Annotated in this window: 51 protein-coding genes (2 of these 51 only partly in view); 29 read left to right on the top strand and 22 right to left on the bottom strand. The window is 69.1% G+C overall.

Features of this window, described 5'->3' with window-relative positions:
* Positions 1 to 1,343, top strand: partial view of an Rne/Rng family ribonuclease gene (locus F3H57_RS09920; protein ID WP_149755741.1) — the 3' end only. It extends 1,459 nt beyond the left edge of the window; 1,343 of the gene's 2,802 nt are visible here — the last part of the coding sequence; its start codon lies off the left edge, out of view; it ends in the stop codon at positions 1,341 to 1,343.
* Between the two features lie 40 nt (positions 1,344 to 1,383).
* On the opposite strand, the gene F3H57_RS09915 is transcribed toward F3H57_RS09920, so the two are convergent.
* Entirely contained in the window at positions 1,384 to 1,605 is a 222-nt protein-coding gene (locus F3H57_RS09915) for a sulfurtransferase TusA family protein (RefSeq protein ID WP_149755739.1), read from the bottom strand.
* A 92-nt stretch (positions 1,606 to 1,697) separates the two neighbouring features.
* Here F3H57_RS09915 and F3H57_RS09910 point away from each other — a divergent pair, with 92 nt between their 5' ends.
* From F3H57_RS09910 to F3H57_RS09895, 4 genes are all read left to right on the top strand, one after another.
* Positions 1,698 to 2,450 carry a cytochrome c biogenesis CcdA family protein gene (locus F3H57_RS09910; protein ID WP_149755738.1) on the top strand — a complete coding sequence of 251 codons (753 nt, stop codon included), beginning with the start codon at positions 1,698 to 1,700 and terminating at the stop codon, positions 2,448 to 2,450.
* Between the two features lie 93 nt (positions 2,451 to 2,543).
* Positions 2,544 to 3,776: a hypothetical protein gene (locus F3H57_RS09905; RefSeq protein WP_149755737.1), complete on the top strand. Its 1,233-nt coding sequence runs from the start codon at positions 2,544 to 2,546 to the stop codon at positions 3,774 to 3,776.
* The gene (locus tag F3H57_RS09900; protein ID WP_149755736.1) at positions 3,773 to 5,131 is read left to right on the top strand and encodes a cytochrome P450; all 1,359 of its coding nucleotides are present in this window, start codon (positions 3,773 to 3,775) and stop codon (positions 5,129 to 5,131) included. The genes F3H57_RS09905 and F3H57_RS09900 overlap by 4 nt, the downstream gene beginning before the upstream one ends.
* A 109-nt stretch (positions 5,132 to 5,240) precedes the next feature.
* Positions 5,241 to 6,143 (top strand): fructose bisphosphate aldolase, encoded by a 903-nt coding sequence (locus tag F3H57_RS09895; protein WP_149755735.1) that lies wholly within the window; start codon positions 5,241 to 5,243, stop codon positions 6,141 to 6,143.
* Between the two features lie 321 nt (positions 6,144 to 6,464).
* On the opposite strand, the gene F3H57_RS09890 is transcribed toward F3H57_RS09895, so the two are convergent.
* The 4 genes from F3H57_RS09890 to F3H57_RS09875 form a co-directional block, all read right to left on the bottom strand.
* A complete protein-coding gene (locus tag F3H57_RS09890; RefSeq protein ID WP_149755734.1) occupies positions 6,465 to 8,033 on the bottom strand; it encodes a hypothetical protein in 1,569 nt (522 codons plus the stop codon).
* A 319-nt stretch (positions 8,034 to 8,352) separates the two neighbouring features.
* A complete protein-coding gene (locus F3H57_RS09885) occupies positions 8,353 to 9,651 on the bottom strand; it encodes an O-acetylhomoserine aminocarboxypropyltransferase/cysteine synthase family protein (protein ID WP_149755733.1) in 1,299 nt (432 codons plus the stop codon).
* Between the two features lie 82 nt (positions 9,652 to 9,733).
* Positions 9,734 to 10,732, bottom strand: a complete 999-nt coding sequence (locus F3H57_RS09880) for a hypothetical protein (protein ID WP_149755732.1) — start codon at positions 10,730 to 10,732, stop codon at positions 9,734 to 9,736.
* A gap of 100 nt (positions 10,733 to 10,832) precedes the next feature.
* Entirely contained in the window at positions 10,833 to 11,525 is a 693-nt protein-coding gene (locus F3H57_RS09875) for a metal-dependent hydrolase (RefSeq protein ID WP_149755731.1), read from the bottom strand.
* A gap of 156 nt (positions 11,526 to 11,681) precedes the next feature.
* Between F3H57_RS09875 and F3H57_RS09870 the strand changes: the two genes are divergently transcribed.
* The 5 genes from F3H57_RS09870 to F3H57_RS09850 all read left to right on the top strand — a co-directional run bounded on the left by F3H57_RS09870 (position 11,682) and on the right by F3H57_RS09850 (position 15,548).
* Positions 11,682 to 12,338, top strand: coding sequence for a ceramidase domain-containing protein (locus tag F3H57_RS09870; RefSeq protein WP_149755730.1), 657 nt, complete (start codon positions 11,682 to 11,684; stop codon positions 12,336 to 12,338).
* A gap of 38 nt (positions 12,339 to 12,376) precedes the next feature.
* Positions 12,377 to 12,667 (top strand): Asp-tRNA(Asn)/Glu-tRNA(Gln) amidotransferase subunit GatC, encoded by a 291-nt coding sequence (gene gatC / locus F3H57_RS09865; RefSeq protein WP_149755729.1) that lies wholly within the window; start codon positions 12,377 to 12,379, stop codon positions 12,665 to 12,667.
* Positions 12,664 to 14,151, top strand: a complete 1,488-nt coding sequence (gene gatA, locus F3H57_RS09860) for an Asp-tRNA(Asn)/Glu-tRNA(Gln) amidotransferase subunit GatA (protein ID WP_149755728.1) — start codon at positions 12,664 to 12,666, stop codon at positions 14,149 to 14,151. Before gatC ends, gatA begins: the two co-directional genes overlap by 4 nt.
* 30 nt (positions 14,152 to 14,181) lie before the next feature.
* Entirely contained in the window at positions 14,182 to 14,889 is a 708-nt protein-coding gene (locus tag F3H57_RS09855; protein WP_149755727.1) for a hypothetical protein, read from the top strand.
* Between the two features lie 83 nt (positions 14,890 to 14,972).
* A complete protein-coding gene (locus F3H57_RS09850) occupies positions 14,973 to 15,548 on the top strand; it encodes an N-acetylmuramoyl-L-alanine amidase (RefSeq protein ID WP_262504505.1) in 576 nt (191 codons plus the stop codon).
* A gap of 91 nt (positions 15,549 to 15,639) precedes the next feature.
* Here F3H57_RS09850 and F3H57_RS09845 read toward each other — a convergent pair whose 3' ends face one another.
* Both F3H57_RS09845 and F3H57_RS09840 read right to left on the bottom strand, forming a co-directional pair.
* Positions 15,640 to 17,037, bottom strand: coding sequence for a helix-turn-helix domain-containing protein (locus tag F3H57_RS09845; RefSeq protein ID WP_149755725.1), 1,398 nt, complete (start codon positions 17,035 to 17,037; stop codon positions 15,640 to 15,642).
* A gap of 108 nt (positions 17,038 to 17,145) precedes the next feature.
* Positions 17,146 to 18,372 carry a multidrug effflux MFS transporter gene (locus F3H57_RS09840; RefSeq protein ID WP_149755724.1) on the bottom strand — a complete coding sequence of 409 codons (1,227 nt, stop codon included), beginning with the start codon at positions 18,370 to 18,372 and terminating at the stop codon, positions 17,146 to 17,148.
* Positions 18,373 to 18,543: 171 nt separating this feature from the next.
* On the opposite strand from F3H57_RS09840, the gene F3H57_RS09835 reads away from it, so the two are divergent.
* The 7 genes from F3H57_RS09835 (at position 18,544) to F3H57_RS09810 (ending at position 25,078) form a co-directional block, all read left to right on the top strand.
* Positions 18,544 to 20,076 carry an acyl-CoA carboxylase subunit beta gene (locus F3H57_RS09835; protein WP_149755723.1) on the top strand — a complete coding sequence of 511 codons (1,533 nt, stop codon included), beginning with the start codon at positions 18,544 to 18,546 and terminating at the stop codon, positions 20,074 to 20,076.
* A gap of 466 nt (positions 20,077 to 20,542) precedes the next feature.
* Positions 20,543 to 20,926 carry a DUF6497 family protein gene (locus tag F3H57_RS09830; RefSeq protein ID WP_394349825.1) on the top strand — a complete coding sequence of 128 codons (384 nt, stop codon included), beginning with the start codon at positions 20,543 to 20,545 and terminating at the stop codon, positions 20,924 to 20,926.
* Positions 20,927 to 21,140: 214 nt separating this feature from the next.
* On the top strand, positions 21,141 to 21,284 hold the full coding sequence (locus tag F3H57_RS22180) for a hypothetical protein (RefSeq protein WP_188129649.1): 144 nt from the start codon (positions 21,141 to 21,143) through the stop codon (positions 21,282 to 21,284).
* A gap of 81 nt (positions 21,285 to 21,365) precedes the next feature.
* Positions 21,366 to 21,725 carry a hypothetical protein gene (locus tag F3H57_RS09825; protein ID WP_149755722.1) on the top strand — a complete coding sequence of 120 codons (360 nt, stop codon included), beginning with the start codon at positions 21,366 to 21,368 and terminating at the stop codon, positions 21,723 to 21,725.
* Positions 21,726 to 22,122: 397 nt separating this feature from the next.
* Positions 22,123 to 22,335 (top strand): hypothetical protein, encoded by a 213-nt coding sequence (locus F3H57_RS09820; protein ID WP_149755721.1) that lies wholly within the window; start codon positions 22,123 to 22,125, stop codon positions 22,333 to 22,335.
* A 138-nt stretch (positions 22,336 to 22,473) separates the two neighbouring features.
* Positions 22,474 to 24,474: an acetyl-CoA carboxylase biotin carboxylase subunit gene (locus tag F3H57_RS09815; RefSeq protein WP_149755720.1), complete on the top strand. Its 2,001-nt coding sequence runs from the start codon at positions 22,474 to 22,476 to the stop codon at positions 24,472 to 24,474.
* Between the two features lie 4 nt (positions 24,475 to 24,478).
* A complete protein-coding gene (locus tag F3H57_RS09810; RefSeq protein WP_149755719.1) occupies positions 24,479 to 25,078 on the top strand; it encodes a hypothetical protein in 600 nt (199 codons plus the stop codon).
* Positions 25,079 to 25,194: 116 nt separating this feature from the next.
* On the opposite strand, the gene F3H57_RS09805 is transcribed toward F3H57_RS09810, so the two are convergent.
* On the bottom strand, positions 25,195 to 25,638 hold the full coding sequence (locus tag F3H57_RS09805) for a DUF4174 domain-containing protein (protein WP_149755718.1): 444 nt from the start codon (positions 25,636 to 25,638) through the stop codon (positions 25,195 to 25,197).
* 170 nt (positions 25,639 to 25,808) lie between these two features.
* Between F3H57_RS09805 and F3H57_RS09800 the strand changes: the two genes are divergently transcribed.
* Both F3H57_RS09800 and scpA read left to right on the top strand, forming a co-directional pair.
* The gene (locus tag F3H57_RS09800) at positions 25,809 to 26,729 is read left to right on the top strand and encodes a hypothetical protein (protein WP_149755717.1); all 921 of its coding nucleotides are present in this window, start codon (positions 25,809 to 25,811) and stop codon (positions 26,727 to 26,729) included.
* Positions 26,692 to 28,824, top strand: a complete 2,133-nt coding sequence (gene scpA / locus F3H57_RS09795) for a methylmalonyl-CoA mutase (protein ID WP_149755842.1) — start codon at positions 26,692 to 26,694, stop codon at positions 28,822 to 28,824. Before F3H57_RS09800 ends, scpA begins: the two co-directional genes overlap by 38 nt.
* Positions 28,825 to 28,922: 98 nt before the next feature.
* Here scpA and F3H57_RS09790 read toward each other — a convergent pair whose 3' ends face one another.
* Genes F3H57_RS09790 through F3H57_RS09775 form a run of 4 tightly spaced genes read right to left on the bottom strand, consistent with a single transcriptional unit; the run spans position 28,923 to position 33,096 of the window.
* Positions 28,923 to 29,912: a glycosyltransferase family 4 protein gene (locus F3H57_RS09790; protein ID WP_149755716.1), complete on the bottom strand. Its 990-nt coding sequence runs from the start codon at positions 29,910 to 29,912 to the stop codon at positions 28,923 to 28,925.
* A gap of 25 nt (positions 29,913 to 29,937) precedes the next feature.
* Entirely contained in the window at positions 29,938 to 30,918 is a 981-nt protein-coding gene (locus F3H57_RS09785) for a glycosyltransferase family 2 protein (protein WP_149755715.1), read from the bottom strand.
* Positions 30,919 to 30,941: 23 nt separating this feature from the next.
* A complete protein-coding gene (locus F3H57_RS09780; RefSeq protein ID WP_149755714.1) occupies positions 30,942 to 31,856 on the bottom strand; it encodes a glycosyltransferase family 2 protein in 915 nt (304 codons plus the stop codon).
* 4 nt (positions 31,857 to 31,860) lie between these two features.
* Positions 31,861 to 33,096: an oligosaccharide flippase family protein gene (locus tag F3H57_RS09775; protein WP_149755713.1), complete on the bottom strand. Its 1,236-nt coding sequence runs from the start codon at positions 33,094 to 33,096 to the stop codon at positions 31,861 to 31,863.
* Positions 33,097 to 33,307: 211 nt separating this feature from the next.
* Between F3H57_RS09775 and F3H57_RS09770 the strand changes: the two genes are divergently transcribed.
* Complete coding sequence (locus tag F3H57_RS09770) at positions 33,308 to 34,546, top strand: polysaccharide biosynthesis/export family protein (RefSeq protein WP_149755712.1); 1,239 nt, start codon at positions 33,308 to 33,310, stop codon at positions 34,544 to 34,546.
* Between the two features lie 10 nt (positions 34,547 to 34,556).
* On the opposite strand, the gene F3H57_RS09765 is transcribed toward F3H57_RS09770, so the two are convergent.
* From F3H57_RS09765 to F3H57_RS09755, 3 genes are all read right to left on the bottom strand, one after another.
* On the bottom strand, positions 34,557 to 37,148 hold the full coding sequence (locus tag F3H57_RS09765; protein ID WP_149755711.1) for a hybrid sensor histidine kinase/response regulator: 2,592 nt from the start codon (positions 37,146 to 37,148) through the stop codon (positions 34,557 to 34,559).
* A gap of 12 nt (positions 37,149 to 37,160) precedes the next feature.
* Positions 37,161 to 37,661, bottom strand: coding sequence for an oxidoreductase (locus F3H57_RS09760; protein ID WP_149755710.1), 501 nt, complete (start codon positions 37,659 to 37,661; stop codon positions 37,161 to 37,163).
* Positions 37,662 to 37,783: 122 nt separating this feature from the next.
* Positions 37,784 to 39,193 (bottom strand): WecB/TagA/CpsF family glycosyltransferase, encoded by a 1,410-nt coding sequence (locus tag F3H57_RS09755; protein WP_149755709.1) that lies wholly within the window; start codon positions 39,191 to 39,193, stop codon positions 37,784 to 37,786.
* Positions 39,194 to 39,635: 442 nt separating this feature from the next.
* On the opposite strand from F3H57_RS09755, the gene F3H57_RS09750 reads away from it, so the two are divergent.
* From F3H57_RS09750 to F3H57_RS09740, 3 genes are all read left to right on the top strand, one after another.
* On the top strand, positions 39,636 to 40,253 hold the full coding sequence (locus F3H57_RS09750; RefSeq protein ID WP_149755708.1) for a response regulator: 618 nt from the start codon (positions 39,636 to 39,638) through the stop codon (positions 40,251 to 40,253).
* A gap of 289 nt (positions 40,254 to 40,542) precedes the next feature.
* Positions 40,543 to 41,997, top strand: coding sequence for a GumC family protein (locus tag F3H57_RS09745; protein ID WP_149755707.1), 1,455 nt, complete (start codon positions 40,543 to 40,545; stop codon positions 41,995 to 41,997).
* On the top strand, positions 41,994 to 43,292 hold the full coding sequence (locus F3H57_RS09740; RefSeq protein WP_149755706.1) for an O-antigen ligase domain-containing protein: 1,299 nt from the start codon (positions 41,994 to 41,996) through the stop codon (positions 43,290 to 43,292). The genes F3H57_RS09745 and F3H57_RS09740 overlap by 4 nt, the downstream gene beginning before the upstream one ends.
* A gap of 55 nt (positions 43,293 to 43,347) precedes the next feature.
* Here the strand turns inward: F3H57_RS09740 and F3H57_RS09735 are convergent, their stop codons facing one another.
* Together F3H57_RS09735 and hemB are read right to left on the bottom strand one after the other, a co-directional pair.
* The gene (locus F3H57_RS09735; protein WP_188129656.1) at positions 43,348 to 43,899 is read right to left on the bottom strand and encodes a lipid-binding SYLF domain-containing protein; all 552 of its coding nucleotides are present in this window, start codon (positions 43,897 to 43,899) and stop codon (positions 43,348 to 43,350) included.
* Positions 43,900 to 44,022: 123 nt separating this feature from the next.
* Positions 44,023 to 45,027 carry a porphobilinogen synthase gene (hemB, locus tag F3H57_RS09730; protein WP_149755704.1) on the bottom strand — a complete coding sequence of 335 codons (1,005 nt, stop codon included), beginning with the start codon at positions 45,025 to 45,027 and terminating at the stop codon, positions 44,023 to 44,025.
* A gap of 229 nt (positions 45,028 to 45,256) precedes the next feature.
* Here hemB and F3H57_RS09725 point away from each other — a divergent pair, with 229 nt between their 5' ends.
* From F3H57_RS09725 to F3H57_RS09715, 3 genes are all read left to right on the top strand, one after another.
* Positions 45,257 to 45,784: a component of SufBCD complex gene (locus tag F3H57_RS09725; RefSeq protein WP_149755703.1), complete on the top strand. Its 528-nt coding sequence runs from the start codon at positions 45,257 to 45,259 to the stop codon at positions 45,782 to 45,784.
* A gap of 13 nt (positions 45,785 to 45,797) precedes the next feature.
* Positions 45,798 to 49,298 carry a transcription-repair coupling factor gene (mfd, locus tag F3H57_RS09720; RefSeq protein WP_223163032.1) on the top strand — a complete coding sequence of 1,167 codons (3,501 nt, stop codon included), beginning with the start codon at positions 45,798 to 45,800 and terminating at the stop codon, positions 49,296 to 49,298.
* Positions 49,299 to 49,504: 206 nt separating this feature from the next.
* A complete protein-coding gene (locus F3H57_RS09715; protein ID WP_149755702.1) occupies positions 49,505 to 49,765 on the top strand; it encodes a hypothetical protein in 261 nt (86 codons plus the stop codon).
* Positions 49,766 to 49,767: 2 nt separating this feature from the next.
* On the opposite strand, the gene F3H57_RS09710 is transcribed toward F3H57_RS09715, so the two are convergent.
* The 4 genes from F3H57_RS09710 to F3H57_RS09695 are packed head-to-tail and all read right to left on the bottom strand — an operon-like array spanning position 49,768 to position 52,727.
* A complete protein-coding gene (locus F3H57_RS09710; RefSeq protein WP_149755701.1) occupies positions 49,768 to 50,817 on the bottom strand; it encodes a methyltetrahydrofolate cobalamin methyltransferase in 1,050 nt (349 codons plus the stop codon).
* Positions 50,814 to 51,479, bottom strand: a complete 666-nt coding sequence (locus tag F3H57_RS09705) for an HAD family hydrolase (RefSeq protein ID WP_149755700.1) — start codon at positions 51,477 to 51,479, stop codon at positions 50,814 to 50,816. The genes F3H57_RS09710 and F3H57_RS09705 overlap by 4 nt, the downstream gene beginning before the upstream one ends.
* A gap of 5 nt (positions 51,480 to 51,484) precedes the next feature.
* Complete coding sequence (locus F3H57_RS22175) at positions 51,485 to 52,408, bottom strand: methylenetetrahydrofolate reductase (protein ID WP_188129648.1); 924 nt, start codon at positions 52,406 to 52,408, stop codon at positions 51,485 to 51,487.
* Positions 52,409 to 52,424: 16 nt separating this feature from the next.
* Complete coding sequence (locus F3H57_RS09695) at positions 52,425 to 52,727, bottom strand: virulence factor (protein ID WP_149755699.1); 303 nt, start codon at positions 52,725 to 52,727, stop codon at positions 52,425 to 52,427.
* A 339-nt stretch (positions 52,728 to 53,066) separates the two neighbouring features.
* Here F3H57_RS09695 and F3H57_RS09690 point away from each other — a divergent pair, with 339 nt between their 5' ends.
* From F3H57_RS09690 to F3H57_RS09680, 3 genes are all read left to right on the top strand, one after another.
* Entirely contained in the window at positions 53,067 to 54,179 is a 1,113-nt protein-coding gene (locus F3H57_RS09690) for a Ppx/GppA phosphatase family protein (protein WP_149755840.1), read from the top strand.
* Positions 54,180 to 54,267: 88 nt separating this feature from the next.
* On the top strand, positions 54,268 to 55,008 hold the full coding sequence (locus F3H57_RS09685) for an RlmE family RNA methyltransferase (RefSeq protein ID WP_149755698.1): 741 nt from the start codon (positions 54,268 to 54,270) through the stop codon (positions 55,006 to 55,008).
* Positions 55,005 to 55,529, top strand: coding sequence for a lipocalin/fatty acid-binding family protein (locus F3H57_RS09680; RefSeq protein ID WP_223163031.1), 525 nt, complete (start codon positions 55,005 to 55,007; stop codon positions 55,527 to 55,529). The genes F3H57_RS09685 and F3H57_RS09680 overlap by 4 nt, the downstream gene beginning before the upstream one ends.
* Here the strand turns inward: F3H57_RS09680 and betI are convergent.
* Positions 55,499 to 55,862, bottom strand: the 3' portion of a protein-coding gene (gene betI, locus F3H57_RS09675) for a choline-binding transcriptional repressor BetI (RefSeq protein ID WP_149755697.1). 236 nt of this gene lie beyond the right edge of the window; 364 of the gene's 600 nt are visible here — the last part of the coding sequence; the start codon falls outside the window, past its right edge — the gene reads right to left on this strand; the stop codon is at positions 55,499 to 55,501. The two genes, F3H57_RS09680 and betI, sit on opposite strands and share 31 nt — an antisense overlap.

Raw genomic sequence — 55,862 nt, 5'->3', positions numbered from 1 at the left:
AGACCAACCTCGAGGCCGCCGAGGAGGTGGCCCGCCAGCTGCGCCTGCGCGACCTTGCGGGCCTCATCGTCATCGACTTCATCGACATGGACGAGCGCAAGAACAACGCCGCCGTGGAGAAGAAGCTCAAGGACAAGCTCAAGACCGACCGCGCGCGCATCCAGGTCGGGCGCATCTCGGGCTTCGGCCTGCTGGAGATGTCGCGCCAGCGCCTGCGCCCCGGCATGATCGAGGCGACGACGCAGCCGTGCCCGGCCTGCCACGGCACCGGCCTGATCCGGTCGGACGACAACATGGCACTGCAGGTGCTGCGCCAGATCGAGGAGGAAGGCGTGCGCCGCCGCTCGCGCGAGGTGCTGGTGAAGTGCCCCGTCGGCATCGCCAACTTCCTGATCAACCAGAAGCGCGAGCATATCGCCGCCATCGAGATGCGCTACGGCATGGCCGTGCGGGTGGAGGGCGACCCATCGCTGGTCAGCCCGGATTTCTCGATGGAGAAGTTCAAGACCGCTACCCGCAACGTGCCCGAGGTCGCGGCCCCGGTGGTGGTCGGTGACGCCGCGCTGATGGACGCGATCGATTCCGACGCCGAGGAAGAGGTCGAACCCGACGTCGAGGAGGCGCCGGAAGCCCCGCAGGAGGCCGCCGACTCGGGCGAGGCGGAGCCGCAGGAAACGGTCGCCGCCGAGGACGAGGCGCCCAAGCCCAAGAAGCGCCGCCGGCGCCGGCGGCGCAAGTCCAAGTCCGGCTCGGGCGAAAGCCAGGACGCCGAGGGGCAGGACGCTTCGCAGGAGACGGCCGAGCACGCCGCCGCATCCGGGAGTGCCGACGCGGACAGCCCGGCGGAGACCGAGGCGGCTGCACAGAGCGCTGCGCCCGAGGCGACCGTGACCGAGCCGGAGGCCAATCCTGCGCCGGACGGTTCCACGGAGGCCGAAGCGCCAGCGGTGGTTGATGACAGCCCGGTGGTTTCTGAAAGCGACGGGGCTCCGAGCGCGGAAGAGGTTCCGGCAGAGCCGGCCCCGGCCGCATCGGATTCGCCGGTCGCGGACGCCGATCCTGTCGCCGAGGTCGAGACCCCGGCGGCGGCGGCTGACGCCTCAGAGCCAGACGCGCCGGCCGAGGACGCGACACCGGTGTCGGAGGCAGAAGCCCGCGCGGCCGAGTCCGCCCCAGCGGAGCCCGAGCCGGCGACCGAGGGCGCGGCGACCGAGGAGGCTTCGCGGCACGCGGCCACCAACGGTGCGGGCGACAGCGCGCCGGACACGGCCGAGGAGGACGCGGACGCGTCCGAGGAGACGCCGAAACCGAAGAAACGGGGCTGGTGGTCGCTGGGGCTCTGAGCTCCGGCAACCCCCATGACGCGCGTCGGATCGGCGCGCGTCAGGCCTTGCGGATCGTCCAGATCATCAGGGGGCCGTCCTCGTCCTGGCCTTCCAGCGCGTGTCCGGCCTCCGTGCAGAAATGCGGCACGTCGATGATCGCGGCGGGATCGTCCGTCGTCACCACCAGCACATCGCCGGAGGCGAGCGCCGACAGGCGCTTGCGCGCCTTGAGCACGGGCAGGGGGCAGAGCAGGCCGGTCGCGTCGAGGTCTTGGGTCATGCCTTTGGCCTAGGCCGAATGTGACAGCTTGTCCACGCCCCTGTGACTGCGCCCCGCGTGACGTTGTCGCCGCGATGCCCTAAGCACGGGGCATGTTCGGAATCGAGATCATCGACGCGGGACTCGCGCCCGCGATGTTCGTGGCCCTTCTGGCTGGAATCGTCTCGTTCCTCAGCCCCTGCGTGTTGCCGATCGTGCCGCCCTACCTGGCGTTCATGTCCGGCGTGTCGGTGACCGAGATGCGCGCCGGCGGATCGGCCCGCGCGAAGGCGGGGCTGGCAGCGCTTTTCTTCGTGCTGGGACTCTCGACGGTCTTCGTCCTGCTCGGCTTCACCGCTTCGGCGTTCGGAGCGTTCTTCCTGCAGAACCAGGTCTGGCTGGCGCGCGGTGCGGGCGTGGTCGTGATCGTGTTCGGTCTGCACTTCCTGCACGTCTTCCGCATCCCCTTCCTCGACCGCGAGGCACGGATCGAGACCGGCGACCAGGGCGGATCGGCCTTCGGCGCCTATATCCTCGGCCTCGCCTTCGCCTTCGGCTGGACGCCCTGCATCGGCCCGCAGCTCGGCGCGATCCTGTCGCTCGCGGCGTCCGAGGCGAACGTGACCCGCGGCACCGTGCTGCTCGCGGTCTACGCCGCCGGGCTGGGTATTCCGTTTCTCCTCGCGGCGTTGTTTCTCAGCCGTGCGATGGGGCTGATGAACCGGCTCAAGCCGCACATGAAGGCCATCGAGCGGGTGATGGGCGTGCTTCTGATCGTCGTCGGCCTCGCGCTTTTGACCGGGGCGTTTTCGGCGTTGTCGTTCTGGCTGCTGGAAACGTTCCCTGCGCTGGCGATGCTGGGCTGAGCGCGCCGGCCGCAATCGCGCCGCATTTCGCGCCTTAAATCGGCCGGACTGGCGCCCTATGCTGGCAAGACGCGCGAGACGGAGCGTCGAGGCATGGCAGACGGCACGCAGGAGGTTCGGAGGCGCCGGGTGTTCTACATCCCCGGCTACGATCCGATTCACCCCCGCCGCTACCGCGAGCTCTACCGCAAGGAAGGCGCGGCTCAGGCCGAGATTTCCGGCTACGATCTGACACTGCGGCCGAAGACGACGAAGGGCCCGTATGGCTGGCACGTCGATGCGCGCATCGGCGACGCGGACAGCGCGGCGGATATCGAGGTGCTGGTCTGGTCCGACATCGTCCGCGGGTCGATGTCGAACACCATCCCGGCGACCTACGCACAGCTCGTGCGGACTGCGTGGACCTATGTCGCCTCGGGCGCGCTGCGGCGGCTGATGCGGCTGCGCAAGGGGCCGGTGATCGCGGCGCTCTATCCGATCGGAATGCTGCTGGTGCAGCTTCTGGTGGCGCTGGCACTCGGCGCGGCGGTGATCGCGGTCGCGGCGGAGCTCCTCGGCCCTGTGTCGGGCCTCCTCGCCGGTACCGTGGGGCTCCTGTCGGGCGGTGCGCTCGCGGCCCTGGTGCTGCGCTGGTTCAAGAAAAAGGACGGCACGTTCCTCGCCTATTACCTGATGCACGACTACGCCTATTCGGCGCGCTGGAACGGCGCCAGCCCCGCGCCGCTGGAGCGGCGCATGGCGGAATTCGCCGACACCATCGCAGCGGCGCTGACGGACGGGGCGGACGAGGTGCTGGTGGTCGGCCATTCCTCGGGCGCGCATCTGGGGGTGTCGATCCTCGCCGACCTGATCCGGTCGGGGCGGGTGCCGGCGAACGGGCCGCGCCTTGCCTTCCTGTCGCTGGGGCAGGTGGTGCCGATGGTGTCCTTCCTGCCCGGCGCGCACCGGCTGCGGGCGGACCTGCATTTCCTGTCGGCCAGCGAGGCGCTGACCTGGGTCGACGTGACCGCGCCGGGGGACGGCTGCGCCTTCGCGCTCTGCGATCCGGTGGCTGTGTCGGGCGTGGCGCCCTTGGGCAAACGCTGGCCGCTGGTGTTCTCGGCACAGTTCACCCGATCGCTCAGCTCGGCGCGGTGGAAGGAGCTGCGCTGGCGTTTCTTCCGGCTGCATTTCCAGTACCTGTGCGCCTTCGACCGGCCGCTCGATTACGACTACTTCCAGATCACCGCGGGGCCGCTCAGCCTTGCCACCCGCTATGCCGGGCGTCCGCCCTCGGCCAGCCGGATCGACGTGCCGGTGTCCAAGTTCACCTCGATGGCGGCATGAGCCCGGACGGCCCGCCCGGATTGCCGCCGAAGCCGCCGTCGCGCGCCGAGCGCGTGTCGCTCTGGCGCTATGCGAAGCTCTTCCGCGCGGATATCCTGTCGGCCCAGCCGGCGCGGCTTTATCGCGCGTGGATGGCCGAGTTCCGCACGCCCTTCTTCCGGTCCTACCTCGTGAACCAGCCGGACCTCGTGAAGACGGTGCTGAAGGACCGCCCGCGCGATTTTCCGAAATCGGACCGGATCGGCGAGGGGCTGCGCCCGCTCCTGGGCGAGAGCGTGTTCCTGACCAACGGCGCGGCGTGGGAGCGGCAGAGGCGGATCATCGACCCCGCCTTCGAGGGGGGGCGGCTGCGCGATACCTGGCCCGCGATGTTGGCGGCGAGCGAGGCGGCCGCGGCACGGCTTGCCCCCGGCGAGTTGGAGGCCGAAGAACAGGCGAGCCACGCCGCCGCCGACGTGATCTTCCGGACGCTTTTTTCGATCCCGATCGAGGACCGGATGGCGCAGGCGGTGTTCCACGAATTCCGCGCCTATCAGCGCAGCCAGCCGATCCTGAACCTTGCCGCCTTCGTGCCGCTGCCGCGCGCGCTGCCGCGCTTCTTCCGGCGCGACACGAAGCGGGCGGCGCGGCGGATCCGGGCGCTCATCACCGAGCTGACGGAGCGGCGCATGGCCGAGATCGCGGCCGGCAGCGCGCCGGACGACCTGGCGACCAAGATCATGACCACCCGCGATCCCGAGACGGGAGAGACCTTCACCACCGAGGAGATGGTCGACCAGGTCGCGATCTTCTTCCTGGCGGGCCACGAGACCTCGGCCTCGGCGCTCGGTTGGGCGCTGTATCTCCTGGCCACGCACCCGGAATGGCAGGACAGGGTGGCGGAGGAGGCGCAGGGGATGACCGGCGCGTTCGGTGACATGAGCCGGCTGCGCGTCGCAAGGGACGTGTTTCGGGAGGCGCTGCGCCTTTATCCCCCCGTGCCGATGATGGTGCGGCAGACGACGTGCCCGGAGCGATTCCGGGATCGCGATCTGCCGAAGGGCGCGCAGGTCGTGCTCAGCCCCTGGCACCTGCACCGGCACGAACGGCTGTGGGAGAACCCGGACGGGTTCGACCCCGCGCGCTGGAGCACCGAGAACGGCCGCGCCTGCCAGCGCGACGCCTATATCCCGTTCTCGGCCGGCGCGCGCGTGTGCCCCGGCGCAGGCTTCGCGATGGTAGAGGGGCCGCTGCTGCTCGCGCGGCTCCTGCGCGATCATCGCGTGGCGCCCGTGCCGGGGCGGGTGCCGGAGCCGGTGGCGCATCTGACCGTGCGCGCGAAGGGCGGCATCCATCTGCGGGTGGACCCGCGCTGAGCGGCAGAGCGCGCTGTTAGCGTTAAAAGGCGTCTCGGGCCCTATCGCGACGCGGGGCCATGTCGTAGACGGTCTGCGACATAACCGCTTGAGGGAAGAGACCACAGACATGGCCAAGGACACCGCCGCTTTTGTCGACATGGCCCGCCGTATGGAGACGGGTCAGGGCTTCATCGCCGCGCTCGACCAGTCGGGTGGATCGACCCCGAAGGCGTTGCGCCTCTACGGGGTCGAGGAGGACCAGTATTCCGGCGAGGAGGAGATGTTCGCCGAGATCCACGAGATGCGCGCGCGGATCATCACCGCGCCGGATTTCACCAGCCAGAAGGTGCTGGGCGCGATCCTGTTCGAGCGCACCATGCGCGGCGAGATCGAGGGCAAGCCGGTGGCGGACCTTCTGTGGAACGACCGCGGCATCGTGCCCTTCCTGAAGATCGACAAGGGGCTCGAGGCGCAGGACAAGGGCGTCCAGATGATGAAGCCGATGCCCGGCCTCGAGGCGCTGCTGACCGAGGCCGCGGGCTTCGGCATCTTCGGGACCAAGGAACGCTCGGTCATCCACGAGGCCAATCCCGACGGGATCGACGCCATCGTCGCGCAGCAATTCGAGATCGCCAAGCTCGTCACCAATGCCGGCCTCGTGCCGATCCTGGAGCCCGAGGTGGACATCCATTCGGAGACCAAGGCTGAGGCCGAGGGGATGCTGCGGGACGCGATCCACGGCTTTCTCGACAAGCTGCCCGAGGACGAGACGGTGATGCTGAAGCTCACCATTCCGAGCGAACCGGGCCTCTACGACGTGCTGGCCGACCATCCCCGCGTTCTGCGCGTGGTGGCGCTGTCGGGCGGTTATTCGACCGATGACGCCTGCGAGCGGCTGTCGAAGAACTCCAAGATGATCGCCAGCTTCAGCCGGGCGCTGACCGAGGGTCTGTCGAAGCAGCAGTCCGACGACGAGTTCAACGCCGCGCTCGGCGCGAACATCGACAAGATCTACCGCGCGTCGGTCTGACCGCCGACACCCTGCGGCATGCTGAAGTCGTTTCGGGGCGCCTCCAGATTCTGGAGGCGCCCTTTCTTGTTGTTTGCACGTTGGCACTGGCTGGTCGGGCACCATCGGAATGGTGCCCGCGCGGAATAAAGGCCTAAGGCCGCCGCGCATCGCAGGGCCGTCGATGCGCCGCTTGCACGCACTGACCCATGTTTCTGCACCGGGGAGGGCGCGCAGCCGGGTGTCCTTCGGTTATCTCGCGGCGACTGGGTTAGGAAAACCCGACAGAAAAAGGGCCGGTGCAATGCACCGGCCCTTTGTAGGAATGTTTCTGAGCGGCGTTCAGCCGTCGTACTGTTCCATGTTCTCGATCTCGTCGCGCGTCATGTCGGTGTAGACGCGGACCTCGTCGCCTTCGCTGGCGCGCATCACCTGCAGTTCGTCCAGGGACACTGCCACCTGGCGTTGACCGAGGCCGAGGAAGCCGCCGACGCCGACGACGATCTGCTCGATGCCGTCACCGTTGGTGACCGCTTCCTCGATGTCGCCGATCCGCTCGTTGTTGGCGTTGAACAGCGCGGAGTCCGTCAGCTCTTCACGCTCGACATCCGCGGCCGCGACTGCCTCGTAGCCGTCGACCGAGATGCCGAGATCGTTCTGACCGCCGGCCGTCTGCATGTCTTCGCCTTCACCGGCCGACTGCTCGGCATCGGCGGACTGCATGTCACCGCTGTCGCTGTTGTCCGACTCGGCACTCGCGTTGGCTTCGGCGGACTGGCTGTCGTCCGAGGTCATCTCGCTGTCCTCGGCGTTTGCCATCTCGGACTCGTCGCCCTCGGCCGACTGACCGGACTGATCCGACGCCTGCTGTTGCTCGCCGTCCTGCTGGTCCGATGCGTCGCCGGACTGCGCAGTCTGCATCGTGATCTGCGGCTCGCCGGACTGGGTGAACTCGACCTGCGGCTCGCCGGTCATGTTGAACTCGATGTTCGGCTCGGAGGATTCGTAGTTCACCGTCGGTTGGCCGGCGCTCTCGAACGTTACGCCGCCGGAGTTGCTACCCTCGGCCGCGTCGCTCTCGTCACCCGATTGGTTCGACGCTTGCTCGTAGGTCACGTTCGGCTCGGCCTGCGTGACGGCCACCTCGGCGTTGTCGAGCGGCTGGAGCTCCTGCTCTTCGCCCTGCGCGTAGGTCTGGCCGGACTGAGAGTCCTCGACCTGAACGCCGTCGCCGGTCGCGTCCTCGTTGTTGACGACCTGAAGGTCGAGGTTCACCGCCGGCGGCGCCTGCTGCACGGACACGGTCGGCTCGCCCTGCTGGACGTCGACCTGAGGTTCCGCGTTCGCGACGTCGACGTTCGGATCCGGCATGGTGATGGTGATTTCGGGCGCCGGTTGGTCGATACGCACGGTCGGCTGCGCCATTTCCAGCGACACGGTCGCCTGCGGCTGGCGCACGGTGATCTCGGGCTGCTGCTGCTGGACCGTCACCTCGGGCTCGGCATTGCGGACGGTCACGTCGGCGGCGCCTTGTTCCACGTCCACCTGCGGCGGCGTGCGCTCGAGCCGGACAACGCCCTCGACGACACGCTCTTCGTCGATCTGAACGGTGGTCTGTTCACGCTCGGCCACTTCGGCTTCCGCGCTCGCTTCGGCATCCGCCTCCGCGCCGTCGCTGTCGGTTTCCATCTGCTCGAGCTGCGCGAGCTGATCGGAGCAGACCGAGGTCTCCTCGTTCTCGATCGCGGTGCGGATCTCTTCCTCGGTCAGCGAGGCATCCTGCGGCACCCCGTCCTCGATCATTGTCGAAAGCTCTTGGCAGGGCTGATCGGAGTCCTGGGCAAAGGCGGGTGCGGCGGCCATGGGCAGCGTGAGCGCGGTGCTCACGAGAAGGCGGGTAAAGGTCGTCATGTGGTCGTGGTCCTCCGTGACTTTCACATTCGGATTGGCTGAGGGCCTGAGCAGCGAACAGCTCGCGTCCGGCGATGTTCCGCCGGGTACGGGTGCATTCCGGCGCGGAAAGCGCGAAATCGGAGGAAAGAACGGAGGTGTTAGCGCTGCTGCTGCAGCGCGGCGCCACGCCGATTTTCTTGGCAGGCGCCGAAGATGCCGGGCGTGCTACGACCGGCGATAATGTTCCGAGCGATTTTTTCGAGCGAAGGCGAAAAAATTGGCGAAGTCTCGCCAGTGGCTCCGCGACGGCGCGGTCGCGGGGCCACTGGCGTCGCCCTCAGGCGGCCGCCGCTGCCTTGGCCAGGCCCTGGTCGAGGTCGCGGATCAGGTCGTCGGCATCCTCGATCCCGATGGAGATGCGCACGACGTCGGGCGCCGCGCCCGCCGCCTTCTGCTGCTCCGGCGTGAGCTGGCGGTGCGTGGTGGAGGCCGAATGGATGATCAACGAGCGCGTGTCGCCGAGGTTGGCGACATGGCTGAAGAGCTCCAGACTGTCGACCAGCTTGGTGCAGGCCTCGTACCCGCCCTTGAGCGTCACGGTGAAGAGCCCGCCGGCCCCCTTGGGGCAGATCCGCGCCACACGGTCGTGCCAAGGCGAAGAGGGCAGGCCGGCATAGGTCACGGCGGACACCGCATCGTGGTTCTCCAGCCAGCGAGCCACGGCCTCCGCGTTCTCGACGTGTTTCTTCATCCGAAGGCTCAGCGTCTCGATCCCGAGAAGCGTGTAATGCGCCGCCTGCGGATTCAGCGTCATGCCGAGATCGCGCAGCCCCACGGCGATGCCGTTGAAGGTGAAAGCCAGCGGGCCGAAGGTCTCGTGGAACTTCAGGCCGTGATAGGCGGGCTCGGGCTCGGACAGCGACGGGAACTTGCCCGAGGCGGACCAGTCGAAGGTTCCCGAGTCGACCACGCAGCCGCCGGTGACGGTGCCGTTGCCGGTCAGGAACTTGGTCATCGAGTGAACGACCAGTGTCGCCCCGTGCTCGATCGGTCGGCACAGGTACGGCGTCGCCGAGGTGTTGTCGACGATGAGCGGCAGGCCGACGTCGTTCGCGATCTCCGCGATGGCGTCGAGATCGGTGATATAGCCGCCCGGGTTGGCGATCGATTCGCAGAAGATCGCGCGGGTGTCGTCGTCCACCGCCGCGCGTACCGCGTCGAGATCGTCGAAATCGACGAAGGTCGCCGACCAGCCGAACCGCTTGATGGTCTGGCTGAACTGCGTCACCGACCCGCCGTAGAGCCGCGTCGAGACCACGACGTTGCGCCCCGGCGCCATGAGCGGAAACAGCGCCATGATCTGCGCGCCATGGCCCGAAGAGCAGCAGACCGCGCCGGCGCCGCCCTCGAGCGTGGCCATGCGTTCCTGTAGCACCGCGACCGTGGGATTGGTCAGCCGCGAATAGATGTAGCCCACTTCCTGAAGGTTGAAGAGCGCCGCCGCGTGGTCCGCGTCGCGGAACACGTAGGCTGTGGTCTGGTAGATCGGGGTCTGGCGCGCGCCGGTGGCGGGGTCGGGCCGGCTGCCGGCATGGATCTGGAGCGTGTCGAAGCCGTATTGGGGCGTTTCGGTCATTGTCGTCCTCCCGTGGGTCGTGTCCGCGGGCGACGCTAGCCGCTGGCGGGAGGGGCGTCCATCGCCGGTTGCGGGCGGGCGCTCAGCGCATCCAGAAGCCTTCGCGCTTCAGCCGGTTGCGGATGGCCTGTTCCTTGCGCGGCAGGTGGGCCCGGTCGAAGAGCGCGCGCACCTTACGGCCGCGGCCATGATAGACCATGTGTCGGATCGGGTCGTGGGCCTTCAGCACCTTCCTGACCCTGCTCGGCGCGCAGATCGCCTCCAGCGTCTCGACGACGTGATCGTCCTCGCGGGCGTAGAGCATCGGCAGCATCCGGTAATGGCAGGTCGTCGCCCCGTCGAGCCAGCCGGGCGGCAGCGTGTGTCTGCCGCCGCCGAGCCCGTGGATCACCAGGGGGAGCGCCACCTGGTCGAGCCAGGGATCGAGGCTCTGGCAGACGAGCGTGTCGGGCGGGTCGTCGCGGATCGTCAGCGCGTAGCGCAGGAAGCGTTCGGCGAAGACACGGGGCCTGCGATGGAAGAAGAAACCGGCGTTGAAGTAGAGGTAGCGCTGCCAGTATTCGTCCGGCCAGTCCGGATCGAGCGTGCTCTCGAAATCGAGCCCGAAGCGGTTGTAGAGCGCGCGCCAGATCTCCTCGTAGCCGGGGCCGTAGAGCTCGATCACCGGCCAGGTTCCTTCGCGCCTGAACGACGCGGTCGGCCGGTCGAAGTCGAAGGGCACGGCATCGAGATCGCCGGTGACGAGCGTGTCGGTGTCGAAGAAGACGAAAGGCTCATCGGGCAGGGCGAAGAGCGCCTCGATCTTGTTGCCGTAAGGATAGGCGGCGCCGAAATACCGGCTCTCGAAGGGCACGATGGTCGCACCCTGCGCTTCCAGCAGCGCGCGGATCTCCGGGCCGATGCACGGATCGGCGTGCCAGAGCGGACCGGGTTGCGGCTCCGCCACGATAAGGCGGAACCTGTCCCCGGTGAGGCTGCGCGACAGCGACAGCGCGAACAGCGCCGCCTCGTATTCGAGCCGCCCGGACTGAGCGACGATCAGGATGTTCACGCGGGGCGGGCGGTCGGGACGGTCCGTCATGGCTCTGCTCGTTTTGCTTCGCATTATGCCGAAGCGGCCCGGAACCCGCGAGCGGTTTTGCCGTGGCAGCGGGGCCCCGAGGCCCCGCCCACGCGCGCGATCAGATCTCGATCGGTGAGAGGACTTCGGGTTCGATCACGTCGACACCCGGCAGGCTCGTTTTCAGCGGTTCGGCCGATTGTTCGAGCAGCGGGAAGGTCTTGTAGTGGCAGGGGATGACCGTCTTGAAGTCGAAGAAGGTCTTCGCCGCGTAGGCCGCGCGCGTCATGTCCATGGTGAAGTGCCCGCCGGCGCAGAGGATGCCGATATCCGGCTGGTGCAGCGCCTGGAACACGCCCATGTCGGCCATCACGTCGGTGTCGCCCGACACGTAGATCACGTGTCCCTCGGCCGCGATCATGAAGCCGCATTCCGAGCCGGCGGAGACCGGCCCGTGCGGCCCCGGCATGGTCGAGGAATGGGTGGCGTGGACCATGGTGATCTTGCAGTCACCTAGGTCCACGGTGCCGCCCTTGTTGAAGCCGGTAACCTCGAGGCCCTCGTTCTCTTCCCAATGGCCCATCAGGTCGAACTGGCCGATGACCGGTACAGAAAGCGACTTGGCAAGGCCGACCACCTCGCTGGCGTGGTCGAAGTGCCCGTGGGTGAGCAGGATGTGGGTTGCCCCCTTCGTCGCCTCCTCGCGGCGATCCTCGGGGAAGGACGGATTGCCGTCGAGCCAGGGGTCGAGGAGGATGACGTGATCCGCGATCTCGAGGCGGAAGGAGGAATGGCCGAGCCAGGTTATCTTCATGGGTCTCTCTCCGGTGAGGTGTTGCGCTGCCGGGCCAGCTAGATTGTCCCGGCTTCGGGTCTAGATGCCCCTACGGCCGCAGGGGCGGCGGTGCGAGGCGAGGGGCCAGCCCCTCGCGCTCCCCGGGATATTTCCGGGCAGATGAAGGAGCGGCGGGTGGACTGGACGACAGCGGTGGATGGCTATTGCGAACGCCTGGGACCCGGCCTCTGGTCCGAGCCGGTGAACGCGGTGACGAACCTGGCGTTCATGTTCGCGGCGCTCTGGGTCTGGCCAAAGACGGCGGGCCTGCCGAAGGCGCGGGCGCTGGCGGCGGTGCTGGTCCTGATCGGGATCGGGTCGGGGCTGTTCCACACGGTGGCACAGGCTTGGGCCGGCATGGCGGACGTGCTGCCGATCCTGGGGTTCATTGTCCTCTACATCTACGCCGCGCATCGCGAATTCTGGGGGCAGGGGCGGTTTGCTGCCGGCGTCTGCACGCTCGTCTCGGTGCCCGCGATGATGGCGCTGGCGGAGGTGCTGCCGTTCCGGGACGTGCTGGGCGGCTCGGCCGCCTACGTGCCGGTGCCGCTCCTGATCTTCGCCCATGCCGCGCTGCTGGCGCGGCGGGCGCCGGAAACGGCGCGCGGCCTGGCGCTCGGCGCGGGGCTCCTGTGCGTGTCCATTGCCTTTCGCACGCTCGATGCGCCGCTCTGCGGGGCGTTGCCGGTGGGCACGCATTTCCTGTGGCACATCCTCAATGCCGCGATGCTGGCGTGGATGATCCTGGTGTTGCGCGCCCATGTCCTTGCGAGCGGCGGGGCACGGGGGTAAAGGCGGGGCCCTGAGAGACCCCGACGACGAGGTGCCCCATGACCGCCATAGACACCGCGACCGCCGCGCGCGTGGCCAAGCTCGCGCGGATCCGCGTCGACGACGACGCGCTGCCCGCACTGGCGCAGGAATTCGGCGCCATCCTCGGATTCATTGAGCAGTTGCAGGAAGTCGACGTCGAGGGGGTGGAGCCGATGGTGTCGGTGACCCCGATGCGCCTGAAGCGCCGCGACGACGTGGTGACTGACGGCGGCATGGCCGAGACGGTCCTGTCGAACGCGCCCGATGCGCGCGAGGGCTTCTTCGCGGTCCCGAAGGTGGTGGAATGAGCGAGCTGACAAAGCTGACGATCGGTGCGGCGCGCGATGCCCTGCGCCGCGGCGAGGTGACGAGCGCGGAGCTGACCGAGGCGTGCCTCGGGGCGATCGAGGGGGCCGATGCCCTCGGCGCCTTCGCGCACAAGACGCCGGAGCGGGCGCGCGGCATGGCCGCCGCCGCCGATCTGCGCCTCAAGGCGGGCGATGCGCCGGACCTCTGCGGTATCCCGATGGGGATCAAGGATCTGTTCTGCACCCGCGGCGTCGAAAGCCAGGCGGCGAGCCGGATCCTCGGCGGCTTCAAGCCGGAATACGAATCCACCGTCACCTCGCAGCTCTTCGAGGCCGGCGCGGTGATGCTGGGCAAGCTCAACATGGACGAGTTCGCCATGGGCTCGTCGAACGAGACCTCCGCCTACGGCAACGCGGTGAACCCCTGGCGGCGCGGCAGCGACGACACGGCACTGACGCCGGGCGGCTCGTCGGGCGGGTCGGCGGCGGCGGTGTCGGCGGATCTCTGCCTTGCCGCGACGGGCACCGATACAGGCGGATCGATCCGCCAGCCGGCGGCCTTCACCGGGATCACCGGGCTGAAGCCGACCTACGGGCGCTGTTCGCGCTGGGGCATCATCGCCTTCGCCTCCTCGCTCGATCAGGCCGGGCCGATGACCAAGGACGTGCGCGACGCGGCGATCCTTCTTCGCGCCATGGCGGGGCACGATCCGAAGGATTCCACCTCCGCCGACCTCGCGGTGCCGGATTTCGAGGCTATGCTGACCGGTGATATCCGCGGCAAGACCATCGGCATCCCGCGCGAATACCGCATGGACGGCATGCCCGAGGAGATCGAGGCGCTCTGGGCCGAGGGTCGCAAGATGCTGGAGGATGCCGGCGCGAAGGTCGTCGATATCTCCCTGCCGCACACGAAATACGCGCTGCCGACCTATTACGTGATCGCCCCGGCGGAGGCATCGTCGAACCTCGCGCGCTACGACGGGGTGCGCTACGGCCACCGTGCGACGCTGGCGCAGGGCGACGGCATCGTCGACATGTACGAAAAGACCCGCGCCGAGGGTTTCGGCCCCGAGGTGCAGCGCCGGGTGATGGTGGGAACCTACGTGCTGTCGGCGGGGTTCTACGACGCGTACTACAACCGGGCGCGCAAGGTGCGGACGCTGATCAAGAAGGACTTCGAGGACGCATTCGACCAGGGGGTGGACGCAATCCTCACCCCGGCGACGCCGTCTGCGGCCTTCCCGCTCGGTGCGATGGAAGAGGCCGATCCGGTGCAGATGTACCTCAACGACGTCTTCACTGTCACGGTGAACCTTGCCGGTCTGCCGGGGATCTCGGTTCCGGCCGGGCAGGACCGGGACGGACTGCCGCTGGGGCTGCAGCTCATCGGTCGGCCGTGGGAAGAGGGCGATCTTCTGAACGTCGCCTCCTCACTGGAACGTGCGGCAGGGATCGTGGCGAAGCCCGACCGGTGGTGGTAACGCGGCGACATGCGACAGACGGGTGATCCGATGCGGCTTCTTGTTCTTTCCTCCGTGGCGCTTGCGACCCTCGCGGCCTGCGCCCCGACCGTGCCGAACGACGTGGCCGGCTACGACGACACGCGGCGCGCCCAGGTCGACCGGCAGCTCGCGCAGACCGACCGCCCGAACGTGGACAGCGGGAGCACGCAGCCAGAGGCCGGGACCAGCGGGGGCAATGGCGGTGACGACATCGCGTCGATGGCGGCCGCGGCGCTCGACCGGTCCGGCTCGGACATGGATAATTCGTCGGGCGCGTTCCCGGGGCCGTCGGGCAATGCGCCGGCCCCTTCGGCGGTGACGAACGGAGCCGGAATCTCCTCGGAGAACGATTTCGACGCGGTGTCTGCCGAGCGATCCATCGAGCAGGATGCTGCGCGCGTCGCGCAGAACACGGCGCAGTACCAGCAAGTCACGCCGGAGCCGCTGCCGCCCCGGCCGGCCGGCGAGTCGGTCAACGTGGTGGAATACGCGCTGCGGACCTCGAACCAGGTGGGTCAGCCGATCTACAGCCGCTCCGCCTTCGCGTCGAAGTCGCGCGAGCAGCGCAATTGCGCCGACTACGCATCCGCCGACCTTGCGCAGGAGGATTTCCTCGCCTCCGGCGGGCCGGAGCGCGACCGCAAGGGCCTTGACGCCGACGGCGATGGCTTCGCCTGCGACTGGAACCCGGCGCCCTTCCGGCGCAGCCGGGGCTGATCCCGGTTCAGCATCCCAGCCCCAATCACGGGGCCCGGCGGGGCGGTGCGCGCCCCGATCTGGTCATCCTGCACTATACCGCGATGCGAAGCTGCGACGCGGCGCTTCACACGCTCTGCGACACGCAGCGCGAGGTCTCGGCGCATTACCTGATCTCGGAAGCCGGGCGGGTCTGGCAGCTGGTAGACGAGTCGCGCCGGGCGTGGCACGCCGGGGTCGGGGCCTGGGGCAGGGTGACCGACGTCAATTCCCGCTCCATCGGGATCGAGCTGGCCAACAACGGCGCGCAGCCTTTCGCAGAGCCGCAGATGATCGCCCTGGAGACCCTGCTGGAGGGCATCCTGGCCCGCTGGTCGATCCCGACGGAACGGGTCCTCGGTCATTCCGACGTGGCCATCGGGCGAAAGATCGACCCCGGCCCGCGCTTCGATTGGCGGCGCCTCGCGCGGCGCGGGCTGGCGGTCTGGCCCGAGCCGGGCCGGCCGGGCGATCTCGCTGCCGATGCGCGACGCGCCGGTTACGTCTGGTCGGACGGGCAAGACGGGGCGCTCCTGCAGGCGCTCCGGATGCGGTTGCGTCCCTGGGCGCAGGGCCCGGAAGACGACACCGACCGCGCGCTCGTCGCCAGCCTCGCGGCGCGCTGGCCGGCTGCCACCTGACCTAGGCGCGCGCCGGCTTCCCTCCTTCACCTGCTCACATAAACCCCGGAAAGCGCGAGGGGCTGGCCCACTGGCTTCGCGCCCGACCCCTTTACTCCACCTCGTAAGGGAGCACTTCGCGCCGGTCCGGGGCTATCGACAGCTTGCGCTCCAGCGGCGGCACCGCGCGCTGGTGGCAATCGCGCCGCTCGCAGATCCGGCAGGAGATCCCGATGGGCTCGAACGCCTCGGCTCGCGCGATATCCAGCCCGTCGGCATAGACCAGCGCGCCCGCATGGGCGACCTCGCAGCCGAGTGCGATGGCGTAGCGGCGCACCGGCGCACCGTAATGCCCGCCGGGCTTGGAGACGTCACGTGCGAGGCTGATGTACCGCACCCCGTCCGGGGTCTCGGCCAGCTGGCGCAGGAAGCGGCCGGGCGTCTCGAAGGCCCGGTGTACGTTCCACAGCGGGCAGGCGCCGCCGAAGCGGGCGAATTGCAGCCGCGTCGCGGAATGCCGCTTGGTGATCGTGCCGGCCTGGTCGACCCGCACGAAGAAGAACGGGATGCCCTTCGCGCCCGGACGTTGCAACGTCGACAGCCGGTGCGCCACCTGTTCGATCGAGGCGCCGAAGGCGAGGGCGAGCCGTTCCAGATCGTGCCGCATCTCGCGCGCCGCCGCCAGGAAGGCGCGGTAGGGCATCATCGCCGCGCCGGCGAAATAATTGGCCAGCCCGATCTTCGCGATCGACCGCGCCGCGTCCGACTGGAACCGCGCGAGGTCGAGCGTGGCGTCCAGAAGCGGCCCGTAATCCAGTAGCGCCACCTGCAACAGGCACTGGAAGGTCTGCGTCTCCTGCGGGGCGCGCGCCGACAGCGTCAGCCGCCGCGCCTCGGGGTCGTAGTGGCGCAGCGTCTGGATATCGGCAAGCGCAACGGTCACGCCGCGGCGGCGCAGCCGGGCGATGGCGGCTTCGCGCAGCGACGGCTCTTCGGGGGCGAGCGTGGCGTAGCGTTCGGCGGCGCGGTCCACGGCGTCGATGTAATTGTCGCAATAGTGGAAGAAGTCGCGCACCTCCTCCCACGGGGAGGGCTGAAGCTGCGATCCCTCGCGCCCCAGCGCCTCGTCGAGGGAGGCGAGCCGTTCGTGTGTCTGTCGGTAGGCGCGGTGCAATTCGAGGAACGCCCGGGCGAAGGCGGGCGCGTTCGACGCGGTAAGCCGCAGGTCGGCGAGCGGTGGCGTCTCCGCGAAGATCGGGTCGGCCAGCGCCTCGCGCATGTCGGTGATCAACCGCTCGGCGTCGCCCTGGCCAAGCTCGGTGACGTCGAAGCCGAATTCCTGCGCCAGCGCCAAGAGGACCGTGGTGGAGACCGGCCGGTTGTTGTTCTCCATCTGGTTCAGGTAGGGCAGCGACACGCCGAGCTTGGCGGCGAAATCCTTCTGCGTGAGCGCGAGGCGCCCGCGCAGATCGCGCAACTTGGCACCGGCATAGAGTTTCTGGACGGGCATCGGGGCTCCGGAGTTCGCGGATTTGCGTATGTGGCCCGGATAGTTTGCAAATTGCACGCCGTTTGCCCAGACATGACCGCCGGTTTCATGACCGTGACCGCGCGCGGGTCAGCCCTCGGCGGTGCGTTCGAGCTGGCGCTCGCGCAGGACCACCAGCGCGATGGCCGCGATGCCGCACAGACCGGTGAGGAACTGCAGCCACAGCAGCGGCCAGGGGCCGGTGCCGGGTTGCAACAGTGCCCCGGCCAGCGCCGAGAGCGCCGCGCCGCCGCCGATCATGATCGCGCCGGCAAGGCCCGAAGCCGTGCCCGCAAGGCGGGGGCGCACTGACAGTGCGCCGGCGGTGGCGTTCGGGATGGTCATGCCGTTGCCAAGGCCGACGAAGCACATGAAGCCGAAGAAGCTGAGCGCCGAGCCCTGGCCGGCGGCGAAGACGAGCATCGACGTGCCGACCCCGGCGGCGTTGATAAGCGCGCCCATCAGCACCATGCGATTGACGCCGACGGACGCCGAAAAGCGGCCCGAGGCCCAGTTGCCCACCAGATAGCCAACCGCCGGCGCCCCGAACAGGACCCCCAGCGTCGCCGGATCGAGACCGAAGACCTCCGTGCCCACGAAGGGCGCACCGCCGAGATAGGAGAAGAACGCCCCCGAAGAGAACGCCGCGGCGAGCGCGTAGCCCCAGAACCGAGGGCTGCGCAGAAGCTCGGGGTATTCGCCGAATTGCTGGCGCAGGCTCAGGCCCGACGGGGCGGCCGTTTCCCCAAGGTCGCGCCACGTCAGCCAGAACAGCGCGATGCCGAGCGCGAGCATGAGCCAGAAATTCGCCTTCCAGCCAAACGCCTGGTCGAGCACGCCGCCAATGGCCGGGGCGATCATCGGCACCAGCGCCATGCCCATGGTCACGTAACCGATCATCGACGCGGCGCGGTCCTGCTGGACCATGTCGCGCACCACCGCGCGGCCCAGGACCATGCCGGTGACCACCGTCGCCTGCACCATGCGGAAGGCGAGAAAGACGTAGATGTCGCGCGCCAGCAGGCAGCCGATCGTGGCCAGCACGAAGATCACCAGCCCGGCCAGGATGACGACCCGCCGCCCGAACTTGTCGGAGACCGGGCCGAGGAATATCTGCAGCCCTGCGTTCACCCCGAGATAGACCGCCACCGACAGTTGCACGAGCCGGTATTCGGTGTCGAAATAGTCGACCATCGCCGGCAGGCTGGGCAGGAAGATGTTCATCGCCAGCGCCGAAAGCCCCGACAACAGGACCAGCGTGACAATATGCGGCGGGGTGGAACGGTCGAGGAAGACGACCTTGGGAAGATTGGCCATGGATCGGTCCTAGGGCGGCTTGGCAGGGCTGTCCACGGGCCCCCGTGACTTTGCGGGTTTGCGATGTTCCGCGTGGGGCCTATGCCGGATTTGCAAATTTGCCGAAAATCGCTTGAGGCATGACCCGCGCGCTGTATGGTCCGGCGCGATGAAGCCGAGAGGAGCGGGCGGATGAAGGATATTCTGCAAGAACTCGAGGACCGCCGCGCCGAGGCCCGCCTCGGCGGCGGACAGAAGCGGATCGACAGTCAGCACGCCAAGGGCAAGCTGACCGCGCGCGAACGCATCGACCTCCTGCTCGACGAAGGCTCCTTCGAGGAGTTCGACATGTTCGTCGCCCATCGCTGCACCGATTTCGGGATGGAGAAGCAACGTCCCTACGGCGACGGCGTGGTTACCGGCTGGGGCACGATCAACGGCCGCATGGTCTATGTCTTCAGCCAGGACTTCACCGTCTTCGGCGGCTCGCTGTCCGAGACGCACGCCCAGAAAATCTGCAAGATCATGGACATGGCGCTGCAGAACGGCGCCCCGGTGATCGGGCTGAACGATTCCGGCGGTGCCCGGATCCAGGAAGGCGTGGCTTCGCTCGCCGGTTATGCCGAAGTGTTCCAGCGCAACATCATGGCCTCAGGGGTGATCCCGCAGATATCCGTCATCATGGGCCCCTGCGCGGGCGGCGCGGTCTATTCGCCGGCGATGACCGACTTCATCTTCATGGTGAAGGACAGCTCCTACATGTTCGTCACCGGCCCCGACGTGGTGAAGACCGTGACCAACGAGGTGGTGACCGCCGAAGAACTGGGCGGCGCCTCGACCCATACGAAGAAATCCTCCGTCGCCGACGCCGCGTTCGAGAACGACGTGGAGGCACTGGCCGAGGTCCGGCGCCTCGTCGATTTCCTGCCGCTGTCGAACCGCGAAAAGGCGCCGGTGCGCCCGTTTTTCGACGAGCCGGGCCGGCAGGAAGCGTCGCTCGACACGCTCGTGCCCGAGAACGCCAACAGCCCCTACGACATGAAGGAACTGATCGAGAAGGTCGCGGACGAGGGCGATTTCTACGAGATCCAGGCCGATTTCGCGCGCAACATCGTCACCGGGTTCATCCGGCTCGAAGGGCAGACCGTGGGCGTGGTGGCGAACCAGCCGATGGTTCTTGCCGGCTGCCTCGATATCGATTCCAGCCGCAAGGCCGCGCGCTTCGTGCGCTTCTGCGATTGCTTCGAGATCCCCATCCTGACCTTCGTCGACGTGCCCGGCTTCCTGCCGGGGACCGGGCAGGAATACGGCGGCGTCATCAAGCACGGGGCGAAGCTCCTGTTCGCCTATGGCGAGGCGACGGTGCCGAAGGTCACGGTCATCACCCGCAAGGCCTATGGCGGGGCCTATGACGTGATGGCGTCCAAGCATCTGCGCGGCGATTTCAACTATGCCTGGCCCACGGCCGAGATCGCGGTGATGGGCGCCAAGGGCGCGACGGAGATTCTCTACCGTTCCGAACTGGGCGATGCGGAGAAAATCGCGGCGCGCACGGCGGAATACGAAAGCCGCTTCGCAAATCCGTTCGTGGCGGCCGAAAAGGGGTTCATCGACGAGGTGATCCAGCCGCGCTCGACCCGCCGGCGGGTGAGCCGGGCTTTTGCGGCGCTGCGCGGCAAGACGCTCGCGAACCCGTGGAAGAAACACGACAATATTCCGCTCTGATCGCGATGGGGCAGGGGAAAGATCAGGACTGGGGCGCCGCGCCGCCGCGTCAGCGCGGCTGGTACGTGAAAGCGGAACCCGGGCGCCTCGTGGAGTCCCGGCATTGGCCGCCGCGCTTCGACGTGGTGGCGCGGCAGCACTTCCCGGTCGTCGAGCGCCGGAGCCGACTGGCCCGCGCGGTTCGTCAGGATCTCTGGCGGCAAATGCAACACTTGCGCGGTTTCTCGCCTGTGATAGAGATTACGAATTGTGGCGAAGGAATGAGCATTCGCGCCGGGGGGAGGCTGAATTCCCGGGCGCCCTGCGACACCGACGCGAAAATTGCCGCGCTGCTGTCCTCGCCGTCCCACAGGGCGCGCTGGCAGGCCTGGGCGCGGACGGGGGGCGGACGATGATGCCACACCCCCGATGCCATATCGAGGTAGCGGGCCCGGCCCGCGCTAGCGCAGCCCCGGCGGGAGGAGCCCTGAAAAGGGGCCGGGGCTGCCTCATTGCCGCGCTTCTGGCTCCCGTCGCCGCCCTTGCCGAAGACATGCCTGCGCTGCCCTCGGGCCAGGCGGTCGAGCTGCACGAGGTGCTGTCCGAACCTGGCGGTCTCTATCGCTACCGCTTCGTCGCGCCGGGCCTGGCGGACATCGCGGGTGACCTTCCGGAGCTGACGGACGACATCGACACGCTGTGCCGGGACCTGGCGTTGCCCGCCCTCGAGGAGGCCGACCCGGAAGTCCGGCGCATCGTCATCAGCCTCTCGGCCGAGCCGGTGGAATTCGGGGTTGCGCGCCCCGGAATCCTTCAGGTTTTCGAGGCCTACAGCGTCGAGGGTGACGCCTGTATCTGGGAGCCGTTCTGATGGCCGCACAACATCTTGCGGGACATGGGCAGGACATGCCGTCCTTTGCGTCTTTCGCGTCACATGCGCCCCTATGTCACCGTCTCGCATATCCTTTCCTTAAAAATTCCGCTAGCTTGGGGGGTGGTCGCAGTATTGTGACTGCTACATCACGACTCGGACGAGGGGATCCCAAGGGGGCCGCTCGTTCTGTGAACACTGACAGGAGACTAGGATGTCCCACACCGTTAAGCTCGCCGCCCTGTTCGGCTTCGTCGCTGCTCTGTCGGCATGCGGCGGCCAGCAGGAAGAAGAAGTCGTCGTGGTCGAACCCGCGCCGATCACGTCCGAACCGGTCTACACCGGCAAGTACAAGTAATCGGATCGGGGGACGGATCGGTCGCCGATCCGTCCCGCCATCGGGCCGCACCCGCGCCTTCGTCAGATCGGAGGCCGGCCCATGCTGAAGCATCGCGGGTTTCCCGGGCGATTGCCCGGCACCGATTTCCAGTTCACCATCCGCCGCGCCAACCCCAAGGGGATCACGCCGATCACCCGGCGCGAGCGCTATGCCGACCGCCGTCCGCCGGACCGGCGCGCGGATCTGTGGTTCATGGCCGCGCTCTGGCACTATTTCGGCACCGAACCGTTCGAGCGCGGTAACCTCGACGCGGGCCGGCTGTCCTGGCTGTTCGGGCGCGAAGTGGTGCCGGCGGAAGATCCTTTCGACCCCGCGTCCTATGATGCGCAACTCGTGATTGACGAGGCGGCCGCCCGAGCGAGCTTTCCCGAGGCCTTCGACCCGGAGTTCTGGGCATGATTCAGCCGAAGGGGGACGCCTATGGGCGAGAACGGGCCGAGACACGCGCGGCGTGTGTCGCAGGCTTGGCGGTGGCCGGCGTCTCTGACAGCGTGGAACCGTCCCAAACTGGGTCACTTGCTATGCGGCTTCGCACACCTCGGCCGCATGGTCACCGTAACCCTTCCCCTTCCGGGCGGACCGGACTTTCCCCTGACCGGCCGCCCGGATTTTTTCCTGCGGCACCGGCTGTGCGCAAAATGGCGCATAAGCGGAGCCTTGCCGGTTGCGGGGGGCGCCGGCAAGGCAACGCTCAATACTATGTGATTCCCCCCTTTCAGCGGAACAAGTTTCGACGGACAAGTGTTCCCGGCGCGTACATCCAAGACGCGATTTGGGAACGAAGGGAGTCTTCCTCATGCTTAAGGTCATCAAGTTCACCGCACTGGTCGGCGCACTCGGCGGGAGCCTCGCGGCTTGCGAGAGCTCGGACGTGCCGCGCGCGGCGCTCGGCGGCGTCGGCGGCTATGCCGCGGACCGCGCGCTCGGTGGCGACGGCACCATCGGTGCGGCAGCCGGCATCGCGGCCGGCACCGTGTGTGACGACGTCACGCCGGGCGTCTGCCGCTGATCTGAGCCCGACCGCGGCCACCGGCCGCGTGACGGACGAGTTTCCGGCCACCGGGGCATCGCGCCTCGGTGGCCTTTTTCGTGTTTGCGCGTGCCCACGTGGCCGCGCGCCGGGGCCGATACATCGAAAGGGACGGAGATGTTCGACAAGATCCTGATCGCCAACCGCGGCGAAATTGCCTGCCGGGTCATCAAGACGGCCCGCCGCATGGGCCTCAAGACGGTTGCGGTCTTCTCGGACGCCGACAGGAACGCGCTGCATGTCGCAATGGCCGACGAGGCGGTGCATATCGGTCCCGCGCCGGCGAGCCAGTCCTATATCGTGATCGACAAGGTGATGGAGGCGATCCGCAGCTCTGGCGCGCAAGCGGTGCATCCCGGTTACGGGTTCCTGTCCGAGAACCCGAAATTCGCCGAGGCACTCGACGCGGCCGGCGTCGCCTTCATCGGCCCGCCCAAGGGCGCGATCGAGGCGATGGGCGACAAGATCACCTCCAAGAAGCTCGCGCAGGAGGCCGGGGTGTCGACGGTGCCGGGCTATATGGGCCTGATCGAGGACGCCGAGGAGGCGGTGCGGATCTCCTCCGAGATCGGCTACCCGGTGATGATCAAGGCCAGCGCCGGCGGCGGCGGCAAGGGCATGCGCATCGCCTGGAGCGATGACGAGGCGCGCGAGGGCTTCCAGTCGTCGAAGAACGAGGCGGCGAGCAGCTTCGGCGACGACCGCATCTTCATCGAGAAGTTCGTCACCCAGCCGCGCCATATCGAGATTCAGGTCCTCGCCGACGGCCACGGCAACTGCATCTATCTGGGCGAGCGGGAATGTTCGATCCAGCGGCGGAACCAGAAGGTGATCGAGGAGGCGCCAAGCCCGTTCCTCGACCCCGAGACCCGGCAGAAGATGGGCGAACAGGCCTGCGCGCTGGCCAAGGCCGTGGGCTATACCAGCGCCGGCACGGTCGAGTTCATCGTGGACGGGGACAAGAACTTCTACTTCCTCGAGATGAACACCCGCCTGCAGGTGGAGCATCCGGTGACCGAACTGATCACCGGCGTCGACCTCGTGGAGCAGATGATCCGCGTCGCGAACGGCGAGGCGCTGACGATTTCCCAGGATGACGTGAAGCTGAACGGCTGGGCCATCGAGAGCCGCCTCTACGCGGAGGATCCCTACCGGGGCTTCCTGCCCTCCATCGGCCGGCTCACGCGCTATCGTCCGCCGGAAGAGCTGGACGTGGAGGCGGCCGTGGTGCGCAACGATACCGGCGTCTTCGAGGGCGGCGAGATCTCGATGTACTACGACCCGATGATCGCCAAGCTCTGCACCTGGGGGCCGACCCGGGCGGACGCGATCGAGGGGATGCGCAACGCGCTCGACGGGTTCGAGGTGGAAGGGATCGGGCACAACCTGCCGTTCCTCTCGGCGGTGATGGACCACCCGAAATTCGTGTCGGGCGACATCACCACCGCGTTCATCGCCGAGGAATATCCCGAGGGCTTCCAGGGCGTGGACCTGGACGAGGCGGCGCTGCGGCGCATTGCGGCGGCCTGCGCGGCGATGAACCGGGTGGCGGAGATCCGGCGCGCGCGCATTTCCGGCACGCTGGACAACCACGAACGCAAGGTGGGCGACGACTGGAACGTCGCGCTGCAGGGGATCGATTTCGACGTCACCGTCGCCGCCGACCGCGACGGCGCCACCGTGCGCTTCGCGGGGGACAAGTCGCACCGTGTGCAGGGCAACTGGACACCGGGCGATCAACTTGCCCGCATGACGGTCGACGGCGATCCGCTGGTCATGAAGGTCGGCAAGATCTCAGGCGGTTTCCGCATCCGGTCGCGCGGCGCGGACCTGCGTGTGCACGTTCGCTCTCCCCGGCAGGCGGAGCTTGCGCGGCTGATGCCCGAGAAGGAGGCGCCGGACACGTCCAAGATGCTGCTCTGCCCGATGCCGGGCCTCGTGGTGAAGCTCCACGTGGGTGAGGGCGACGAGGTTCAGGAGGGTCAGGCGCTCTGCACCGTCGAGGCGATGAAGATGGAGAATATCCTGCGCGCCGAACGCAAGGCGCTGGTGTCGAAGGTCAACGCGGGCGAGGGCGACAGCCTTGCCGTCGACGACGTGATCATGGAGTTCGAATAGAGCGATGACCGATACCGCCGTCAACAGCGATCCGCGCCTTGCCGCCGCACTCGTCGGCGCCGGCGTCGCGTCTGTCGGCTGGCTGATGGCGGGCCTGCGCGAGCGCGGGCGCGAAAAGCGCCGGCGCCGGGCGCGACAGGAGGATTTGCAGGTCGCGCTTCGCGCCGAGATCCAGCATTACGTCGACATCCTCGGCAATCCGCGGTTCGATCTGAACGAGGCGTGGCGGGCGATGGTGGAGACGATGGAATCCGATCCCGATTACGTCCCGCTGATCCCGACGGAGCGCAACGACACCATCTTCCAGGCGTCGATCGACAGCATCCACCTCCTGCCGGAGGCGGCAATCCAGCCGATCGTTCGGTATTACAACCAGGTCTTCGCAATCGAGGCGATCATCGCCGATCTGCGAGACACGGGCTTCCGCGACAGCACGCAGCCGCAGCGCATCAAGATGTACACGGACTACATCTCGTTGAAACTGGAGGCGCTGGAGATGGGGCGCAGCGCACTGGAGGCGCTGGACGAGAGCATATCTGAAGTGCGGCGCGCACAGGCGCCGAGCCTCAGTATCCCGGGCGCGGGCCGGTCTGGCCGGAAATAGGGGGCGGCGATTTCGGTGATCTCGACATATCGCTTTCCTCGCTCGGTAGGCCGGACCGTCCGGTCCCATAAGGTATACATACGTCCGGCGCGGCGCGAAATCAACGCGCCCTGCGGCTATGGCGCGCCATTTCGTCCGTCGCGCACCTCCTGCTGGCGCGCCGGCAGCTTGTCGATCGAGCGTGTGATTTCGCGCACCGACCAGGGGAAGGGCTTGCGCAGCACGCGGCTGCCGTCCTTGGCCAGAAGCACCAACATGAATTCGCGCGGGCGCAGCTCCTGCCGGATCGCGGAGCGCCCGGAGGGGTCGGTGTCGGTGATCACCACAACGTCGCGTTCGCGCAACGCCTCCTCGCGGTCGGCAATAAACTGCATCTGCTGGACGTATCGGGGATCGGCGGGGTTGTCGGCGAAGACCACGATGGGTCGCTTGATCCAGCGGAACTCGTCGAGGCTGCGACCCTCGGCCGAGACGATGAGGTCGTCTGTCGCAGTGCCGTCGGCCGCAAGGGCGGGCGCGGACAGGAGAAGCGCCGCGAGAATGGTCAAAAAGCGTGTCATCTCGTTAGATATAGTCCCCGTGCCGGCACTTGGGTATCACCTGCGGACGGGCGATCCCGAAAATGTCAGCGCCGCGTCTGCGCGTTCGGAAACTCTGGCGAAAGCCGGCGTTAACGGCGTCCTCATGGCCATGCCGCAAGGCTTCCCGCCACCGGCTACGGGAGAGTGTCATGGACGTCTGTCTGCATCTCGGCGCGCATCGCTCCGCCTCGACCGCGTTCCAGCTCTATGCACGCGCGCATGCCGACGCGCTTTCGGTGCGGGGGATCACCGTCTGGGATCCGCGCCGGACCCGGACGGGCCTGCTGCACAACGTGGCCTCGCGAGAGGCGCGGCCGCGCGATGTCGGCCGGGTGAAACTGGCCTGCGCGGCCGAGGCGGCGCGCGGCACGACAACGCTGGTGGTGAGCGACGCGAACATGATCGGCACGCCGCGTGCGAACCTGCGCGCGCACGGCCTATACCCGGCGGTTGGGGAGCGTCTGGCGCGGCTCGGCGCGGCCTTCGGGCCGGCGCGGGCGGTGCTGCAGATCCGCGAACCGGCCAGCTACTGGACCTCGCTCTTCGCCTGTCTCGTGGCGCGCGGGGTGGCGCCGCCGGACGGCGTGACGCTGGCGCGCATCCTCGCCGCCCGGCGCGGCTGGCGCGAGGTGATCGCCGATCTTGCCTGTGCGTTGCCGGACACGCAGATCGTGGTGACGCCATACGAACGCTTCGCCGATGCGCCGCACGCACTGATGGCCGCGCTGACCGGCGATCCGGCCCTGCCGCCATCGCCGCCGGGCGCCTTCGGGGCGAACCGCGCCCCGCGCCCGCCCGAGCTGTGCCGGCTCCTGGCCGAGCAGGGCCGCGATCCGGCGGCGCTGCGCCTGCGTGGAGAGGCCTGGCAACCGTTTCCCGACGAGCTCGCGGCGGCCCTGCGCGAGAGCTACCAGGACGATCTTTACTGGCTGCGCGCCGGGGCGGATGGCCTCGCGCGGTATGTGGAGGACCCCGATCCGGTCCAGGCGGCACAGGCCGCGCGCCCGGATCGCCCGAGAAGAGGACAGGATGATGAGTGCGACCAAGGACGACTGGAAGGCTCTGGCTGAGAGCGAGCTGAAGACGCGCAGCCTCGACGATCTGACCTGGAAGACGATCGAGGGGATCGACATCCAGCCCCTTTACACAGAGGAGGACGTCGCCGGCCTGCCGCATCTCGGCACCCTGCCGGGGCTGGAGCCGTTTACCCGCGGCGTGAAGGCGACGATGTATGCCGGCCGGCCATGGACGATCCGGCAATATGCCGGCTTCTCCACCGCCGAGGAGAGCAACCGCTTCTACCGCGCCGCGCTCGATGCCGGGCAGCAGGGCGTCTCCGTCGCCTTCGATCTTGCCACCCACCGCGGCTACGACAGCGATCATCCGCGCGTCGTCGGCGATGTCGGCAAGGCCGGCGTCGCCATCGACAGCGTGGAGGACACCAAGGTGCTGTTCGACGGCATCCCGCTCGACAAGGTGTCGGTGTCGATGACGATGAACGGCGCGGTGATCCCGGTGCTGGCGAACTTCATCGTCACCGGGGAGGAGCAGGGCCACGACAAGTCGGTGCTGTCGGGGACCATCCAGAACGACATCCTCAAGGAGTTCATGGTCCGCAACACGTATATCTATCCGCCCGAACCCTCGATGCGGATCATCGCGGACATCATCGAATACACCTCGGCCGAGATGCCGCGCTTCAACTCGATCTCGATCTCCGGCTATCACATGCAGGAGGCCGGCGCGAACCTCGTGCAGGAGCTGGCCTACACGCTCGCCGACGGCAAGGAATACGTCGAGGCCGCGGTCGCGCGCGGCATGGACATCGACAAGTTCGCGGGGCGGCTGTCGTTCTTCTTCGCCATCGGCAAGAACTTCTTCATGGAGGCGGCGAAGCTGCGCGCGGCGCGGATGCTCTGGCACCGGATCATGACCGATCTCGGCGCGAAGAATCCGCGCTCCAAGATGCTGCGGACGCATTGCCAGACGTCGGGCGTGTCGCTCTCCGAACAGGACCCTTACAACAACGTCATTCGCACCGCCTACGAGGCGATGAGCGCTGTGCTCGGCGGGACGCAATCGCTCCACACCAACGCGCTCGACGAGGCGATGGCGCTGCCGACCGATTTCTCGGCCCGGATCGCGCGGAACACGCAGCTCATCCTTCAGGAAGAGACGGGGGTGACCAAGGTCGTCGATCCGCTCGCCGGATCTTACTACGTCGAGAAGCTGACCCATGACCTCGCCGAGAAGGCCTGGGCGCTGATCGAGGAAGTGGACGGGATGGGCGGCATGACCAAGGCGGTCGCCTCCGGCATGCCGAAGCTGCGGATCGAGGAGGCGGCGGCGACGCGCCAGGCGATGATCGATCGCGGCGAGGACGTGATCGTCGGGGTGAACAAGTACCGCTTGCCGAAGGAAGAGGACCTCGACATCCGCGACATCGACAATTCGGCGGTGCGGGAGAGCCAGGTGGCCGCGCTGGAGCGGATACGCGCCAGCCGCGATCAGGCGGCCTGCGACGCCGCGCTGGCGGACCTGGAGCGTGTGGCGGCGGGCGAGGGCAACCTTCTGGCCGCCGCGGTGGAGGCGGCGCGGGCCCGCGCGAGCGTTGGAGAGATCTCGATGGCGATGGAGAAGGTGTTCGGCCGGCACCGGGCCGAGGTGAAGACGCTCGCGGGCGTCTACGGCGCGGCCTACGAGGGCGACGAGGGGTTCGCGGCGATCCAGAAGGCGGTGGAGGACTTCGCCGAGGACGAGGGCCGCCGCCCGCGGATGCTGGTGGTGAAGATGGGCCAGGACGGTCACGACCGCGGCGCCAAGGTGATCGCGACGGCCTTTGCCGATATCGGCTTCGACGTGGATGTCGGCCCGCTGTTCCAGACGCCCGAGGAAGCGGCGCAGGACGCGGTCGACAACGACGTGCACGTCATTGGCATCTCCTCCCAGGCGGCGGGTCACAAGACGCTGGCGCCGCAGCTTGTGGCGGCCCTGAAGGCGCAAGGGGCCGAGGATATCCTGGTGATCTGCGGCGGGGTGATCCCGCAGCAGGATTACGACTTCCTGCAGAAGGCCGGGGTGAAGGCGATCTTCGGGCCCGGCACCAATATCCCCGAAGCGGCGCAGGACATCCTGCGGCTGATCCGCGAGGCGCGCGCCAGGTGACGCGGACAAGGGTGGGCAGATTGCCCACCCTACGAGGTGACATGATCGGCCGGGTGCGATGCGTCGTAGGGTGGGCAATCTGCCCACCCCCTGCCGGATCAAGCAGCGGCGCGGCCCTCGGCCTGCGGCGCCAGAACGTCGGCGGCCAGCGCCATCCACTGGAGCGCGGCGGCCTCCTCGCGGCCGGTCGCGCGCGGCGCCGCGTCGTCGGCAATTCCCAGGCTGTCCAGGGCCGTCGTCCATGCCTCCACGGTCGGGGCCGCGACCGCGATCGCGCCGTCGCGCGCCTGGTCCGTCAGGCCGTCGACATTGGCCACCAGCACCGGCCGACCCGCCGCGCGCGCCTCGAGAGCGACGAGCCCGAACGGTTCCCACCGCGACGGCATTGCGACCGCGTCAGCCTGGGCCAGAGCCGCCGCCGGATCGGCGGCGAACGGCGCGAAGGAGATCCGGGGATCGCCGTCGGCAAGCGCCACCAGCGCGTCGCGGTCCGGCCCGTCACCGATCAGCACTAGCCGCAGGTCCTGCCGCGACGACGCGCGCATGGCACGAATCAGAAGATCGAAGCCCTTCTGCGCGTGGAACCGCCCGAGCGCCGCGACCGTCCGGACCGGTCCATCGGGGGCCGGCAGCGCGCGGAAGGCCGACAGATCCACGCAAGGCGGGATCACGGCCAGCGCCTCGTCCGAGACGAGCCCGCGGCGCACGAGCCATTCGCCCTGCGTCTGGCTGACCGCGACGATCCGGTCGAACATCGCGTAGGCGGCCGACAGGAGCGTGCCGAACCGCCGGCGCGCGTTCACGTTCCGCGCCACGAAACCCTCTGAATAGCTGTGTTCCACATGTACCAGCGGTGTGCCGGCGTGACGCGCGCGCAGGGCCATCAGACCGGGCAGTCCGCGCCAACTCACCGCGAGGTGCGACACGATGATGTGGGCGTCCGTCTGCACGGCGCCGGCGCGGTTCTTCTCGACCGCGATGACCTCGTGCGCGGCGAAGCCGAAGCGCGGGTCGGTCGACAGGAAATCGAGGTAGCGGGTCACGCCGCCGGGATTGGTGTCGTCGACGAGATGGGCGATGCGGATCATGGCAGCTTTCCTTTGAATGCGTGGATCAGGCGGTGCGACGCGCGGCGGCACGGCGGAGCGTATCCACCGGGCCGGTGCCGAGGGCGGCGAGGGCGAGGGTTGCGGCGGCCGTGACGCCGGTCTTCACCGGCTCCTCGAACGCCGGGCGCAGCGAGGCGGCGAAGGCGGCGCGCAGTCGGGCCAGTGCGGCGTCGGCGTCACCCGCGCTCACGGCGCGGCGGGCGAGATAGCGCAGCTGGTAGGCGCGCGCGGCAGGCGCGTGCCGCGCCATGAAGTCCGGCGCGAGCGGCGTGAGCTTGGCGACCATCCGCTCCCAGCTGTCGTATTGCCGGTCGAGCGCCGCCGACAGGCCGCCGGGGGCCACGCGGTAGCGGGTCAGAAGGCCCGGCACGCCGGCGATGTCCCAGTCGGTGGTGAGCGCCAGGCGCAGCCAGCACTCGATGTCCTCCGATTGCCGGAAGGTCTCGTCGAACCACCAGTCGCGCGCCGTCTCCTGCGCCGGGCGCCAGGCGATCGCGTCAAGCGCGGCGCGCCGGAAGACCGGCGCCGACCCGTTGCCGACCGGGTTGCGCTTGAAGACATGCGCGGCGGTCACACCGGACAGGCGCGGGCGCTGCGCGAGTCCCGTGCTCCGCCCGTCGGCGTCGATCAGCTCGGACCCCGAATAGCTGAGGCCGACCTGGGGGGATGCGTCCAGATGCGCGACGTGCCGGGCCAGCTTCGTGGGACGCCACAGATCGTCGGCGTCGCAGAACCCCACGAATTCGCCTTTTGCGGCATGGATGCCGGAATTGCGGGCGCCGGCGAGGCCGCGGTTGGGCTGCTGGACGAGCCGGATGCGCGGATCGCCGATCGACCGGGCGATGGCCGGCGTGCGGTCGGAGGAGCCGTCGTCGACCACCACGATCTCAAGATCGCGGAAGCTCTGCGCGACGAGCGAGCGCAGCGTTTCGTCGAGCGTGGCTTCGGCGTTGTAGGCGGGCACGACGATGGAGGCGCGGGGCATTGGACCGGTCCTTTCCAAGGTGATCAGTGAGAGAAGAGCGCGCGGCGCGTGCGGCGCGGCAGGATCTGTGCAGCGAGCGCGCCGGCGAGCGTCATGACACCGCGGCGCAGGTCGGAAAAGAAGCCGGCGGGCGACGTCCAGGCCCCGGCAAGGGCGAGGCGCAGCGTCTCGCGCGGGGGCGCGTCAGTGCGCAGCGCGCGGCGGGCGAGGTAGCGCAGGTGGATCGCTTCGGCGCGCGCACTCGTTCGGAAGCCATGGCGCAGGGCGGTGGCTACCGCTGCTTCGCGGCCGCGGGACATGGCCGCGAGATCGGCGGACAGGCCCGTCGGGCTGGTGCGGTAGTAGACCAGCGTCTCTGCCACCGGGACCAGCCGGTTGCCGGTGGCGACGAGCCGGATCAGCCATTCCAGATCCTCGTTGTGAACGAGCCGCGTGTCGAAGCCGCCGGTCGCGGCGAAGGCGGCGCGGCGCACCGCGAGGTTCGACATCGTGCAGACCGGGTTCTCGCCCAGCAGCATCGGCACGGTCACATGCCCGCCCGGCAGCGAGGACACGGTCCGCGTGCCCGCCTCGTCGAAGAAGGCGATGCGCGAGAAGGCAGCGTCGATACCCGCGTTGCGGAAGATCTGCGCCATGATCTCGAGCTTGCGCGGCGCCCAGACGTCGTCCGCGTCGAGAAAGGCGATGATTTCGCCGGTCGTCTCGGTCAGCGCGAGGTTGCGCGCGGCGCTGGGGCCCTTGGCAGGGTTGTCGATCACCCGGATGCGCCGGTCCCGGCCGGCGGCGGCCTCGGCGATGACGCGGGTGGCGTCGGTCGATCCGTCGTCGACGATCAGCGCCTCCCAGTCGGTCAGGGTCTGGTGTTCGAGGCTGTCGAGGGTGTCGGCGAGGGTGTTGTCGGCGTTGAAGGCCGGGATGACGATGCTGAAACGCGGCATGGGATCAGGCCTCCTGAGGGGCGGGGCGAAGGGCGGGGCGGAGCACAGGCGCCGCGGCGCCGAGCTGGGTGAGGGCGGTGACGACGAGCGTGCCCCAGGCGATGGCGGTCAGCCCGAAGGGGGCCAGAAGCGCGACGTTGAGCATCAGCGCGGCGGCCATGGCGAGGGTCACGGTGAACTCCACCTGCGGGCGGTCATGGGCGCGCAGCCATCCGGCGGCGGCCGACCAGACGACCCCCGGGATCGCGGCGAGGCAGAGGATGGAGACCACGTCCGAGATCCCGTCCCAGCCGCTCCCGAAGAGGATCGGCACGTAATAGGGCGCGGCCAGCGCCTGCAGGATGACCGCCGGGGCGATCACGCCAAGCGACAGACCCAGCGCCTGGCGCAGCGCCGCGGCGCGGTCGGTCGCGGTGCAGAGGTGCGGGAAGAGGGCGGTCGCGAAGGCTTGTGCAAAGGAGGAGGCAAGGCCGAGACCGGCATTGAACGCCATGAAGTAGAGGCCCAGCAGTTCCGGTCCCAGCATGGCGCCGACGATCAGCTTGTCGCCCTGCATCCGCGATGCCTTCACCACCTCGACGCCCAGCACCGACGCGCCGTAACGCACGAAGGGGCGCAGCGGGGCGGGGCGCGCGGCGCGGTCCGGCGTCCAGGGGTGCAGGCGGCGCATTGCGACGAGCCAGATCGGCGCGGCAAGAAGGCGCGGCAGGACCAGGGCGAGCGGCCCCGGCATAGCGAAGGCAAGGATTGCCGACATCAGGTTCGCGCCGACCACCTGGCCGCCGGCGATGGCGGCGGTGGCCTGCATCTTGCCGGCGCGCATCGCCAGCGCGCAGCTCACGAGGCCGGCGGGCATGAACAGGTACTCTGCCGCCAGGATCGCGATCAGCGCGAACAGCAGCAGCGAGCCGCCCATCGCCCAGAGCGCCGCGCCCACCGCGATCTGTAGCGCGAAGAGCCCCAGGCACCACGCCCAGAAGATCCGCGACGCGGTGCGGCAGGTGGCGGCGAGATCGGCGTCGGAGGCGGCGATGATGCGCTGGCCCGCGCCGTTCTCGGTCAGCGCCTTGAGGATATCGGCAGCGGCGAGCGCGGCGGCGGCAATGCCGATCGCGGCGGGCTCCATGCTGCGTGCGACGGCGACCACGACCGCCAGCCGCGACACCTTGGCGGCGCCTTCGGACAAGCAGTAGGCCATCAACGGACGGGCGAAGGGGCCGAGGCGGCGGGTCAGGGTCATGGCATCCGTCGGGGTTTGGGTTGCAGGGCGTGAGGGAGGTGTAAGCCCATGGCCTCGCGAAATCTTCCGCGCCGGGGGAGAGCGGAGGGGGGCAGACGGGCTGTGGCCTATCCGCACGGATAGGTTGCCGGCGCCGGCCGGGTCGGTGGACGGACGGCACGCGGCGTGCGACATCTGAGGCACATCACTTCCCGCCGGAGATCCGCGCCCCGTGACCCGTCTCGTCTTCTGCAGAGCTGCCGTTTTCGGCCTGTCGGTCCTGGCGCTGGCCAGTGGCTGTGCCGCCCCGCGGACGGCGCAGAACCTCGAGCCGGTGTCGCGCGGCGCCGGTTACCAGGCGCAGTGGCGCGATCTCGTGCGACCGCCGGCGGACCCGCCCGTCCTGCGCGCGGCAGAGATGAACGCGGCCGGATGCCGGCCCTTCGCGGGCGGCCCCGGCGACGGACGCGGCGGCGCAAAGCTCGGCACGCGCGTTCCCGCTCAGCTTTCGGGGGAGACGCTGTCGCGCGGCGATCTTCTGGATCTGCGCCTGCCGGACGAGGAGACCTTTACCGGCGATTATGTCGTCTCACGCGACGGCACGCTGAAGGTGCCGTTCCTGCGGCCGATCCGCGCCGAGGGTCGCACGCCCGAGGCCGTCGCCGCCGATCTGCGCTCGGCGCTGGTGGCGGGCGAGTTCTACGACGAGACGCCCGAGCTGTCGCTTCTGGTGACCGACCTCGCCTCCGTCCGCGTCGCGGTGTCAGGGGCGGTGTTCGAACCCCAGCCGGTGGAGATCGGCAACGTCTCCGGGCAGGATCGCGACGCGCGGCGACAGGCGGCGCTCGGTGCCTCGACCGAGGGGCGCAACCTGTCGGTCGCGATCCGCAGCGCCGGGGGCATCCGGCCCGACGCGGACCTCTCGGCGGTGCAGCTCACCCGCGGAGGCAGCGTCTACACGCTCGACCTGCGCGGGGTGATGGAGGGTCGGGCGGTGCCGGACGTGATCCTGGCGTCCGGCGACGAGGTGCACGTGCCGTCGCGCCAGTGCTTCCAGGACGACCTGATGCGGCCCTCGCCGATCAGCCCGCCGGGCATCGCGCTCTACCTGTCGAACCTGACCGTGCCGGCGACCGGCAACGCGCCCTCGGCGATCGGGCAGGAGGTGCGCGAGGTGCCTTACGGCACCCGCTACATGCAGGCGGTGGTCGACGCCAACTGTGTCGGCGGGGCGCGCGCGTCCTCGGCGGCTCGGTCGGCCGCACTCTTCACCCGCAACCCGGTGACCGGCGTGTCGGTGGTGATCGAACGGTCGGTGGAGGAGATGCGCGCCCGTGCCGACCGCGACGATTACGATCCCTATCTTCTGCCTGGCGATGCCATCGCCTGCTACGACAGCGGCGTGACCAACCTGACCGAGGTCGCGCGGGTCGTGGGCATCGTCGGTGCAGCGGGCCTGGTGGTGCGCTGAGCGCTGCCGCTCAGGCCCCGTCGCGCCAGCGCGCCAAGGCTGTCGAGGTCCCGGCCCAGAGCGTCGACAGCTCCGCCCGCTGAAGCGGATCCAGCGGCTCGCCGCGCTTCAGCGCCGTCTCGATGTCCGCCAGCGCACGGTGCAGGGCGCGCAAGCCCAGCGTCGCGCAGGAGCCGGCGGCGCGGTGCACATCCTCGCGCAGCGCGGCCTGGTCCGGACCGTCGGACGCGGCCACGGCGGCGACGGTCGCGTCGATCTCTTCCATCGCGCGGGCCAGCAGGCCTTCGCGCGCGCCCTCGGGCAGATCGGTCCAGACCGATTGCAGATGCGCCTCGTCGACCAGAGGGTCGGTGCGGTCCGTGCGGGGCACCGCAGGGCCGACATCCGGACCCGTCCCAATGGCGGCGGCCAGTGTCCGCGCGAGCACGTCGCGGTCGATGGGCTTGTTCACCACGTCGGTCATGCCGGCGGCGTGGAAGCCGGCGATCTCCTCGGGCAGGGCATGTGCGGTGACAGCGAGGATCGGTACGTCGCGGCAAGGGCCGGCCCCGTCGCGGATGACGCGCGCTGCCTCCAGCCCGTCCATGACGGGCATCGAGACGTCCATCAGGATGGCGTCGAAGCGCCGCGTGGCGGCCCGGTGGACACCGGCGCGGCCGTCCTCGGCCTCCGTCACCTTATGTCCGTCCGCCTCGAGCATCTCGCGCGCGACGGCGCGGTTGATCGGGTTGTCCTCCACCAGCAACAGGTCGAGCGGGGAGGCCGGCCGCGCCGGGCCGGCGGCATCCGCATGCTCACCTGCGGCATCGGCGTCGCCGCAAAGGAGCGGTACGCGCAGCCAGAACAGGCTTCCTTCGCCCGGTTCGCTTTCGGCGCCGATGTCTCCGCCCATCAGCCGGGCGAGCCGCCGCGCGATCCCGAGTCCGAGCCCGGTGCCGCCGGCGGCGCGGGCATAGGACGAATCGAGCGTCTCGAAATCGAGGAAGATCCGTTCGACGTCCTCTTCCGCGATACCGATGCCGGTGTCGATAACGCGGAACTCCACCATGTCGCCATCGCCCAGCGCCTCGACCTCGATCGTGACCTCGCCGCCGCGCGTGAACTTCACCGCATTGCCCGCGAGGTTGAGAAGTACCTGCCGAAGTCGCCTGGCGTCGCCGGTGCAGCCATCGTGCGGGGGACCGATCCATTCCCATGCCAGGGTGTCGCCGTTCGCCGCGGCGAGGGGCGCGATGGTCTCGACCACGCCGTCCAGCAACCGTTCCACGGAGAGCGGGCGGCGCTCCGCCTCCATCTTGCCGGCCTCGTACTTGGACAGGTCCAGCACGTCGTTGACGAGACCCAGCAGCATCCGGCCGGAGCTTTGCATCCGGTCCAGAAGCTCGCTTTGCCGCTCCGTCGTCGCATGATCGCGCATCAACTGCATGGAACCGAGCAGCCCGTTCAGCGGCGTGCGCATCTCGTGACTCATCACCGCGAGAAACTCGGCTTTGGCGCGCTCTCCGGCGAGGGCCCGGTCGCGCGCCTCGGTCAGGCCCTGTTCGGCCGCCTTGCGGCGCGAGATGTCGCGAATATAGGCGATGTGGACCGGCGCGCCCTCGGTGTCCGCGCGGCCGACCGAGATCTCGGCGGGGAAGGTGCGGCCCACCATGTCGCGGGCCGGCGATTCGAAACGGCGCGATTGCGGCGGCACCGACCGGGCGGCATCGCCGGTCAGGAACCCGAACGGTCCGTCGCGCAGAGCCTCTTGCGCCTCTGGCGGGAACAGGCTGGTGATCTGAAGCCCGATACCCTCTTCCGGACCGAGCCCGAAGATCGCGCGGCCGGCCATGTTCACTTCCTCGATCATCCCTTCGCCGTCGAGCACGAAAATACCGTCGAGCGAGGTTTCGACGATCGCGCGGGTGCGCACTGCGCCCCGCGTGACATCGCGCTCCCGGTCCTCGGCAAGGTTCACGAGCCGGTAGAGAAAGACCGCGAGGAAGACGAGCCCGGCAAAGAGCGCCGCGAGCACGAGCCCGAGAAGGCCGAGCACCCGAACCAGTTCCGTGCGCCGGTCGTCCGCCACCTCCGCGAAGGCGGAGAGTCCCTCCAGCGTCAGTGCGCGCAACGGTTCCTGCGCGGCCAGCGCGTCCTGCTTCAGCTCGTCGAGCCCGGCGCGCAGCCTCTCATCTGAACCGTCGATCAGCGGCACCGCGCCGTCGAGGAATTCAAAGACCCGGGTGCGAGGGCCTTCGTAGTCGGGCACGTCGCGCAGGGCCCGGAAGGCCTCGGCTTCCGACAGCGTGTTCAAGCGGCTGTAGAAAATGTCGAAGCTGCGCCGCACCCGGGCGAGGGCGCCGGGCTCGGGGTCGCGCTGGGCCTCGGCGAGGGACAGCCGGAAGCGCAGGTATTCCACCTCGGTCTGCGCGAGGGTCCATTGCAGGTTGTCGGAATTGGCCGTCGAGAAGGCCTCGATCTGGCGGTCCAGCAGTACCCCGATGCCGATGACGAGGCCGGCGCAGACCAGTAGTGCGGCGATGGCGGGGGCCATGCGCGTGCGCCGCCAGTGCGGGTAGCGCTCTGTCCCCTGGGGGGAATCGGCGGTCGTGTCGTCGCGCATTGCGCGACCCGGTTACTCGGTCACGACGATGCGGTCCAGTTGCCAGATGCTGCGCGAATAGGTCACCTCGGACTGGAACTCGGGCTCGGAATCGTATGGGTACACGATCCAGAGCGGCCCCTTGTCGCGCACCGACATCGGCTCGCCGTTGTTCAGGTAGGCGACGACGGGGCCCTCGCGCTCCCAGTCGGCGCGCGGGATCTCGACGGCGTAGTCGTTGATCGCGGTGGCCTGGATCGCGCTGCCCTCGGCGCAGGCGGCCGACAGGATCTCGCCCAGAGGTACGCCGGTGAAGCTCTGCACGCCGTCGGTCCAGATCGTCTCGGTCTCGATCGTCACGGGATTCATCGACTCGAGCATGGCCCGGTCGAAGACCGCCGAGTCGCCGTCGTTGGTGCAGCCGATCTCTCCGCTCACGGTCAGCAGCGGGTCGGCGTCGGGCGCCGGCAGATCCTGTGCCAGGGCGGCGGGCGCGGCGAAGAGGAGGGTCAGGGCAAGGCGAATCGGGGTCATGGGCTCGGGCTTCTCATCAGGCGTTGGCAGGGGTTTCATGGCACAATCGGGACGTGTTTCGCAGATGGGTATCCGGAGGGTCGGACCTATCCGTTCGGGTAGGCGGCCCGTCCAGGAGGGGGTCAATACGCGCCGCGCCCGCCGATGACGGCCCGGAATGTCAGTGCGATCAACACCAGGTCGAGAAGGACGGAACGCGAGCGGGCATAGGCGAGATCCATGTCGATCATCTTGTCGAAGCCGATCTCGGCCCGGCCGGAGACCTGCCAGATGCCGGTGAGCCCCGGCTTGACGGCCAGGCGGCCGAGCGCCCGCGCGGGATAGGCCTCTACCTCCTGCGGCAGGGCCGGGCGCGGACCGACGATCGACATCTCGCCGCGCACGATGTTGAGGATCTGCGGCAGTTCGTCGATCGAGAACCGGCGCAGCAGCCGGCCGATCCGCGTCACCCGCGGATCGTTGCGCGACTTGAAGCACACGCCGGCGCGGTCGGATTGGGCCAGCAGCGCGGCGCGCCGTGCCTCTGCGTCCACGTGCATGGACCGGAATTTGTAGAGCCGGAAGGGCACGCCGTCCTTGCCGATCCGCGTCTGGCAGAACAGGACCGGGCCGCGGCTGTCGATCCGGATCGCCGCGGCGAGAAGCAGGGCGACCGGCAACAGCAGCAGAAGCGCGCCGCCGGCGAGCGTCAGGTCGAGCGCCCGGCGCGTCGCCGCGACACGGTCGAGTTCGGCGATAGCGGCCCGGGCGGCCCGCGCCAGGAAGGTCGCGTTGCCGACCAGGTAGCGGCCAGCCATGCGCCGCGGCTCCATCGCCAGGCGCCAGGCCCATTCGGCGCGCGCGCGCCGCACGATCTGCGGCGCCCGCGCCACGCGGCCCGCCAGGAAATCGAACAGGGCGCCGACCCCCATGGTGATCCGGGCGCCCAGCCGGCGGGCGTTGTCGGCCAGCCAGCGGTCCTGCATCGGCACGCCGAGCGCGACGAGCAGGATGTCGGGCCGCGCCGCGTTGATCGCGGCGATGGCGGCGGCGGAGTCGGCCAGGCCCTCGTACCCGTCCCGCGTGCCGACGACGCGCAGCCCTGGGTGGTCGAGGCAGAGCCGCCGCGCCGCCGCGTCGGCCACGCCAGGCCGGCCACCCAGCAGGTAGACGCTCAGCCCGCGTGCGGCGGCCCGTGCCATCAGCTTCGGCGTGAAATCGGTCCCGTTCAGATTCTCCGTGATGTTGTCGCCTGTGAGGCGAGCGGCGATCTCCACGCCGACACCGTCCGGCAGCACCATGTCGGCGGTGGCGAGCGCGTCGTGATAGGCCGCGTCCCGCGCCGCGACATTGGCGCAATGGGCATTGAGAAAGGCGACCCGCGCCCGGGCACCCGGTTGCATCAGGCGGTCGAGCACGGCCGCGGCCGGCGCCGACACGACGTCGAGGCCGAAAAGAGGCAGGGTCCGTAGCGCCCGCGGCGCCGGTGCGGCGGCGGCGGTCGGGGCAGGGTGGACCGGCTGGCCGGCGGTGATCGGGTAGGCGTAGCTCATCGGGGCGTCTCCTGGCGCAAAGGGCTGTCGTTGCACCGGATTTGCCCCGCCTGGCCTGTGCCGCGCCACGTCCCGCCCGGCGAGCGCGCGCGCCCCGCCGGGTGAGCGGCTGCCCGTCCGGCGGGGCGGCCCGCCGCCGCGGGAGAGGTGTCCGCCCCGATGGGGACACCGGTCCGGGGAGAACGGGGCGCGCCATGGCCCGAACGGCGCGCGCCCCTGTCCGAACGGGCACCGCGACCTGTCCGTGCGACGGATGGACATCACGCGCGGATGCCCTTCTCTCGCCACGTTCACGGTGTTGACTTGACACAACGACAAGGCGAGGCGATGGACCGAGATGCAGACCAACCGTTTGGAAACAGCGCCCTTGCGCGCAGAAGGATCGCGGCAGACGGCCCCCGAGGGGCCGGCGCGGCGACTTGCGGCGGCCGGAGGACAGAGCTTGCGTATCCTGATTGCCGATGACCACGACCTCGTTCGCGATACGGTCGTTCTGTATCTCGAGAACGAGGGCGGCATCACGACGGAGACCGCGGCCGACCTCGGCGGCGCCCTGCGACTGATCGAGGCGGGCACGCCTTTCGATCTCGTCCTTCTCGACTTCTCGATGCCCGGCATGGACGGGCTCGAGGGGCTGCGCAAGGTGATGGCCCTGCCGGGCCGCCACCGCGTCGCGCTGATCTCGGGGACCGCGAACCGCGAGGTCGCGGAGGAGGCGCTCGCGGTCGGCGCGGCCGGGTTCCTGCCCAAGACCCTGCCGGCGCGGAGTCTTGTGAACGCGGTGCGTTTCATGGCGATGGGCGAGCAATACGCGCCGCTGGACTTCATGCGCGCGCGCGAACCGGACGCGCCCGAGAACGCCCTGGCCAAGACGCTCTCGCGGCGCGAGCTCGAAGTGCTCGAAGGCCTCACGCTCGGCAAGTCGAACAAGGAGATCGCCCGCGATCTCGACATCCGCGAGCCGACGGTGAAGCTGCACGTCAAGACGCTCTATCGCAAGATCGGCGCGTCCAACCGCACCCAGGCGGCGATCATCGCCAAGGAAGCCGGCCTCTTCTGATCCCTGCAACCTCTCGGCGCGGCTGACGGTCCCGGTCCGGGCCGCGCGATCTCTCTCCACAGCGCGCCCGCCCCTGCTTCTTTGGGCCGCAAATACTCCGGGGAGCGCGAGGGGCCGGCCCCTCGCTCCTGCCGTCTCCACCCGCGGAACTGCTCGGACGACGCGCCGGGCCCTCCGCATCCTATCCGCCCGGATAGCCCCACTCTCCGAACCCTCCCCACGGGTATCCGCCGGCCTCCGCGCGGGCCGCACTCTTCGCGGCTATGACGGACCGCGAAGGAGACCCGCCATGATCCCAATCCCGCGCCTTGTCCGCCTGCCGTTCCGCCAGCTGTCCGCCCTGCGCCTACTGCGGGGGGGCCGCGTGGCCGATCTCGGCCGCATGCCCCGTTATGCCGGGCTCTTCGCGATCGGTGCGGTCTGCATCTGGACGCCGATCATGAGTTACCTGGAGACCGCGCCGCTGCGCTACACCTCCGGGCTGTCGCTGATCCTGCCGGGTGCGGGTGCCTCGGCCTCGGTCAACCTCGACCGGATCGGGCAGGCCTCGTCGTTTTCCAATTCGCCCTATGCCAATTCCTCCGTCAGCCCGACGGAGACCTACAAGCGCCTGATCGGGGCAGAGCGGATCCTCGGCGCCGCGGCGGAAACGCTGGACATGCACCCGCGCGATTTCGGCCAGCCGCGGGTGGAACTGGTCGATCAGACCGGGCTCATCCATGTCAGCATGGTCGGCAACTCGCCCGAGGATGCCAAGGCGCGAGGCGATGCGCTCCTCTCCGCCTTCTTCTCGGAGATCGAGGCGCTGCGCGCCGACGAGGCGTCGATCCGCGAGACCGGCGCCGGCGAGGCGATCGAGGAATACCGCCAGTCGGTGCTCGCCACCCGGGAGGAGATCGCGCGCCTCCAGCGCGAAACGGGCCTCATCTCCGCCGAGCAGTTCGACACGCTGGTGGCCGAGACCGACGCGCTGCGCGAGCGTGTCTCGGACCTGACCGCGACGCTCGACGAGAAGACCGAGGCGGTGACGGCGCTCCAGCAGGCGCTCGGCACCACGCCGCCGCTCGCGGCCGCGGCCCTGCGGCTTCACGCCGACACCGAGTTCGGCGCGCTGGCCGCGGCGATGTCGGAGCAGGCGGCGCTTCTCAGCGAGGCGCGCGGCCGGTTCGGGGAAAACCATCCGAAGGTGCGCGCCGCGCGCACCGCCCATGCCGCCGCCGCATCCGAGGCCACCGTCCGCGCCGCCCGCCTGACCGGCCTGTCGGGCGACGCGCTGGACGGGCTCGACCTCAGCCATGTGGGCAGCCGTGCCGACCTTCTGTCCAAGCTCGTCACGCTCGAGGCCGAGCGCGCCGGCCTCGCCGCAGAACACGCCGCCATGACCACCCGTCTTGACGCCGCCGAGGCGCAGCGCATCGCGCTTCTGGAGCCTGCGGCGCGGCTCGAGGATCTCAGCCGCGATTTCGAGGTGGCCGAGGCCGTCTTCGCCTCTGCCATGGCGCGCAGCCAGACCACCAAGACGGACCTGTATGCTTCCTATCCGCTGGTGCAGGTGCTGGAAGATCCGGCGCTGCCGACCGAGCCGTCCTCGCCCAAGCGCAAGCTGGCGCTCGCGGCCGGCATCGCCGCGACGATGTTCTTCTTCATGGGCCTGATGCTGGGCTGGCTGCGCCGTCCGCTGATCGACCGTCTGCTGACCACCGGCGAGCCCCGCGCAACCCCCGCCATGGTGCCGGCCGAATGACCGCGCTTCCGCAGAACCCGGCCGAGGCGATGGTGAACAAGGCGCTGCGCCTGACCTGGCCGTTCTACTTCATCGGCGCGCTCTACGTCGTCGGGCCGGTGCTGGCGTGGCTCCTGGGCGGGCTGGCGGCGCTGTCGCTCTATCTCGGGCCGGCGATCCGTGCGGATCTTCGGGCGCGCGGGCCGGTGCCGCCGGTCGTGTGGTGCTGGTTTCTCGGCATGTTCGTGATGCTGGTGGCGCTCTGGGTCGGGCACGTGGACTGGGGCCTCGGGCTGAAGCAGACAATCAAGTCGTCGATCGGCTGGGCCAAGGGCTGGGCGCTTCTGGCGCTGTTTCCCCTCGCGGGTGCGGTGCTGCCGATCCGGCGCGAGGTGCTGGTGCGCGGGCAATGCGTCGTGGGGCTCTGGACGCTCGCGCTTCTGCCGATCCTCTTCGCGGCGCCTTATGTCGGCCTGCCGGAGCGGATCTTCACCTCGCCGCTCAAGGCCATCGGCGGGCCGGGGCCGGAGTATTTCTCGGTCTACTTCTTCACCTGGGATCCGGGCAGCTGGACGCCGCGCTGGCAGTTCTATGCGCCGTGGTCGCCCTTTGCCGCGCTTCTCGGCGTGATCCAGGTCTGTTTCGCGCTGGAGGAAAAGAACATCCGCTGGAAGAGCATCGGCATTGCCGCCGGCGTCGCGATGATCCTTCTGTCGAAATCGCGCATGGGGCTGGTCGGCCTCGTGGCCTGCACCACGGGGCCGCGGCTGATGCCGCTGATCCTGCGGGGCTGGGCGTGGCAGATGCTCGCCGCCGCGGCGGCGTCGCTCGCCGTGGTCGGCACCGCGCTGGTGCAAGCGATCAAGGACGGCATCGCCGCGTTCAAGGGCGCGCGGGCGGATTCGACCCGCGTGCGCGAGACGCTGCAGCGCATCGCCGGCGAGCGCTGGCAGAACGAGGCGTTCTGGTTCGGCCACGGCACCGTGCATCCCGGTGCGCATGTCGTCGAATACATGCCCATCGGCAGCCATCACACCTGGTGGGGGCTGCTCTTCGTGAAGGGCCTCGTCGGCCTCCTGGCGCTGCTGGTGCCGCTCCTGTGGCAGACGCTTCTGGCGCTGACGGACGCGGCACGAGGGCCGCGCGGGGCGCTGCCGCTGTCCATCGTGATGACCATTGTGCTTCTGAGCTTCGGCGAGAATCTGGAGATCGAGGCCTACATGCTCTGGCCGGGGCTCATCGTCCTCGGCATCCACGCGGCGGAGCTGCACGCCGAACGCAAGTCGGCGCCGGACACGGTGCCGCAGGCGGCCTAAACCATCAGCCCCCGACCGTCGCCGAGGGTGGAGCAGTCATCGCCTAAGACGCGCGTTACGGAATGATCCGCGAGTATTTCGTGCCTTCGACGGTCGCACCCGCGCGCAGGCCGGATTGCCCGAAGATCACCGCGATCACCGGAGAAGTGGAGGTCAGAGTCTCCGCCGTCAGCGTCTCGCCGCCCTCGGGGATCGCGTATTCCACGTTCGCGCCTGCGGTCCAGCCGGGCGAGCGGCGGAAGTTCTGCAGCGCATCCTCGGTCATGAAGAACAGCACATGGGCGTATTGTTGCGCGCCGATCTGCAGCCCGGCCGAGGCCCGGGTGGTCGAGTAGTAGTCCACCGTCGCGTCGTTCACCCGCAGTGCGCCGCGCCCGTAGGCGCCGCCGAGGCCGAGCCCGGCCTCGGTCACCAGCGGCATCACCAGGATGCCGCTGGCCTTCTCGCGCAGCTGCGTGGTGCCGGGATATTGCTGATAGAGCGCCCGAAGTGTCGCATCGACCCGCGCGTCGATACGCTCCGGACCGCGGCTGCCCACCGCGTTGTTGCAGGCCGCAAGGCCGACCGCGCCCAGCCCGAGCAGGAGCCCGCGTCGTGTGAAATCCATCATGATACCGCTCTTTTCTGCCTGAAATGTCTCGGGTCCGGCCATTCCTTGCCGGTTGAGTAGCAAACTACCCGCTCCTCGGCGAATTGTCACCGTCAAGCCGCCGCAATGAGCAGATCGCCGCTATGCGTTTAGCAGGCGTGCGGCTTCTGGCGCGAAATATGTCAGCACGCCATCGCAGCCGGCGCGTTTGAAGGCCATCAGGCTTTCCATCATCACCCGCTCGCCATCGAGCCAGCCATTGCGCGCCGCGCCGGCCAGCATCGCGTATTCGCCCGACACCTGGTAGGCATAGGTCGGGGCGCCGAAGGCGTCCTTGGCGCGGCGGCAGATGTCGAGATAGGGCATCCCAGGCTTGACCATCACCATGTCCGCGCCTTCCGACAGATCGCGCGCGACGAGCCGCATCGCCTCGTCGCCGTTCGCCGGGTTCATCTGGTAGGTCGTCTTGTCGCCCTTGAGCGCGCCGGACGCCCCGACCGCATCCCGAAACGGCCCGTAGAAGGCCGAGGCGTATTTGGCCGCGTAGCTCAGCAGCGCGACATTGTGGTGACCTTCGGCCTCCAGCGCGGCGCGCAGCGCGCCGATGCGGCCGTCCATCATGTCCGAGGGTCCGATGATGTCGGCGCCCGCAGCCGCCTGGCTCAGCGCCTGTTTTACCAGCGCCTCCACCGTCTCGTCGTTGACGACGTAGCCGTCGCTGTCGCGCACGAAGCCGTCCTGACCGTCGATGTTGTAGGGGTCGAGCGCGACGTCGGTCATCACGGCGATCTCCGGCACCGCGTCCTTGATCGCGCGGGTCGCGCGGTTCGACAGGTTCTCGGGGTTCCAGGCCTCCGCGCAATCCTTCGTCTTGAGCGAGGGATCGGTGTAGGGAAACAGGCAGATCGCCGGGATGCCCAGATCGCTTGCCTCGCGCGCGGCCTCGACGACGCGGTCGACCGACCGGCGGTGGACACCCGGCATCGAGGGGATCTCCTCCATCACGTCCGTGCCGTCCCGCACGAACACCGGCCAGATGAAATCCGCCGGAGACAGCGCATTTTCCTGTGTCAGCGCGCGCAGCGCGGGCGTCGCGCGGGTGCGGCGGAATCGGGTGGCGGGGAAGGGGGCCTGAACGGGCTGCATCGGTGTGAACCTCCTGGACGTCGCGCCCGTCTGCCATGCACCGGGGCGCCCGGCGAAGTCCAGCCCGGTGGCGGTGAGCGTGCCTTGGATACCTACGGTGCGGCTCAATTCGCCGGAGCGCCGCGCTCGTTCCTTGTCTTTGCCCGCCGCTTCCGCCAAGTCTCCGCAGACACGGTTTGTTCCCGCTGCCTCCGCGGGGATGATACCGACCATCTGGACGAGGGCGCGCGTGGACTGGCATCAGACCGTTTTCGAAGTGATCGACATGCGGTCGTTCTCGAACCTGTGGTTCTGGATCGCGCTGGCGGTCATGTGGTCGACGGCGAGCCACTGGGTCCTCGGCGTGCCCTTCGACATGGTCAGCCGCGCCGCCCGCCTTGGCGGGCAGGCCGAGACGGACTTCGAGGACATGGTGCGCATCAACGTGAACCGCCTTCTGCTGATCGCGGAAGAGGCCGGGCTGATCCTTGTCTCCATAGGCTCTTTCGGGCTCACCGCGCTGGCGGTGCTCGGCTTCGGCTTCGGGCTGGAGTTCGCGCAGGCGCTGTTCCTGCTTGGCCTGCCGATGACGTTCGTCGGCCTTTTGTCGGTGCGGACCGCGGCACAGATCCGGCGCCGGGGCCTTAGCGGCGCGGAGCTGCGGCGGCGCCTCGGGCGGCACCGCGTGGCAGTGCAGGCGATCGGCGTCCTGTCCGTTCTGGTCACGACCATGTGGGGGATGTACATGAACCTTGCCGTCGGGCCCTTCGGCAGTTGACGGCGCGAAGGCCATGGCCCATTTGACCCGGGACATGGCAGTCTCGACCCCCCAGAAAACCCACGTCACCAACGGCGGCGCGCCCGAGGGATTCGATGCAACGCTCGTCCTGGGGGAGGCCTCCGCCGGACCGGTGATCCATTTGGCGCGCGACGACAAGCGTCTTGCGCAGATGCAGGACGCGCTGGCGTTCTTCGCGCCCGACATGCCGGTTTTCACCTTCCCCGGCTGGGACTGCCTGCCCTACGACCGGGTCTCGCCCAACGCGGACATCTCGGCCGCGCGCATGGCGACGCTCGCGGCGCTCGTTCACGGGATGCCCGAGCGCTTCGTGCTGCTGACCACGCTCAACGCCGCGACGCAGCGGGTGCCCGCGCGCGAGGTCCTGCGCGAGGCCGCCTTCGTTGCCGAGGTCGGGCGCCGCATCGACGAGGACGCGCTGCGCGGCTTTCTCGTGCGCATGGGGTTCAGCCAGGCGCCCACGGTGATGGAGCCGGGCGATTACGCGATCCGCGGCGGCATCATCGACGTCTATCCGCCGGGCGAGGGCGGGCCGGTGCGGCTCGACCTCTTCGGCGATGTCCTGGACGGCGCGAGGCGCTTCGATCCCGCCTCCCAGCGTACGACCGACAAGCTGGAGCGCGTCGAACTCGCGCCGGTCTCCGAGGTGATCCTCGACGAGGAGGCGATCCGCCGCTTCCGCCAGAACTACCGGATCGAGTTCGGCGCCGCCGGCTCGGACGATCCGCTCTACGAGGCGGTGAGCGCGGGCCGCAAGCACCAGGGCATGGAGCACTGGCTGCCGTTTTTCCACGAACGGCTGGAGACGCTGTTCGACTACCTGCCCGGCGCGACCGTCACCGCAGACGAACAGACGCGCCCGCAGCACATCGCGCGGTGGGAGGCGATCGTCGACCAGTACGAGACACGCCGGCACGCCATGGCCGACAAGCGGTCCGACACGGTCTACAAGCCGTGCCCGCCCCAGCAGCTCTATCTGGACGAGGCCGCCTGGGACGCCGTCGCCGCGGATCGGCGCGTGGTGCGCTTCCATCCGCTGGAGCAGGCCAGCGGCCCCGGCGTCGCGGATGCCGGCGGGCGCATCGGCAAGAATTTCTCGCTGGAGCGTCAACAGGAAAACGTAAACCTTTTCGAAGCTTTGGCAAACCACGTTAATGCAAAGCTCGAAGCCGGACCGGTGGTCATCGCATCCTATTCGGAGGGCGCGCGCGAGCGCCTGGAAGGGCTGATCGAGGACGAGGGCCTGTCCGGGACGATCCCGATCTCGGACGGCACGCGGATCGGCAAGCGCGGCGTGCACCTCGCCGTCTGGGCGCTGGAGCACGGCTTCGAAGGGCCGTGGGGCGACCGGCGGATCACCGTCATCTCCGAACAGGACGTGCTGGGCGACAGGCTCATCCGCCAGCCGAGAAAACGCAAGCGGGCCGAGAACTTCCTGACCGAAATTCAGGCGCTCACGCCCGGCGATCTTGTGGTCCATGTCGATCACGGCATCGGACGCTTCACGGGCATGGAGGTGGTACAGGCCGCAGGGGCCGCGCATGAATGCCTCGTACTGGAATACGCCGAGGGTGCACGGCTTTTCCTGCCGGTGGAGAACATCGAGCTTCTGTCCAAGTACGGGCACGAGGAAGGGCTTCTCGACAAGCTCGGCGGTGGCGCCTGGCAAGCCAAGAAGGCCCGCCTGAAGGAACGCATCCGCGAGATGGCCGACCGGCTGATCCGCATCGCGGCGGAGCGTGCGCTGCGCAAGGCGCCGATCCTCGATCCGCCGCCCGGCGCGTGGGACGCCTTTGCGGCCCGTTTCCCCTATGAAGAGACGGACGATCAGCTCAGCGCCATCGAGGACGTGATGGCTGACCTGACCGCCGGCAATCCGATGGACCGGCTGATCGTCGGCGACGTGGGTTTCGGCAAGACCGAGGTCGCCATGCGGGCGGCCTTCGTTGCGGCGATGTCCGGCGTGCAGGTCGCGGTGATCGCGCCCACCACGCTGCTCGCCCGGCAGCATCTGGCGTCCTTCAAGGAGCGGTTCCGCGGCTTTCCGCTTGAGGTCCACGGCCTGTCGCGCTTCATCGGCCAGAAGGAATCGCATGCGACCCGCGAGGGGCTGTCCAAGGGCACCGTCGACATCGTCGTCGGCACCCATGCGCTTTTGTCCAAGGGCACGCGGTTCCAGAACCTGGGCCTTCTGATCGTCGACGAGGAGCAGCATTTCGGCGTGACCCACAAGGAGCGGCTGAAGGCGCTGCGCTCGGATGTGCACGTGCTGACGCTGACGGCGACGCCCATTCCGCGCACGCTGCAGATGTCGCTGACCGGGGTGCGCGATCTGTCGATCATCGGCACGCCGCCGGTCGACCGCCTCTCCATCCGGACCTACGTGTCGGAATTCGACCCGGTGACGATCCGCGAGGCGCTGTTGCGCGAGCATTACCGCGGCGGGCAGAGCTTCTATGTCTGTCCGCGCATCGCGGACCTACCGGAGATCGAGGAATTCCTGAAGGAGCAGCTGCCGGAGCTGAGCTACGTCGTGGCGCACGGCCAGATGGCGGCCGGTGAGCTCGACGACAAGATGAACGCCTTCTACGACGGCAAGTTCGACGTGCTGCTGGCGACGACCATCGTGGAATCCGGCCTCGATATCCCGACGGCGAACACGATGGTTGTGCATCGCGCGGACATGTTCGGGCTCTCGCAACTGTACCAGATCCGCGGTCGGGTGGGCCGCTCCAAGACGCGCGCCTATGCGTATCTCACGACCAAGCCGCGCGCCAGGCTGACGCCGACGGCGGAGAAGCGGCTGCGCGTGCTGGGCTCGCTCGACACGCTGGGGGCGGGGTTCGCGCTCGCGTCGCAGGACCTCGACATCCGCGGGGCCGGCAATCTTCTGGGCGAGGAACAGTCCGGCCAGATGAACGAGGTCGGCTACGAATTGTACCAGTCGATGCTGGAAGAGGCGATCGCCAAGATCCGCTCGGGCGAGGCCGAGGGCATCCAGGAGGTCGGCGACGACCAGTGGGCGCCGCAGATCAACCTTGGCGTTCCGGTGCTGATCCCCGAGGAATACGTGCCCGACCTCGACGTGCGGCTGGGGCTTTACAGGCGTCTGTCGGAGCTGACGACGAAGGTGGAGCTCGAGGGCTTCGCGGCGGAGCTGATCGACCGGTTCGGCACGCTGCCGAAAGAGGTGAACACGCTGCTGCTGGTGGTGCGGATCAAGGCGATGTGCAAGCGCGCCGGGATCTCCAAGCTCGACGGTGGGCCGAAGGGCGCGACGATCCAGTTCCACAACGACAAGTTCGCCTCCCCCCAGGGGTTGGTGGAGTTCATCAAGGCGCAGGACGGGCTCGCCAAGGTGCGCGACAACAAGATCGTCGTGCGCCGCGACTGGACCCGCGACAAGGACAAGATCCAGGGCGCCTTCGCGATCGCCCGCGACCTTGCCGAGAAGGTGAAGGCCGAGAAAAAGAAGGCGAAGGCGGAGGCCTGATCCGGCGGGGCGCGCGGTGCGCGCACACGATGTTTGGGGGCGGAGCCCCCAAGCCCCGCCCGGCGGGGGCGCTGCCCCCGCACCCCCGGAGTATTTTTCGGCCCAAAGAAGCAGGGGCGCGGTTCTAGTTCGGTGGGGCGGAAAGACTCGCCCGGCGCCGGAAAAAGATTAAGTTCAGATAATCTCATGTGTGCGCACATGGTTCGATGCGCTTTTTCGCTTTGGTTTTCATGGCCTTGCTCGGGACCTTCGCGGCGACAGCCGATGCGGCCGAGGTTTCGACCGAAATTCCCGATCTTCTGAAGCCGTACCTCGTGGCGCAGGCGTTCGACTGCAGCGATGTCAGCTGCAAACGCCTGCGGTCCTGCGAGGAAGCCTGCTTCAAGCTTCTGCAACGCGGCCAGCGGGTGCGCGACGGGGACGATCACGGCATCCCCTGCGAGAACCTTTGCAGTCGGCCCTGCTGAGGTCAGGCGCGGCGCCGGCGGCGACCTCCGGCGCGGCCGCCGGTTGCGGCCTCGCCGGGGACGCGGTTGTGCTGGATCCAGGCGGCGCCCGAAGCGTCGTTGTCGGTCAGGAAGTTGGCGGCGCGGATCGCCGTCATCTCGCCGCCCGGCCGTGCCTCGGTGGAGCCGATGTTGAACAGCCGGCAGAAGGTTTCGTCGTCCATGTCCGGGGGCAGCATCACGCCCGCCGCTTCCACCTCGGCCCGTTTCTCCGCCACTTTCGCGGGGGTCAGGGGCAGCGCGCAGGGATTCATGATCGCCGAGGTCATGCCCGAGGCCATCGCCATCGGCAGGAAGGCGTTGTTGATCCCATGCCGGTTCGGCAGCCCGAAGGAGATGTTGGAGGCGCCGCAGGTGGTGTTCACGCCCAGCTCGTCGCGCAGGCGCCGCACGAGGGCGAAGACCTGCAGGCCCGCGGTCGCCATCGCGCCGATCGGCATGACCAGGGGATCGACCACGATGTCGTGCGCGGGGATGCCGAAATCTGCCGCGCGCTCCACGATCTTTTTCGCGACGGCGAAGCGGACGTCCGGGTCTTCGGAGATGCCGGTGTCGTCGTTGGAGATCGCCACCACCGGCACGTTGTACTTTGCCACCAGCGGCAGCACAAATTCGAGCCGCTCTTCCTCTCCGGTGACGGAGTTCACCAGCGGGCGGCCGTGGCAGGCGTCGAGCCCGGCCTCGAGCGCCGCGGGCACGGAACTGTCGATGCAGAGCGGCACGTCGACCAGGCCCTGCACGAGCTCGATCATGCTCCGCATGAGCGGCGGCTCGGTCTCGTTCGGGTTGGGGTTGGAGTTGTAGACCACGCCGGCGTTCACATCGAGCACCGTGGCGCCGCAGGCGACCTGGGCGATTGCGTCCTTCTCCACGGTGGAGAAATCGCCGGCCTCGAGCTCCGCGGCGAGCTTCTTGCGGCCGGTGGGATTGATGCGCTCGCCGATCACGCAGAACGGCTGGTCGAAGCCGAGGATCGCGGTCTTGGTCGCGGATTGCAGGACGGTGCGGGTCATGGGGCGGCTCCGGTCTGAAGGCGTTGGTCGAGAATCGGCGCGAGGGCGGGATCGGCAAAGTCGGCGATCGAGGCATGGGCGCCGGCCTCGCGAAGCCGGTCGTGCGGCAGGGAGGAGCGCACGCCGATGGTGAACGCGCCGGAAAGCTGCGCGGCGCGCGTGCCGGAGGGGCTGTCCTCGAAGGCGATGGCGTCCTGCGGGCGGGCGCCGAGGAGCGCCATCGCCTCCGTGTAGGGCAGCGGGTCGGGTTTCGGCCGCGCGCATTCGTCGCCGATCACCAGCGTGTCGAACCGGGCGCGCTGGCCGATCGCGCTCAGCATCGCTTCGGCGTTGAGGCGCGGCGCATTGGTTACGACGGCGACGCGCCAGCCTTCGGCCGCCGCACGGTCGAGAAGGGCGGGCAGGCCCGGCATCGGATCGACCTGCGCCGGCAGGCGGTCGCGAAAGCGCGCCTCCTTCTCGTCCGACAGGGCCATCGGGTCCTCGTCCGGGAAATCGCGGGCGAAGGTTTCGGAGTTGTGGCGGCCGTGGATGCTGCTCAGGTAATAGCTTTCGTCGATCCGGCGGCCGCGTTCGGCGTAGAGCTCGATGAAGACCTGCATGTGCAACGCATCCGAATGGAGCAACGTGCCGTCGAGATCAAAGAGAAGCGCGGCCGCCATCGGGGCTAGCGGCGTCGCGCCTGCGCCATCGCGGGCGCGCGCATCTCTGCCAGCCAGTCGGCGGAGGCGGCGATCCCGCCCAGCGGAAAGAGGTGGATGCCGGCGATGTTGCCCGTCGGCCGCTCCGTCACGTGGGCGGCGATCTCGGTCGCGATGTCGGTGGGCGTGAAGGGTTTGACCAGCTTGGTGACGTCGGCGGCGCGGCGTTGCAGCACGCGCAGCGACGGGCCGACGCCGCAGGCCACGGCGAAGCGCACCAGCGTCTGCAGCCTGGCCGGTCCGGCGAGGCCAAGATGGATCGGCAGCGCGATTCCCTCGGCCGAGAGCCGGTCGGCCCAGGCGAAGAGCGGCGCGGATTCGAAGGCGAACTGCGTGGCGATGCCCATATCCGCATCGGTACGCTCCGCGAAGGCCTGTTTCCAGTGCATCGCTTCCATCACGGCGCGGTCGCTGCCGTCGGGGTCGATGTCGCGGTTGCCCTCGGGGTGGCCGGCGACGTGGAGGCGGGTGAAGCCGTGCGCGTCGAAAAGCCCGGTCTCCATCATCTGCATGGAGGAATGGAAGGCGCCGCGCGGCTCGGACACGCCGCCGGCGAGCAGCAGCGCCTCGGTGACCCCGGCCTCGCCCTGGTAGCGGGCGATCCAGTCGGCGAGCATCGCCTTGTCTTCGATGACGCGCGCGGGGAAATGCGGCATCACGGTGTAGCCGCCCTGGGCGAGCCGGGCGGCGGCCGCGACCATCTCCTCGATAGGGGTGCCGTCGATATGGGCGATGTAGACCCGCGTGCCGGTGGGCAGGATCGCGGGCAGGTCGTCCACCTTGGCCAGCGTGCGCGGCATCACCTCGATCGAGGCGGTCGCGGCCAGCGCGGCGACGGAGGCGTCGGGGCGCGCGGCATGGGCGCGCTTGCCGAAGGGCAGGATGGTCATGTCCGGATCTCCGTCGTCAGAGCGTGGCGTGGGCGTGGGCGTGGCCGCCATTATGGGCGAGCGAGATTAACCGCTGATGATCGTACTCGGCGTCGATGCGTGCGGCCTCGGCCGCGGCGTCGCCGGACGCCTCTCCTGCGGGGACCTTGTGCCAGCCTGCGAGATAGGCGTCGGTCCCGGCCGCGCCGGAAGCCATGGCAGCCCGGTCGATGGCCTGCTCGAACCGTTCGGGCAGCGGCATCTTGGCGCCGCGCCGGCCGCCGCCGACGATGACCTGGGCGGGAATATCGCGCCAGTAGACGATGGTCAGCGCTGCCATGGCCGGGTCTCCTCTGCTCCGCTGAGGTCCCTGATAGCGGCCGCGGGGCATCCCCTGCGGTCGGATTTCGACATCCCGGACAGCGTGAGCGACAGATCGCGTCGCATTCGAACGGACACTCCCTAGTGTGTCCCGGAGGCCGCAGATGCGCAAAGAGGGCCCTCCTGGCACGGTGCCGGAGCGTGGCGCTTCGTCCTACGGGATGTCCTGCCATCGGCTTCGCGCGCGGGTCCGGCGGGCCCGGAGGCGACGCGGCGACGGGCGGCGGCACGGAGGCTTGCGCGGGTCCGGCGCGGGGCGTAACGTGAGGCCAAGTTGACATCGGAAAGGCGCATGAACATGGCGCCAGAGCGTCCCACAGGTGCGGGCGCTTTCCCGAAACCGGTCGAGAGCGACGCACCCGCGAAGCCCGATCCAGCCGGCCTCTATGCGGCGGTGGATCTGGGAACAAACAGCTGTCGGATGCTGATTGCCCAACCCAGGGGCAACCAGTTTCACGTGATCGACAGCTTCTCCAAATCCGTGCAGCTGGGCCATGGGCTCGAGCGCACGGGACGGTTGTCGCGCGCGTCCATGGGGCGCACGGTGGCAGCGCTGCGCGTGTGCCAGCAGAAGATCCGGCGCCACGGCGTGACGCGGATGCGGCTGGTGGCCACGGAAGCCTGCCGCCGCGCGCAGAACGCCCGCACCTTCATCCGCCACGTGGAGCGCGAGACCGGCCTCAGGATGGAGATCATCCAGCCCGAGGAGGAGGCTCGGCTGGCCGTGATTTCCTGCGCGCCGCTGGTCTCCACCAAGACCGAACAGCTTCTGGTCGTGGATATCGGCGGCGGTTCGACCGAGCTGGTGTGGATCGACCTGTCGAGCGTGCCGCACCGCGAGCGGCCGAAGGCGATCATGCGGCTGCATGCCGGGTTCCACACGGCAGGCAGCCCGTTTCCTGCTGCCAAGGTGGTGGACTGGATCAGCGTGCCGCTGGGCGTGGCGACGCTGCGCGACCAGTTCTCTGACGTGGAGGACGACGCGGCGCGCTACGCGCTGATGTCGTGGTTCTTCGAGGAGAACCTCGCCGAATTCGCGCCCTACAAGGACGAACAGGAACGCGCCGGTTTCCAGATCGTCGGCACCAGCGGCACGGTAACCACGGTGGCGGCCTCGCATCTGGGACTGAAGCGCTATGACCGCACGAAGGTGGACGGGCTGCGCATGACCTCCGATCAGATCGAGGCGGTGATCCGCAAGTATCTGGAGCTCGGGCCGGTCGGCCGCCGGCGCGATCCGCGCATCGGCCAGGACAGGCAGGCGCTGATCATGTCGGGCGCGGCGATCCTGCAGGCCCTGCTGCGGTGCTGGCCGACGGATCGGCTGTCGGTGGCCGACCGGGGGTTGCGCGAGGGCCTCCTCTACGCGCAGATGTCGGCGGACGGGGTGCTCGAGGACGGACCGTTCTGAGAGTGACGGGCCGGGCGATGCGGGGCGACCGCGTGGGGGCGCTGCCCCCACACCCCCGGGATATTTCAGGGCAGATGAAGCAGGGGCGATGGCGAAGGAACCGGGACGAGGCAAGAGTTCTTCGGGGCGCGGGCAGCGCGACCTGAAGGTCAAGGTGAAGACGGCACGGGGACGCAGGGCGTCCTCGACCCGCTGGCTGCAGCGTCAGCTCAACGATCCGTACGTGAAGCGGGCGCAGGCCGAGGGCTATCGCGGCCGCGCGGCGTTCAAGATCCTCGAGCTCGACGATCGCTTCCGGTTCCTGGTGCCGGGGGCGCGGGTCGTGGACCTCGGCTGCGCGCCGGGCGGCTGGTGCCAGGTGGCGGCGGCGCGGGTCAACGCGCTCGGCGAGCGGTCGGGCCAGCGCGGGCGCGTGCTGGGCGTCGACCTGCAGGAGGTGGACCCGGTCCCGGGGGCCGAGATCCACCAGCACGATTTCATGGAGGATGGCGCCGACGACCGGGTGAAGGACTGGCTCGGCGGGCCGGCGGACGTGGTGATGTCGGACATGGCCGCCTCGTCCTCGGGGCACAAGCAGACCGACCACCTGCGCATCGTGGCGCTGTGCGAGGCGGCGGCGGAGCTGGCCTTCGACGTGCTGGAGGACGGCGGCACCTTCGTCGCCAAGGTGCTGGCGGGCGGTGCGGAAAGCGGTCTGCAGACGCTGCTGAAGCAGCGCTTCGACAATGTCGCCAACGTCAAGCCGCCGGCCTCGCGCGCGGATTCCTCCGAGAAGTTTGTGGTGGCTACGGGCTTCAGGGGCCGCAAGGATCCGGAGGAGGACACGTGAGCGAGGCGTTCGCGTCGTCGCGCGATGCGCGCGCGGGAGGGCGCGGCGGCTGCGGGGCGCTTGCGGCCCGACTGGCCTGCCTCGTCCTCGTGTCCGTTGTTGTCGCCTGCGGCCGGACGACGCCGGACCTGCCCGCGCCGCCGGCACCGCTGAGGCAGAGCGGCGCACCGGTGGGGGCGCAGATCGATGTGACGGCGGCGCGGCTCGAGGGCGAGTGGCAGGTGGTCCGCGGGGCGGGCGTGCCGCCCGGCGCCGCCGTGCGGTTCGCGCCGGGCCGCATGCGTATCGCCGGAACGGACCATGCGGTCGAGGAAGTCGCGCCGGGGCGGTTCACCGTCGCGGGCCGGCCGCTCTGGGTGCATTGGCTGGACGCGGACGGGCGCACCGCGGCGATGGGCGATCCGGGTGGCGCCTGGGTCTTCGTGCTCGACCGGACGGGCCGGCCGGGCGAGCGGCTGGCGGCGGCCGAGGAGATCCTGGACTGGTACGGCTACAACCTGACTGCGCTGTCGCCGCGGTGAGCGCAGGCGGCCAGTTCGCGGGCCAGGGCCGCGCGCACCTGGTCGGCGGCCGGCTGCGCGTCGACGGCGCCGCGAGCGAGGGCGAAGCGCAGATACAGCCCGTCGATCAACGCCGCGAGCCGCATTGCGATGGCGGGCGCCTCGTCCCCGGCAAGCGGGCGCAGATCGTGCAGGAGGTTTGAGCCGAGCCGCCGGTGATAGAGCGCCAGCAATCGCGCGGCCTCCTGTGAGGTCTGGGCCAGAACGTAGAAATTGAGCCAGGCGGCGACCGCGCCGTCGCGGAAATGGCTGTCGGCGAAGCTGGCCTCGATGATCGCGTCGAGGCGCGCGCGC

It is taken from the genome of Roseivivax sediminis (genome assembly GCF_900112685.1).
GTDB classification, from domain to species: Bacteria; Pseudomonadota; Alphaproteobacteria; order Rhodobacterales; family Rhodobacteraceae; genus Roseivivax; species Roseivivax sediminis.
This window is presented reverse-complemented; position numbering and strand designations above follow the sequence as displayed.

Bases quoted from the DNA above. Each gene is read 5' to 3' on its own strand.
- F3H57_RS09915 (WP_149755739.1), bottom strand. From the start codon at position 1,605: ATGACCCAAGACCTCGACGCGACCGGCCTGCTCTGCCCCCTGCCCGTG.
- F3H57_RS09910 (WP_149755738.1), top strand. From the start codon at position 1,698: ATGTTCGGAATCGAGATCATCGACGCGGGACTCGCGCCCGCGATGTTC.
- F3H57_RS09905 (WP_149755737.1), top strand. From the start codon at position 2,544: ATGGCAGACGGCACGCAGGAGGTTCGGAGGCGCCGGGTGTTCTACATC.
- F3H57_RS09900 (WP_149755736.1), top strand. From the start codon at position 3,773: ATGAGCCCGGACGGCCCGCCCGGATTGCCGCCGAAGCCGCCGTCGCGC.
- F3H57_RS09895 (WP_149755735.1), top strand. From the start codon at position 5,241: ATGGCCAAGGACACCGCCGCTTTTGTCGACATGGCCCGCCGTATGGAG.
- F3H57_RS09890 (WP_149755734.1), bottom strand. From the start codon at position 8,033: ATGACGACCTTTACCCGCCTTCTCGTGAGCACCGCGCTCACGCTGCCC.
- F3H57_RS09885 (WP_149755733.1), bottom strand. From the start codon at position 9,651: ATGACCGAAACGCCCCAATACGGCTTCGACACGCTCCAGATCCATGCC.
- F3H57_RS09880 (WP_149755732.1), bottom strand. From the start codon at position 10,732: ATGACGGACCGTCCCGACCGCCCGCCCCGCGTGAACATCCTGATCGTC.
- F3H57_RS09875 (WP_149755731.1), bottom strand. From the start codon at position 11,525: ATGAAGATAACCTGGCTCGGCCATTCCTCCTTCCGCCTCGAGATCGCG.
- gatC (WP_149755729.1), top strand. From the start codon at position 12,377: ATGACCGCCATAGACACCGCGACCGCCGCGCGCGTGGCCAAGCTCGCG.
- gatA (WP_149755728.1), top strand. From the start codon at position 12,664: ATGAGCGAGCTGACAAAGCTGACGATCGGTGCGGCGCGCGATGCCCTG.
- F3H57_RS09855 (WP_149755727.1), top strand. From the start codon at position 14,182: ATGCGGCTTCTTGTTCTTTCCTCCGTGGCGCTTGCGACCCTCGCGGCC.
- F3H57_RS09850 (WP_262504505.1), top strand. From the start codon at position 14,973: ATGCGAAGCTGCGACGCGGCGCTTCACACGCTCTGCGACACGCAGCGC.
- F3H57_RS09845 (WP_149755725.1), bottom strand. From the start codon at position 17,037: ATGCCCGTCCAGAAACTCTATGCCGGTGCCAAGTTGCGCGATCTGCGC.
- F3H57_RS09840 (WP_149755724.1), bottom strand. From the start codon at position 18,372: ATGGCCAATCTTCCCAAGGTCGTCTTCCTCGACCGTTCCACCCCGCCG.
- F3H57_RS09835 (WP_149755723.1), top strand. From the start codon at position 18,544: ATGAAGGATATTCTGCAAGAACTCGAGGACCGCCGCGCCGAGGCCCGC.
- F3H57_RS22180 (WP_188129649.1), top strand. From the start codon at position 21,141: ATGTCCCACACCGTTAAGCTCGCCGCCCTGTTCGGCTTCGTCGCTGCT.
- F3H57_RS09825 (WP_149755722.1), top strand. From the start codon at position 21,366: ATGCTGAAGCATCGCGGGTTTCCCGGGCGATTGCCCGGCACCGATTTC.
- F3H57_RS09820 (WP_149755721.1), top strand. From the start codon at position 22,123: ATGCTTAAGGTCATCAAGTTCACCGCACTGGTCGGCGCACTCGGCGGG.
- F3H57_RS09815 (WP_149755720.1), top strand. From the start codon at position 22,474: ATGTTCGACAAGATCCTGATCGCCAACCGCGGCGAAATTGCCTGCCGG.
- F3H57_RS09810 (WP_149755719.1), top strand. From the start codon at position 24,479: ATGACCGATACCGCCGTCAACAGCGATCCGCGCCTTGCCGCCGCACTC.
- F3H57_RS09805 (WP_149755718.1), bottom strand. From the start codon at position 25,638: ATGACACGCTTTTTGACCATTCTCGCGGCGCTTCTCCTGTCCGCGCCC.
- F3H57_RS09800 (WP_149755717.1), top strand. From the start codon at position 25,809: ATGGACGTCTGTCTGCATCTCGGCGCGCATCGCTCCGCCTCGACCGCG.
- scpA (WP_149755842.1), top strand. From the start codon at position 26,692: ATGAGTGCGACCAAGGACGACTGGAAGGCTCTGGCTGAGAGCGAGCTG.
- F3H57_RS09790 (WP_149755716.1), bottom strand. From the start codon at position 29,912: ATGATCCGCATCGCCCATCTCGTCGACGACACCAATCCCGGCGGCGTG.
- F3H57_RS09785 (WP_149755715.1), bottom strand. From the start codon at position 30,918: ATGCCCCGCGCCTCCATCGTCGTGCCCGCCTACAACGCCGAAGCCACG.
- F3H57_RS09780 (WP_149755714.1), bottom strand. From the start codon at position 31,856: ATGCCGCGTTTCAGCATCGTCATCCCGGCCTTCAACGCCGACAACACC.
- F3H57_RS09775 (WP_149755713.1), bottom strand. From the start codon at position 33,096: ATGACCCTGACCCGCCGCCTCGGCCCCTTCGCCCGTCCGTTGATGGCC.
- F3H57_RS09765 (WP_149755711.1), bottom strand. From the start codon at position 37,148: ATGCGCGACGACACGACCGCCGATTCCCCCCAGGGGACAGAGCGCTAC.
- F3H57_RS09760 (WP_149755710.1), bottom strand. From the start codon at position 37,661: ATGACCCCGATTCGCCTTGCCCTGACCCTCCTCTTCGCCGCGCCCGCC.
- F3H57_RS09755 (WP_149755709.1), bottom strand. From the start codon at position 39,193: ATGAGCTACGCCTACCCGATCACCGCCGGCCAGCCGGTCCACCCTGCC.
- F3H57_RS09745 (WP_149755707.1), top strand. From the start codon at position 40,543: ATGATCCCAATCCCGCGCCTTGTCCGCCTGCCGTTCCGCCAGCTGTCC.
- F3H57_RS09740 (WP_149755706.1), top strand. From the start codon at position 41,994: ATGACCGCGCTTCCGCAGAACCCGGCCGAGGCGATGGTGAACAAGGCG.
- F3H57_RS09735 (WP_188129656.1), bottom strand. From the start codon at position 43,899: ATGGATTTCACACGACGCGGGCTCCTGCTCGGGCTGGGCGCGGTCGGC.
- hemB (WP_149755704.1), bottom strand. From the start codon at position 45,027: ATGCAGCCCGTTCAGGCCCCCTTCCCCGCCACCCGATTCCGCCGCACC.
- mfd (WP_223163032.1), top strand. From the start codon at position 45,798: ATGGCCCATTTGACCCGGGACATGGCAGTCTCGACCCCCCAGAAAACC.
- F3H57_RS09715 (WP_149755702.1), top strand. From the start codon at position 49,505: ATGCGCTTTTTCGCTTTGGTTTTCATGGCCTTGCTCGGGACCTTCGCG.
- F3H57_RS09710 (WP_149755701.1), bottom strand. From the start codon at position 50,817: ATGACCCGCACCGTCCTGCAATCCGCGACCAAGACCGCGATCCTCGGC.
- F3H57_RS09705 (WP_149755700.1), bottom strand. From the start codon at position 51,479: ATGGCGGCCGCGCTTCTCTTTGATCTCGACGGCACGTTGCTCCATTCG.
- F3H57_RS22175 (WP_188129648.1), bottom strand. From the start codon at position 52,408: ATGACCATCCTGCCCTTCGGCAAGCGCGCCCATGCCGCGCGCCCCGAC.
- F3H57_RS09695 (WP_149755699.1), bottom strand. From the start codon at position 52,727: ATGGCAGCGCTGACCATCGTCTACTGGCGCGATATTCCCGCCCAGGTC.
- F3H57_RS09690 (WP_149755840.1), top strand. From the start codon at position 53,067: ATGGCGCCAGAGCGTCCCACAGGTGCGGGCGCTTTCCCGAAACCGGTC.
- F3H57_RS09685 (WP_149755698.1), top strand. From the start codon at position 54,268: ATGGCGAAGGAACCGGGACGAGGCAAGAGTTCTTCGGGGCGCGGGCAG.